Annotated in this window: 44 protein-coding genes and 1 tRNA gene (1 of these 45 cut by a window edge); 13 read left to right on the forward strand and 32 right to left on the reverse strand. The window is 66.5% G+C overall.

Going from position 1 to position 55,211, the window contains the following annotated elements:
* From AUL38_RS04315 to AUL38_RS04340, 6 genes are all read right to left on the reverse strand, one after another.
* A protein-coding gene (locus AUL38_RS04315) for a hypothetical protein (RefSeq protein WP_153006460.1) crosses the window boundary here: on the reverse strand, positions 1 to 1,182 show its 5' portion. 132 nt of this gene lie to the left of the window's left edge; only the first 1,182 of its 1,314 coding nucleotides appear in the window; the start codon lies at positions 1,180 to 1,182; the stop codon falls past the left edge of the window.
* 65 nt (positions 1,183 to 1,247) lie between these two features.
* On the reverse strand, positions 1,248 to 2,237 hold the full coding sequence (locus AUL38_RS04320) for an ABC transporter permease (protein ID WP_059059457.1): 990 nt from the start codon (positions 2,235 to 2,237) through the stop codon (positions 1,248 to 1,250).
* A 14-nt stretch (positions 2,238 to 2,251) separates the two neighbouring features.
* Entirely contained in the window at positions 2,252 to 3,775 is a 1,524-nt protein-coding gene (locus AUL38_RS04325) for a sugar ABC transporter ATP-binding protein (RefSeq protein WP_059059458.1), read from the reverse strand.
* Positions 3,776 to 3,868: 93 nt separating this feature from the next.
* Positions 3,869 to 4,879 carry a sugar ABC transporter substrate-binding protein gene (locus AUL38_RS04330; RefSeq protein ID WP_083506572.1) on the reverse strand — a complete coding sequence of 337 codons (1,011 nt, stop codon included), beginning with the start codon at positions 4,877 to 4,879 and terminating at the stop codon, positions 3,869 to 3,871.
* Between the two features lie 83 nt (positions 4,880 to 4,962).
* Positions 4,963 to 6,651, reverse strand: coding sequence for a hydantoinase B/oxoprolinase family protein (locus AUL38_RS04335; RefSeq protein WP_059059459.1), 1,689 nt, complete (start codon positions 6,649 to 6,651; stop codon positions 4,963 to 4,965).
* Positions 6,652 to 6,654: 3 nt separating this feature from the next.
* Positions 6,655 to 8,706, reverse strand: a complete 2,052-nt coding sequence (locus AUL38_RS04340; protein ID WP_235590600.1) for a hydantoinase/oxoprolinase family protein — start codon at positions 8,704 to 8,706, stop codon at positions 6,655 to 6,657.
* Positions 8,707 to 8,853: 147 nt separating this feature from the next.
* On the opposite strand from AUL38_RS04340, the gene AUL38_RS04345 reads away from it, so the two are divergent.
* The 8 genes from AUL38_RS04345 (at position 8,854) to AUL38_RS04380 (ending at position 16,167) form a co-directional block, all read left to right on the forward strand.
* Positions 8,854 to 9,225, forward strand: coding sequence for a RidA family protein (locus AUL38_RS04345; protein ID WP_083506573.1), 372 nt, complete (start codon positions 8,854 to 8,856; stop codon positions 9,223 to 9,225).
* 137 nt (positions 9,226 to 9,362) lie between these two features.
* The gene (locus tag AUL38_RS04350) at positions 9,363 to 10,268 is read left to right on the forward strand and encodes a dihydrodipicolinate synthase family protein (RefSeq protein ID WP_059059462.1); all 906 of its coding nucleotides are present in this window, start codon (positions 9,363 to 9,365) and stop codon (positions 10,266 to 10,268) included.
* 118 nt (positions 10,269 to 10,386) lie between these two features.
* Positions 10,387 to 11,394, forward strand: coding sequence for a proline racemase family protein (locus tag AUL38_RS04355; protein WP_059059463.1), 1,008 nt, complete (start codon positions 10,387 to 10,389; stop codon positions 11,392 to 11,394).
* A complete protein-coding gene (locus tag AUL38_RS04360; protein ID WP_059059464.1) occupies positions 11,391 to 12,380 on the forward strand; it encodes an ornithine cyclodeaminase family protein in 990 nt (329 codons plus the stop codon). Before AUL38_RS04355 ends, AUL38_RS04360 begins: the two co-directional genes overlap by 4 nt.
* A gap of 17 nt (positions 12,381 to 12,397) precedes the next feature.
* Entirely contained in the window at positions 12,398 to 13,108 is a 711-nt protein-coding gene (locus tag AUL38_RS04365) for a GntR family transcriptional regulator (RefSeq protein WP_059059465.1), read from the forward strand.
* Positions 13,109 to 13,121: 13 nt separating this feature from the next.
* A complete protein-coding gene (locus AUL38_RS04370) occupies positions 13,122 to 14,327 on the forward strand; it encodes an FAD-binding oxidoreductase (RefSeq protein ID WP_059059466.1) in 1,206 nt (401 codons plus the stop codon).
* Complete coding sequence (locus AUL38_RS04375; protein WP_083506575.1) at positions 14,324 to 14,665, forward strand: (2Fe-2S)-binding protein; 342 nt, start codon at positions 14,324 to 14,326, stop codon at positions 14,663 to 14,665. The genes AUL38_RS04370 and AUL38_RS04375 overlap by 4 nt, the downstream gene beginning before the upstream one ends.
* Positions 14,662 to 16,167, forward strand: coding sequence for an NAD(P)/FAD-dependent oxidoreductase (locus tag AUL38_RS04380; protein WP_059059467.1), 1,506 nt, complete (start codon positions 14,662 to 14,664; stop codon positions 16,165 to 16,167). The genes AUL38_RS04375 and AUL38_RS04380 overlap by 4 nt, the downstream gene beginning before the upstream one ends.
* Before the next feature lie 331 nt (positions 16,168 to 16,498).
* On the opposite strand, the gene AUL38_RS04385 is transcribed toward AUL38_RS04380, so the two are convergent.
* The 18 genes from AUL38_RS04385 to AUL38_RS04470 all read right to left on the reverse strand — a co-directional run bounded on the left by AUL38_RS04385 (position 16,499) and on the right by AUL38_RS04470 (position 41,961).
* Positions 16,499 to 17,209 carry an ABC transporter ATP-binding protein gene (locus AUL38_RS04385; RefSeq protein ID WP_059059468.1) on the reverse strand — a complete coding sequence of 237 codons (711 nt, stop codon included), beginning with the start codon at positions 17,207 to 17,209 and terminating at the stop codon, positions 16,499 to 16,501.
* Entirely contained in the window at positions 17,206 to 18,033 is an 828-nt protein-coding gene (locus tag AUL38_RS04390) for an ABC transporter ATP-binding protein (RefSeq protein WP_083506576.1), read from the reverse strand. Before AUL38_RS04390 ends, AUL38_RS04385 begins: the two co-directional genes overlap by 4 nt.
* Positions 18,030 to 19,208: a branched-chain amino acid ABC transporter permease gene (locus AUL38_RS04395; protein WP_083506577.1), complete on the reverse strand. Its 1,179-nt coding sequence runs from the start codon at positions 19,206 to 19,208 to the stop codon at positions 18,030 to 18,032. The genes AUL38_RS04390 and AUL38_RS04395 overlap by 4 nt, the downstream gene beginning before the upstream one ends.
* Positions 19,209 to 19,213: 5 nt before the next feature.
* Complete coding sequence (locus tag AUL38_RS04400) at positions 19,214 to 20,107, reverse strand: branched-chain amino acid ABC transporter permease (RefSeq protein WP_059059469.1); 894 nt, start codon at positions 20,105 to 20,107, stop codon at positions 19,214 to 19,216.
* An 86-nt stretch (positions 20,108 to 20,193) separates the two neighbouring features.
* A complete protein-coding gene (locus AUL38_RS04405) occupies positions 20,194 to 21,360 on the reverse strand; it encodes a branched-chain amino acid ABC transporter substrate-binding protein (protein ID WP_059059470.1) in 1,167 nt (388 codons plus the stop codon).
* Positions 21,361 to 21,559: 199 nt separating this feature from the next.
* Positions 21,560 to 23,107, reverse strand: coding sequence for an FHA domain-containing protein (locus tag AUL38_RS04410; RefSeq protein WP_059059471.1), 1,548 nt, complete (start codon positions 23,105 to 23,107; stop codon positions 21,560 to 21,562).
* Between the two features lie 73 nt (positions 23,108 to 23,180).
* A complete protein-coding gene (locus AUL38_RS04415) occupies positions 23,181 to 24,482 on the reverse strand; it encodes a PP2C family serine/threonine-protein phosphatase (protein ID WP_059059472.1) in 1,302 nt (433 codons plus the stop codon).
* Positions 24,479 to 26,998: a transglutaminase domain-containing protein gene (locus AUL38_RS04420; protein WP_153006461.1), complete on the reverse strand. Its 2,520-nt coding sequence runs from the start codon at positions 26,996 to 26,998 to the stop codon at positions 24,479 to 24,481. The genes AUL38_RS04415 and AUL38_RS04420 overlap by 4 nt, the downstream gene beginning before the upstream one ends.
* Entirely contained in the window at positions 26,995 to 28,380 is a 1,386-nt protein-coding gene (locus AUL38_RS04425) for a DUF58 domain-containing protein (protein WP_059059473.1), read from the reverse strand. The genes AUL38_RS04420 and AUL38_RS04425 overlap by 4 nt, the downstream gene beginning before the upstream one ends.
* The gene (locus tag AUL38_RS04430) at positions 28,377 to 29,381 is read right to left on the reverse strand and encodes a MoxR family ATPase (RefSeq protein ID WP_059059474.1); all 1,005 of its coding nucleotides are present in this window, start codon (positions 29,379 to 29,381) and stop codon (positions 28,377 to 28,379) included. Before AUL38_RS04430 ends, AUL38_RS04425 begins: the two co-directional genes overlap by 4 nt.
* Positions 29,382 to 29,443: 62 nt before the next feature.
* Positions 29,444 to 35,350, reverse strand: coding sequence for an Ig-like domain-containing protein (locus AUL38_RS04435; protein ID WP_161937405.1), 5,907 nt, complete (start codon positions 35,348 to 35,350; stop codon positions 29,444 to 29,446).
* The gene (locus AUL38_RS04440; RefSeq protein ID WP_059059475.1) at positions 35,347 to 36,486 is read right to left on the reverse strand and encodes a serine/threonine-protein kinase; all 1,140 of its coding nucleotides are present in this window, start codon (positions 36,484 to 36,486) and stop codon (positions 35,347 to 35,349) included. The genes AUL38_RS04435 and AUL38_RS04440 overlap by 4 nt, the downstream gene beginning before the upstream one ends.
* A 244-nt stretch (positions 36,487 to 36,730) precedes the next feature.
* A complete protein-coding gene (gene rplA / locus AUL38_RS04445) occupies positions 36,731 to 37,420 on the reverse strand; it encodes a 50S ribosomal protein L1 (RefSeq protein WP_059059476.1) in 690 nt (229 codons plus the stop codon).
* Positions 37,421 to 37,430: 10 nt separating this feature from the next.
* Entirely contained in the window at positions 37,431 to 37,859 is a 429-nt protein-coding gene (gene rplK / locus AUL38_RS04450) for a 50S ribosomal protein L11 (protein ID WP_059059477.1), read from the reverse strand.
* A gap of 252 nt (positions 37,860 to 38,111) precedes the next feature.
* A tRNA-Thr gene (locus tag AUL38_RS04455) sits at positions 38,112 to 38,183 on the reverse strand.
* 77 nt (positions 38,184 to 38,260) lie between these two features.
* Positions 38,261 to 39,868: an alpha/beta hydrolase gene (locus tag AUL38_RS04460; RefSeq protein WP_059059478.1), complete on the reverse strand. Its 1,608-nt coding sequence runs from the start codon at positions 39,866 to 39,868 to the stop codon at positions 38,261 to 38,263.
* Positions 39,865 to 41,061: a DNA polymerase III subunit delta' gene (locus tag AUL38_RS04465; protein WP_059059479.1), complete on the reverse strand. Its 1,197-nt coding sequence runs from the start codon at positions 41,059 to 41,061 to the stop codon at positions 39,865 to 39,867. The genes AUL38_RS04460 and AUL38_RS04465 overlap by 4 nt, the downstream gene beginning before the upstream one ends.
* Positions 41,062 to 41,328: 267 nt before the next feature.
* The gene (locus AUL38_RS04470; RefSeq protein ID WP_059059480.1) at positions 41,329 to 41,961 is read right to left on the reverse strand and encodes a YigZ family protein; all 633 of its coding nucleotides are present in this window, start codon (positions 41,959 to 41,961) and stop codon (positions 41,329 to 41,331) included.
* Positions 41,962 to 42,021: 60 nt separating this feature from the next.
* Between AUL38_RS04470 and AUL38_RS04475 the strand changes: the two genes are divergently transcribed.
* Positions 42,022 to 42,411 (forward strand): RNA-binding S4 domain-containing protein, encoded by a 390-nt coding sequence (locus AUL38_RS04475; protein ID WP_201023679.1) that lies wholly within the window; start codon positions 42,022 to 42,024, stop codon positions 42,409 to 42,411.
* Positions 42,408 to 43,343, forward strand: a complete 936-nt coding sequence (locus AUL38_RS04480; protein WP_235590601.1) for a 3-methyladenine DNA glycosylase — start codon at positions 42,408 to 42,410, stop codon at positions 43,341 to 43,343. The genes AUL38_RS04475 and AUL38_RS04480 overlap by 4 nt, the downstream gene beginning before the upstream one ends.
* 220 nt (positions 43,344 to 43,563) lie before the next feature.
* On the opposite strand, the gene AUL38_RS04485 is transcribed toward AUL38_RS04480, so the two are convergent.
* Together AUL38_RS04485 and AUL38_RS04490 are read right to left on the reverse strand one after the other, a co-directional pair.
* Positions 43,564 to 45,258 (reverse strand): acyl-CoA dehydrogenase family protein, encoded by a 1,695-nt coding sequence (locus AUL38_RS04485; protein WP_059059482.1) that lies wholly within the window; start codon positions 45,256 to 45,258, stop codon positions 43,564 to 43,566.
* A gap of 43 nt (positions 45,259 to 45,301) precedes the next feature.
* Positions 45,302 to 45,979, reverse strand: coding sequence for a TetR/AcrR family transcriptional regulator (locus tag AUL38_RS04490; RefSeq protein WP_059059483.1), 678 nt, complete (start codon positions 45,977 to 45,979; stop codon positions 45,302 to 45,304).
* Positions 45,980 to 46,063: 84 nt separating this feature from the next.
* Here AUL38_RS04490 and AUL38_RS04495 point away from each other — a divergent pair, with 84 nt between their 5' ends.
* A complete protein-coding gene (locus tag AUL38_RS04495) occupies positions 46,064 to 47,701 on the forward strand; it encodes a class I adenylate-forming enzyme family protein (protein WP_235590602.1) in 1,638 nt (545 codons plus the stop codon).
* Positions 47,702 to 47,742: 41 nt separating this feature from the next.
* Here AUL38_RS04495 and AUL38_RS04500 read toward each other — a convergent pair whose 3' ends face one another.
* The 5 genes from AUL38_RS04500 to AUL38_RS04520 all read right to left on the reverse strand — a co-directional run bounded on the left by AUL38_RS04500 (position 47,743) and on the right by AUL38_RS04520 (position 53,180).
* A complete protein-coding gene (locus AUL38_RS04500) occupies positions 47,743 to 48,912 on the reverse strand; it encodes an Rv2578c family radical SAM protein (RefSeq protein ID WP_083506579.1) in 1,170 nt (389 codons plus the stop codon).
* A gap of 91 nt (positions 48,913 to 49,003) precedes the next feature.
* The gene (locus AUL38_RS04505) at positions 49,004 to 50,887 is read right to left on the reverse strand and encodes a heavy metal translocating P-type ATPase (protein WP_059059485.1); all 1,884 of its coding nucleotides are present in this window, start codon (positions 50,885 to 50,887) and stop codon (positions 49,004 to 49,006) included.
* 64 nt (positions 50,888 to 50,951) lie between these two features.
* Positions 50,952 to 51,260: a chorismate mutase gene (locus AUL38_RS04510; protein ID WP_059059486.1), complete on the reverse strand. Its 309-nt coding sequence runs from the start codon at positions 51,258 to 51,260 to the stop codon at positions 50,952 to 50,954.
* Between the two features lie 11 nt (positions 51,261 to 51,271).
* Positions 51,272 to 52,558, reverse strand: coding sequence for an adenylosuccinate synthase (locus AUL38_RS04515; RefSeq protein WP_059059487.1), 1,287 nt, complete (start codon positions 52,556 to 52,558; stop codon positions 51,272 to 51,274).
* A 130-nt stretch (positions 52,559 to 52,688) separates the two neighbouring features.
* Complete coding sequence (locus AUL38_RS04520) at positions 52,689 to 53,180, reverse strand: Dps family protein (protein WP_059059488.1); 492 nt, start codon at positions 53,178 to 53,180, stop codon at positions 52,689 to 52,691.
* A gap of 179 nt (positions 53,181 to 53,359) precedes the next feature.
* Between AUL38_RS04520 and AUL38_RS04525 the strand changes: the two genes are divergently transcribed.
* Positions 53,360 to 54,379: an epimerase gene (locus AUL38_RS04525; protein ID WP_059059489.1), complete on the forward strand. Its 1,020-nt coding sequence runs from the start codon at positions 53,360 to 53,362 to the stop codon at positions 54,377 to 54,379.
* 36 nt (positions 54,380 to 54,415) lie between these two features.
* Complete coding sequence (locus tag AUL38_RS04530; protein ID WP_059059490.1) at positions 54,416 to 54,841, forward strand: HNH endonuclease; 426 nt, start codon at positions 54,416 to 54,418, stop codon at positions 54,839 to 54,841.
* Between the two features lie 6 nt (positions 54,842 to 54,847).
* Here AUL38_RS04530 and AUL38_RS04535 read toward each other — a convergent pair whose 3' ends face one another.
* Positions 54,848 to 55,207, reverse strand: coding sequence for a DUF3151 domain-containing protein (locus AUL38_RS04535; protein WP_083506580.1), 360 nt, complete (start codon positions 55,205 to 55,207; stop codon positions 54,848 to 54,850).
* Between the last annotated feature and the right edge of the window lie 4 nt (positions 55,208 to 55,211).

The following is a 55,211-nucleotide window of genomic DNA, read 5'->3' on the forward strand; positions in this document are numbered from 1 at the left end:
CGGGGAACCGTACGAGACCAGTCGGGCACGAACTTTCGCCTCCGCATTTCCGAGTGCCTGTTCTTTCTCGGGAGCGTTGTTGATCTGCACTGCCTGCTCGAACCACTCCACGAGCTGCGAACAGGCCGCCCCAAGCGCCCCGGCGTCAAGCTCGATGCGTTCGCAGCCATCAGTCCCCGGCAGCTCAACCAGTCCAGCGGCGGTAACGGTGATCTCCAGGGGTTCGCCCATCCAGTCCCCCACCGACCCGTCGTCAAGCGTAACGAGATGAACGGTCCGGGTCGCGATGAGCTCACCCGCGCTATCCCGAGACCGTGACACGACGGTAGGGGCTCCGGCCGTCACTTCGCCAAAGCTCACGCTGTCTGGCCGCCGCATCACGATCCTGCCATCGTCGATTCCGGCGACGGCCGCCACGCCAACGAACTCGGCCGCGAGTCCGGAGAACAGCGAGTGCACGGGCTTTAACGACAGGGACGCCAATGGCGCGGCACCCCCATCGTTCGTCATCACAAACAGACGCGCATTGGGGATATGCGCAGCCGCGACAGTTGCGAGACTCGTTGCGATCCCCTCTGCATACGCCAAGTGCGAGCTGTTGAGCACTCCCGTACGTTCTCGTACCGAGAAAGAGGTGTTGTGAAAGGAGTGCGATTGGACGACGCTGGCAGGCGCCGCTTCGTCAAGCAGAATCCGGCTCGCTTCGATCTCGTGCGCAGCATTCACCGAGGCTCCGACGCTTGTCACGACGTACCGCCCGCCCGGCGGCTGTCCCCGGAGCCGAGACCGAAGCCCGCTCGCTTCAAACGTGGCAAGCGCCTCGCCAGCGTTCGAATGCCCACCCGTTACGTGCACGGTCTGCAGGGCACGCTGAGCGACGCTCACGCCCGAGTAGGCGTGAGCGTCGTCCATGGGCGCTCGGGGAGCAATGCGCACAACCGTCACAGGTTCTCCCTGGTCCGGGGCAAAAAGCTGGCTGACTTCGAACGTGACCGTCGCTGTCGGGCGGTCCTCAATATCGCCTGCGAGTTGCGCGAGCACTCGTCCCAGCGCCGCCTCCAAACCGCCCGGATGTTCGACAGCTTCACTGTGGTGTTCGCGAGCCTCGTCTCGCACCAGACGCACACCAGTCACACGATCCGGTGTTACCCGCACGCCGATCCGCATGTGCTTCCTTTGCATGCTTGAACACTACTCGTCGGAACCATGGTCTTCACCGGGCGCCCGCGCGCCCGGGCGCGACGCTGCTAGCGTTTCCGCAGGCGTTGCACGAGCAGACTGTCAGCAGCCACCGCGATCAGGATCAGCGCACCCGTCACGACCTGCTGGTAAGTGGTGTCCCACCCCATGAGGTTAAAGCCGTTCGCAATCACGGTGAGGATGAGGACGCCCACTGCGGTGCGCCAGACAGCGCCCGAGCCACCCATGATGCTGGTTCCTCCGATGACAACCGCCGCGATAGCCGTCAGTTCAAGCCCGGTCGCCATCGCGGGCTGCGCGGATCCCGCACGGGATGCGAGCACCATGCCGGCGGCAGAGCTGCACAGGCCACTGATCGCAAAGACCGAAATGTGGATCAACTCCGTGCGCACCCCGCTCAGCCTGGCTGCTTCGGGGTTCCCTCCCACCGCGTAGATACGGCGGCCGTAGGTCGTGCCCCAGAGCACGAGCCCAAAGACAACCAGCCCGACGACGAGCAGCAGCGTTGCCGCGGATACTCCGCCGAACACCGAGCGCGTCCAGACTCGAAAGCCCTCGAGCTGGTCGCCGAGCGGGGCTACGATGGCCCCCGCGGTGAGCACGACCGCCAACCCGCGGTAGATAATGCTCATCGCAAGGGAGCCGATGAATGAGTGCACCTTGGTCGCGACAATGAGTGTGCCTGTCAACGCGCCAAGAGCGGCTCCAACGCCCAGGGCAAGCACAAACCCGAGGCCGACACCGAACGCTTGTGTGAGGTACACGCCAATAATCGCGGAGAGCGCAAGATTGGCGCTCGCCGAGAGGTCAAAGACGCCGCTCGTGATACACAGGGTCGCCCCAATCGCGATAAGGCCGATCACCACTGCCTGGTCGAGCAGGTTCACGAGGTTCTGTGATGAGAGGAACGTATCGGTAGAGACGGAAAGGAAAATCACCAGCACCAGGAGCCCGATGAGCACTCCGTAGTCCTTCAGATCAATCCTGAATCGACGTCGCGTGGATGCGGGTTCAACCGCAATAGTCTCGGTTTTCATTATTCTTGCTTCTCCTAGAGGAAGGCGGTGGCCATGATGGTGTCGGGCGAGACCGAGCGGTCGTACTCGGCGACGATGCGGCCCTGGCGCATCACGGCTAGTCGGTGGGAGATCGAAAGCACTTCTTCGAGTTCGGAGCTCGCTACAACGACGGCTGTGCCGCGCTCCGCTAGCTCGATGATGAGGTTATGAATGTTCGCCTTCGCTGCAATATCGACTCCGCGAGTTGGTTCGTCGATGAGGAACACCTCGGGCGGGTTGATGAGCCACTTTGCAAAGAGCGCTTTCTGCTGGTTACCACCGGACAGCGCCCCGACGGACACGCGCCTCACCTTGCCGCGGATATCAACACGGGCGGCAACGTGGTCCACCACGCTTCGCTCGACCCCCTGCCGCACGAACCCCGCTATCTGGCGCGAGTCGAGTGACGGCAGTGCGATATTCTCTGCGGCCGACCGCCCGAGGACGAGTCCCTGGTCCTTGCGGGATTCCGGGACGAGTGCGACCCCGCTGCGAATCGCGTGCCTGATGGAATTCTTGCGCACTCGACGCCCGTTGACGTGCACCTCTCCCGAGGTGACACGGTCGCTCCCAAACACAGCGTTCAACGTTTCGCTGCGGCCGCTTCCCATCAGCCCGACAAGCCCAAGAATCTCGCCCTGACGCACGTTCAATGTGATATCAGATATCGCTGAGGTGGTGAGTTTGTCGGCGCTCAGCACCACCGGCGCTCCATCGGCAACAGGCCGTGGCGAACGGGCCAGCGCTTCCACCTGCCGACCCACCATGAGCTGCACAAGGCTGTCAGAGTCGTGACCGCGCGCTGACTCAGTGACAATCTGATCGCCATCACGCAGCACCGTGATGCGATCAGCGATCCCTAAGATCTCCTCGAGGAAGTGGGAGACAATCACAATCGTGGTGCCACCTGCCGCAAGACGGCGAATAACGGCAAGGAGGTTCTCTGTGTCAGCCTCCCCCAGCGCGGCAGTTGGCTCATCGAAACAGATCACCTTCGACCCGCGCGCGATCGCTTTGAGGATTTCGACCTGCTGCGCCTGCCCGAGGGAGAGGCTTGACACCTGCGCATCCGGGTCTAGGTCGAAGCCGCTTTCTGCAATCAGGGTGGCGAGTTGCGCTCGGTCTCTTGCCTGCCGGACGAGTCCGTAGGTGTTCGTCCACCTGCCGAGGAAAACGTTCTCCATCACTGAGCGAGCCGGCACCGGTGCCAGCTCCTGTGAGATCAGTGAAATGCCGTGGTCAATGGCGGAGCGAGGGTTGCCGAGCTTGGTCGGGACCCCGTCGAACAGCACCGTTCCGGAGTCGGCAGAAATCGCGCCTCCCAGGATCTTCAGCAGGGTCGATTTGCCTGCCCCGTTTTCGCCAAGCAGTCCGTGGATCTCTCCCGGTTCGATCGTCAGCGAAACATCGCGCAGCACCGACGTTCCGCCATAGCTTTTCCCGACTGCTTCGAGTGTGATGTGTGGCGCCTTGGCCTCCGCACGAGATTGCGTCTGCATTATCTGGGCGTTGTTCATTGCCGTCCACCTCCGTAACTGTGTTCTGTGCTGGTGTGATGCGCAGGAAAACTCCTGAGGTGGGTGGGCGGCGCCCACCCACCCCAGCGTGAATTACTCTTCGTAACCGGAAACGAAATCAGCCTCGTTCAAGACGTCAGTTGTCCCGAGCCCGCCATTCGGGGCGAGCGAGGCCTGGTCGATTGCGGTTTCCACGTCTTCGCCCTTCGCGTGTTTGAGACCGAGGTCGGCCGCAATCCGACCGTTACCGACGACGTCAAGCGCCCAGATCGCAAACCACTCCCCGCTGCGCACCTTCTCGACCGCTGACTGCGGGCTCCCGTTGCCGATGAACTTCACCTTCGAGTCCGGTCCTGCGACCAGTGCGGCGCCGGCGATGGCCTGGGTCGAACCAATAACGACGTCGACGTCAGGGTTCGCCTGGGTAATGTCCTGGAATGCAGCGCGACCCTCATCCTGGGAGTACCCACCGGTCACCGTGGGCAACGTGGCGATGCTGCTGTCGGCCTGAAGCGTGTCGAGTACCGCCTTCGTGCGGGCGTTTTCGAGGGGAAGCGCGGGGTTCCCTTCCATATACGCAACCTTGCAGCCCGCTCCCGCGTCCGCGCAGGCCTGCTTGCCGAGCTCTGCGAGCGCGGTGCCGTTGCCCACCGGTGGATCGACGATGCTGATGGCGCCCTCGATCTGCGGCTCGGCGGTGTCCATCTCTGGACCGACCGGGGTGAACTCGACAACCACGGTGATTCCGGCGTCGACCGCTTTCTTCAACGGCTCCTGCACGGCGAGGTTGTCATTCGCCTGGATGATGATGACGTCATAGCGCTTCGAGGTGATTGAATCGTTGATCTGCTGCGCTTGCAGCTGCCCATCGAACTGACCGTCAACAAAGGTGGCTTTCGCCCCTGCCTCGGCAGCGGTCTCCTCAACACCCTGGTAGACGGCCTGCGCGAACGAATTGGCGGCAGCGAAGCCGAAGAAGCCAATCTCAAGCGCCTCGTCTCCCGAGCCCCCGGCGTCGCCGCCAGCAGAGGGAGCTGAGCACCCAACGAGCGACACTGCTCCGATGAGCCCGGCCGCGAGGCCAAGCAGAATTCTCTTATTCATGTGTGTTTCCTTCCAAAGTGTGAACCTGTGTCATGGCGTGGTTCCGGCGACTCAGCCGGGTCCACCCCACTCCTGGGGATCGGCTACGCGCTGGGTGTGTAGCCGTAGTGTTTGGTCGCGAACGCCTCCGAGATGAAGCCGTTCTCGATGTCGTACTGCACGGAGGCGGGGTCGCGTTCGGCCGGGTTACCGAAGCCACCGCCACCACTCACATTCAGCTGGATCACGTCGCCACGCTTCATAGGCCGCGCGTTGGCCTTCAGCGCGAGCACCTCACGATCGGTGCCTGGGTTGATCTTCACTTCAGGGCCGCTCGCATCGCCGCCGCCGAAAATGCCCCACGGCGGAGTCTGGGACCGCTCGAACCACAGCCCCACCACGCAGTCTGTGAGGAATTCGTAGCCGCGCGTCACGCCGTTACCACCGCGCCACTTGCCAGGTGCGCCAGAGTCCTGACGGATGCGGTACTCCGTGATCCTGAACGGGTATTTCGTCTCCACCATCTCGATCGGCAGGTCTTGCAGCGAACCATTCACGCTATTGATCAGCGCGGACTCACCGTCTGAGCCCTCCCACGCGCCCCAGCCACCGAGCGTCGCTTCCATCGTCACCCAGTTCCGTGAGGTCCTCGGGTCGAACCCCGCGGTCGTAATAATCATCGAGTCACCGTGCGAGGCGGCAACAACGCGCCCCGGGATCGCGGGTGCGAGGGCTTTGGCGACAAGATCGATCAGCAAGCCGAGATGTGAGAAGTACCACTGGCACGCCGCCGGGGCTACTGCGCCAAGCACCGACCCCTCGCGCACCTGCGTCGTCATCGCTCGAAACGAGCCACCATTCGAATTCGTGTCGGGACTCACAAGCAGCTTGTACCCAACGCGGAGCGCCGATACCGCCTGAGCGACACCGCAGTTCACTGGGCCACGCGTCTGGTCGGCAGACTCGGTCACGTCGAAATCGATCGTGCCACCAGCGACCGTAACCCGGAGCTTGATCGGAATGGTGCGCTCAAGGTCAATGCCGTCATTGTCGAGCATGCCTTCGGCCTCGTACACACCATCCGGTATCGCTTCGACAACCTCGCGCTCAATCTCTGCAGTCTGCCGAAAGATCTCGTCCCGAGCTTCCTCAACTGCCCCAAGGCCGTAGCGCGAGACCAGCTCCTGCATTCGGATCGTCCCCATGCGCAGGGCCGCGATCATCGCGTTCATATCACCGATGGTTTGGTACGGGAATCGCACGTTCGTCTTGATGAGGTCGACGACGTGGGTCTGTTTGCCCGCCTCGTGCAGCTTCACCGGCCCCATCCGGAAGCCTTCCTGGAAAATATCAACCGAGTCCATCGACCCACCAACGTCCTTCGAGCCCATGTCCATCCAGTGGGCCCGGGTCGCAGCGAACCCAACAAGCTGGGCATCTACGAAGACCGGCGCGAAGATCGTGACGTCGTTGAGGTGCGTGCCACCGAGGTACGAGTCGTTCAGGATCCAGACGTCGTCCTCTTTCCAGACCTCCGCGCCATAGAGTTCTTCAACCGCCATGGAGCAGGTCTCGAGGTTGCCGAGGAACAACGGCAGCCCTGCCGACTGCCCGAGTACCTGGTGCTCGGTGTCGAGGAGCGCCACGACACAGTCGCCGCCCTCGTACAGAATCGGTGAGTACGCGGAGCGAATCAGCGTCGCGTTCATATCGTTTGCCGCGCTCGTGAAGGCGTTACGAATGATTTCTACGGTAACCGGATCAATCCGGCTAGCGGCAGTAGTGCTGGACATCGATTAATCCCCCTGGATCTCGAGGTTGCGAATAGTGAGCGCGCCGTGCGACTCCACAGTTACGGAGAATCGGGGCGGGACAACGGTGGTCGCGGTCGCCTCGACCACGATTGCGGGGCCTTCAAAGGTGTGCCCAGCGCCGAGAACCGAGCGATCAACGATGACGGTGTCCCATTCCTGCTGTTCGAACACGACCTTGCGGCGTTCGTGCGGGGACTCTGGCGATGTCGCTGTCGGAATCTGGAGCGAATCAGTGCTGTCGAGTTCGCCGGTGACACGGGTGCGGAGCGCGACCACCTCAATGGGGGCGCCGAGCGTCGCGTGCCCGTAGCGTTCTTCGTACTGCTTGGCAAAGCGAGCACCGAGGGTCTCCATGAACCCATCTTCGAGCGGCTCTTCGGCACTCGTCAGCGGCACCGACAGGAAGAACTCCTGCATCTGATAGCGCACATCGACGGAGTGCTCGGAGAACCGGCGGTCAGCAGGGATACCCTCGTGAGCGAGTTCGTCGAGCGCGCCTCGCTCGATGTCGCGAAGCACCCGACTCATATCTGCCGTATCGAGATCCTCATCGATGAAGAAGTAGGGTTCGGTGAAGTCCTTGCGCACATTTCCCTGCAGCATGCCCCACGCTGAGAATGCTCCCGGGAAGCGGGGAACGATCGTTTCGGCGATCCCGAGTTCCTTCGCCAGGAAGACCGCGTGCATTGGCCTAGCCCCGCCAAAGGCGACGAGCGCGAAATCCCGCGGTTCGATCCCTCGCGAGATGGTGATGGTGCGAATAGCCTGCGCCATCTGCGAGTTGGCAACGTCGCAGATGCCCTCTGCAATCGCCGTCACGCCGAGACCAAGCCGACTCCCGACGGTCTCAAGCGCGGCCTTCGACGCATCGATATCGAGGCTCATCTGCCCACCCGCAAAGTTGCGAGGGTCCACTCGCCCGAGGATGAGGTTTGCGTCAGTGACTGTCGGTTCGGTGCCTCCGCGTCCATAGCAGGCGGGACCGGGTGTCGCCCCGGCGGAACGTGGCCCGACACGCAGGCCACCGGCTTCGATCCAGGCGACCGACCCGCCGCCGGCTCCAATCGTGTGGATGTTGACGACGCTCATGAGCAGCGGCAGCCCCTCGAGCTCGGCCTCTGTTGAGACGTCGGGCGCCCCATCGACCACCAGCGACACATCGAACGAGGTCCCGCCCATGTCCACACCGATGAGGTTCTTTGTTGAAAGAACGTCCGTCAGCTTCTCGCCGCCGATCGCCCCACCGACAGGGCCGGACAGGAGCGTCTGTAGCGGGCGCTGCCTGGCCGACTTTGCTGTGAGAATGCCACCCGATGACTGCATAATGTGCAGTGGCACGTCAACGCCTCGTTCGATGAGTTCCTGCTCAAGATCGATGAGGTAGTTGCGTACAACGGGGCCCGTGTACGCTTCGACAACGGCGGAAGAGGTCCGCTCGTATTCACGCCACTCCTTCGCCGACTCGTGGGAGAGCGAAACCGTGAAGTCTGCTCCCAGCTCCTCGAGCAAGATCTCCCTGGTTCGCAACTCGTGCGCCGGGTTCTTGTAGCTGAAGAGGTAGGCAACGGCGACGGCGCCATGGCCCTCCGCACGCACCCGCTGGGCGGCGCGGCGAACCGCATCCTCGTCGAGTGAGACGAGCTCGTTCCCGTCGTATTCGAGGCGGCCAGCGATACCGACAACGTCCTTGCGCTCGAGAAGCGGTGCGGGCTTGCGATACTGCGCGTTGTAGAGCTCCTGCCTGGGCCCGCGTGCAATGTGGTACGAGTCTTCAACGCCATCAGTGGCGAGAAGCAACACCTGCACACCGCGGCGCTCCAGGAATGCGTTCAGGCCCTGCGTGGTGCCGTGGACCACGAAATCGATCTCTGATAATTCCTCGACAAGGGCGCCAAGGCCCTCGATGACGCCTCGACTCAGCTCCCCAGGAGTGGTAGACGCCTTAGTGGCGGTGTACTCCCGTGTGTCTTCGTTGTAGGCAACGATGTCGGTGAACGTGCCACCGATGTCCATCGATACGCGGTACTTGCTCAAGACGCCTCCCTTGGCTTCTTTGCGGTTGGTATTGGTGAGATTACGTAGTCCCGCATTGTGCGCCCAGTGCATTTCCTCCCCTGAGGAGCTGCGCGTTTGTGCATATTGCCCGAGGTGGCATCGCGAACGCCGCCTTACTGTGGCTCCATGACAACGCAGTTACCTCTCGGCACATTCGGATCCGCTCGAGTCGCTCAAGGAATGGTCTTCACGTCTGGCAAAGTCGGCGTCAACGAACACGGTGTTCGGCCCGAGTCCTTTGCAGATGAGGTTCGGGCGGCAATCGCCGACCTTGCCAAGACCTTGGAGGAGCACGGGTCCCATCTCGGTGCACTGCTACAAGTGCACTGCATTCTGAGCGACATGGATCAGTTCGATGAATTCAATTCCGTGTACGCCGAACTCATCCCCGACCCTGCGCCACCGCGGTTCACTCACGGCGGCGCGCTGGTGCAGGACTTCCGCTTCGAGATCGTGGGCATCGCGGAGGTGCTGGGCTCCGCGCACCTGCACCCCTAGGCGCCCTCGGTCCGGGGGCACGGAAGGCTGCACATCCCGCGGTCTTGCGTTCCGCCCAGAACCTGGGTAATCTGTGCAATGTCACACACCACGAGTGGCCCAAGTACTCCCACCCCATTCCTGAAAGGAATATCTCAATGGCTGAGAAGAAGCCCTGGCACGGCGTAATCGTCGCGTCCGCTCTGCAGTTCAAGGAAGACCTCTCGGTCGACTACGACAAGTTCGCAGAGCACGTCCAGTTCCTTGCAGACAACGGCTGCGACGGCATCGCGCCGAACGGTTCGCTCGGCGAGTACCAGAACCTCACCGAGGCTGAGCGCGCAAAGGTGATCGAGGTCGCCGTCGACGCGGCGCCCAAGGGCTTCCCGGTCATGGCTGGCACCGGCGCGTACGGCGCCATGGAGTCGCTCCGCTGGGCAGAGCAGGCAGCCGAGGCAGGCGCTGACTGCGTCATGCAGCTCCCGCCGAACACGTTCCGCGCGAACCACGAGCAGGTGAAGCACCACTATGCGACCGTCGCCAAGGCCGGACTGCCAATCGTGGGCTACAACAACCCGCTCGACACCAAGGTCGACCTCATCCCCTCGCTCATCGCTGAGATCCACGAGGCTGGCCACATGGTTGGCGTGAAGGAGTTCACGGGCGACCCCCGCCGCATCTACGAAATCCAGGAGCTTGCTCCGACGATGGACATCCTCATCGGCACCGATGACTCGGTCCTCGAGGTCGGCATCGCCGGCGCCGTCGGCTGGGTCGCTGGCTACCCGAACGCGATCCCGCAGGCCACCGTTGAGCTCTACAAGCTCTCGACCTCGGGCAACGTTGCCGATCTCGAGCGCGCAAAGGTCATCTACCGCGACCTCCACAAGCTGCTCCGCTGGGACACGAAGACCGAGTTCGTCGAGTCAATCAAGCTCTCCATGGACGTGCTCGGCCTGTACGGCGGCCCCTGCCGCCCGCCGCGCCTGCCGCTCGCCAAGGAGGTCGCCGACCAGATCATCGCCGACACCCGCGAGGCTGCCGAAAAGGGCTACGGCAAGTAGAGTTCGCAGTACCTTCGGGGGTGGATCGTGCGGCGTTCTCGCCGCACGATCCATTCCCGTCTCTCGGGATCACTGACCCCACCCACCCCACCCCTATTTTTCTTCAGAAGGGCCCCACATGCGCACGTCCCGCGTCTACCACGCCGTTGATTCGCACACCGAGGGCATGCCGACCCGCGTCATCACCGGCGGTGTCGGCACCATCCCAGGCAACACGATGGCCGAGCGCCGCACCTGGTTCATGGAGAACAACGACGAGCTGCGCGAACTCCTCATGTTCGAGCCGCGCGGCCACGCCTCGATGAGCGGCGCGATCCTGCAGCCCGCCACCCGCCCCGACTGCGACTGGGGCGTGCTCTACATCGAGGTCTCCGGCTGCCTCCCCATGTGCGGCCACGGCACCATCGGCGTCGCCACCGTGCTCGTCGAGACCGGCATGGTCGAGGTCACTGAGCCCGTCACGACGATCCGTCTCGACACCCCCGCTGGCCTCGTCATCGCCGAGGTCGCCGTGAACGACGGGCAGGCTGAGAGCGTCACCATCACGAACGTGCCCTCGTACTCGGAGCGGCTCGACGCCTCGGTCGAGGTGCCGGGTCTCGGCACCGTGAAGTACGATCTCGCCTTCGGCGGTAACTTCTACGCGATCGTGAAGCTCGACGAGCTCGGCATCGAGTTCCGTGAGGATCGCGCCAACAAGGACGAGCTCATCAAGGCCGGCCTCGCCATCATGGACGCGATCAACGAGGAAGATGCCCCGGTCCACCCCGAGCGGGCGGACATTCGCGACTGCCACCATGTCTACCTTGAGGCTCCCGGATCCACCGCTGAACGTTCGCGCCACGCAATGGCGATCTACCCCGGCTGGTTCGACCGCTCCCCCTGCGGCACCGGCACGAGCGCGCGCATGGCGCAGCTGCACGCGCGCGGCGAGCTGCCGCTCGACCAGGACTTCATCAACGAGTCGTACATCGGCTCACGCTTCGTCGGTCGACTCGTCGAGGAGACGACCGTCGCCGGCCGCCCAGCGGTCATTCCGAAGATTACTGGCCGCGCATGGATCACCGGCACGGCCCAGTACATGCTCGACCCAACCGATCCGTTCCCGAAGGGATTCCTGCTGTGACTCACACCCCCGCTCCGCAGAGCATCGATTTCTTCTCCGCCGATGAGGTGCGCGAGCTCCTCACCTTCGAGACGGCGATCAATGCCCTCGAGACCGCGCTGCGCGACGGCCTCACCCCGGAGAGCGACGGGCCGCGCCTGTTCGCGGACGCCCCGAACGGTGAGTTCCTGCTTATGCCTGCGCAGAGCGCGACGTTCAGCGGCGTGAAGGCGCTCACCCTCGCGCCAGAGAACCCGGATCGCGGACTCGAAAAGATTCAGGGCCTCTACATTCTCTACTCGTCAGACACCCTCGCACCGCTCGCGGTGATGGAGGGATCCTGCCTCACCGCGATCCGCACCCCGTCAGCGACGCTCACCGCGGTGCGGCAGCTCGCGCGCCTCGCACCCGCTGGCGCAGAGCTCGGCACCGACCCGAAGATCCTCATCTTCGGCGCGGGCACCCAGGCGATCGAACACATCCGCGCGGCACTCGTCGACTTCCCCGACGCCTCCTTCGAGGTCATCGGCCGCCGCCCGGAGCGAGTCAAGGCACTCATCGACACCCTCGCCACGGCCCCCGAGACCAGCCACGTCTCGGTCACCGCGCCAAGCGACCACGAGGCAGCTATCTCGGCAGCCGACATCATCCTCACCATGACCACCGCCACCACCCCACTGTTCGACGGCGCCCTCGTCGCCCCGAACGCGATCGTCGCGGCCGTGGGCACCCACGGACTCGATGCCCGCGAGATCGACGACGCCCTCGTACTGCGCTCGGATGTCGCAGTCGAGGGCCGCGGGTCCGCGCGCCGCGAGAACGGCAACCTCGCTACTACCTACGACGATGCGAAGTGGGAGTCGCAGCCACCCGCAAACCTCCAAGACCTCGTGCTCGGCAACTTCACGCGCACCCTCGGCCGACCTGCGTTCTACACCGGGGTGGGCATGTCGTGGGAGGATCTTGTGTGCGCGAGTGCTGTCTATACAGCGCGCACGCGCCCATAGCCACAGTAGGAGCCCCCATGTCCACGCAGCCTTCCCCCTCCCGTCGCCTCACCCCGCTGAAGCGACCGCTCAACCTGCGCGAAACCGTGCTCGAGCAACTCCGCACCGCCATCATCACCGGCGAGATCGCTGAGGGAGCGCTCGTGTCCGCGCCGACGCTCGGGCAGGCGCTCGGGGTGTCGGCCACGCCAGTACGCGAGGCGATGATGGATCTCGCACGCGAGGGACTCGTCGAGACGATCAAGAACAAGGGGTTCAGGATCACAACGATGACAGACAAGGAGCTCGACGATCTCGCCGCGATCCGCCTGCTCATCGAACCGCCGTCGATGCCGGCCGCCGTCGGCCGCATCTCGGAGGAAGGCTTCGACGAGCTCGAGCGCATGGCAGACGCGTGCCTCGTCGCCGCGGAAACCGAGGATCTGCAGGAGTACCTGCGATATGACCGCGAGTTCCACCACTTCGTGCTCACGCACATCGATAACCCGCAGCTCACTGAACTCGCGACATCGCTGCGCACCCGCACCCGACTTTACGGCCTCAAAGCACTCGCACAGACCGGGCGTCTCGGGCCCTCAGCTCACGAACATCACGAGCTCATCCGGCTGCTCCGCAACGGCGACGGCGCAGGGGCCGAGCAGCTCATGCGCGCCCACATTGGCCATGCCCGCACCGCTTGGGCAACCGGAACCGTCGACGCAGACCCCGCAGACGCACCCATCTCATGACAGGAAGCCCAGCATGACAGAGCGCACAGACGTCGTCATCATCGGCGCCGGAATCATCGGCGCAGCAACCGCGTACTTTGCAACGCTGCAGGGACTCACGGTCACGGTGGTCGAGCGCGGGCTCCCCGCGAGCGGAACGACATCGCGCTGCGAGGGCAACATCCTCGTCTCCGACAAAGAGCTCGGCCCCGAGCTTGAGCTCATGCGCTACTCGATCGACACCTGGAAGGGTGAGCTCGCAGAGTTCGGCCACCTCTGGGAGTTCGAGTCCAAGGGCGGCATCATCGTTGCTTCACGTGAAACAAGTCTCGCCTCGCTCGACCGAGTCACTACCTCTCAGCGCTCATTCGGCATCGTCGCCGAACCGCTCGACATTCCCGCGCTGCGCGAACTCGAACCCAACGTCACCGACCATGCCCTCGGCGCGGCGTTCTACCCCGAGGACCGTCAGGTCCAACCGATCCTCGCGGCCTCTCATCTGCTCCGCCTGGCTCGCGATCGTGGCGCGAAGCTCGTCGTGAACGCGCCCGTCACCGCGCTGCTCCGCGCCGGCGATCGCGTCACCGGGGTTCGCACTCCGCAGGGTGAATTCTCCGCGGAGCATATAGTCAACACCAGCGGCACGTGGGCGCCAGAGATCGCCGCCATGGCCGGCGTGAATGTGCCCGTGAACCCGCGCCGCGGCTTCGTCCTCGTCACAGAACCACTGCCGCCCATGGTCCACCACAAGGTGTATGCCGCAGAGTACATAGACAACGTCGGCAGCGGAGATGCGGGCCTCCAGTCCTCACCCGTGGTCGAGGGCACCCCTGCCGGGACGATCCTCATCGGGTCCAGCCGCGAGCGCATCGGCTTCGATAGCACCGTGAGCACCGACGCCCTTCGACAGATCGCCACCAACGCCATCGAGCTGTTTCCGTTCCTCGAGAAGACCCGCATTCTGCGCCACTATCACGGCTTCCGGCCGTTCTGCCCCGATCACCTTCCCGTGATCGGCCACGACCCGCGTGCACCCGGCCTCTGGCACGCTTCCGGCCACGAGGGCGCCGGCATCGGCCTCTCCGTCGGCACCGGAAAACTCCTCGGGCAGGCCTTCGCAGGGCTCGAACCCGACATGCCCCTCACCCCGTTCAGGCCAGAACGCTTCGACGAACCGGGGTACGACGATCACGGGCCGACAGCGGACTCGACACAGCTAGGAACGGAGGCAGCCGCGTGAGCGCCACCCCGAACACCACGCCCTCGGGCGAGGTCCACGCCACCTTCGAGGGCGAACCCATCGCATGCGCGCCGGGAGCGAGTGTCGCTGCGGCCCTCATCGCCACCGGCAAGAACGCCTGGCGTGAGACCCGCACGGGTGCAAGCCGCGGCCTGTTCTGCGGCATCGGCGTCTGCTTCGACTGCCTCGTCGACATCGACGGCGAATCGGGCCAGCGCGCCTGCATGATCCCGCTCGCTGATGGCATGGACGTGCGCGGGGCAACGGGCCCCGGGGCGACCGAGCACCCCTCGGGCACCGTTGGAACCGATTCGCGGGAGGCGGGTGACGCAGCATGAGCGGCGCAGAGACTTCAGAGCTGCGATCCACAGCGGCAGCCCCGCGCTTCGACGTTGCCGTCGTCGGGGCTGGACCCGCGGGCCTCGCCGCTGCGGCGGCCGCCGCAGCGGGCGGTGCTCGGGTCGCCGTAATCGACTCCGCTGAGCAGCCCGGCGGCCAGTACTGGCGGCACCGCTCCGAAGCCGCGGGTGTCACCGACGGCGGCGAGTACCACCACGGCTGGCGGGAATACCTCTCGCTCCGCGCCCGCTTCGACGCGGGCATCGCGGCTGGCACGATCCACTACTTTGCCTCGACCTCTGTGTGGATGGCCCGGGCGCTCTCCACCCTTCCCGAAACCAGCTTCGCGCTCGAGCTCGCCCCCGCTCACGGCGGGGGTCGGAGCGCGGTGCCAACGCTCCGCGCCACAACGCTCGTGCTCGCGACCGGCGGCTACGACCGGCAGCTCCCCGTACCCGGCTGGCAGCTCCCCGGAGTCATGGCCGCGGGCGGCATTCAGGCCTTCGTCAAACAGAACGGCATGCTGCCCGGCAAGCGCTTCGTCATCGCGGGAACCGGCCCCTTCCTGTTACCGGTTGCCGCGAACATCACGCAGGCCGGCGGCTCGGTTGCCGCCGTGCTCGAATCTGCGTCGCTCATGGGTTGGATCCCCCGCGCGCACCGCGCCGCCGGAGTCCCCTCTAAAGCACTCGAGGGCGCAGGCTACGTCGCGGCATTCGTGAAGCACCGGGTCCCCTACCGGATCCGCACCGTCATCACCGAGATTCTCGGCCCCGACCATGTCACCGGCGTCCGCACCGCGAAGGTTCGTGCCGACGGATCGATCCTCTCAGGCAGCGAACGCGAGATCACCGGTGTCGACGGCGTCGGGCTCGGCTGGGGCTTCACGCCGCAGCTGGAACTCCCCGTGCAGTTGGGCGTGCAGACCCGCGTTGACGTCGACGGCTCGCTCGTCGGCGTCGTCGCCGAGGCGGGCCGTTCCTCGGTTGCCGGCCTGTTCCTCGCGGGTGAGGTCACCGGCGTCGGCGGAGCTCCGCTATCGGTGCTCGAAGGGGAGATCGCGGGCCGCGCCGCGGCGGGCGATGCCACCGGCACGACCGCGTCGCTCACCGGCGCTGAGCGGCGAACGCTCGCCCGCAACCGATCCTTCGCCGAAGCAATGCACCTCGCGCACCCCGTGCCCGCAGGCTGGGCGGATCGCCTCACCCCCGACACCACCGTGTGCCGCTGCGAGGAGGTGACCGTGGGCGAGATCGGGCACGCCCACGACGACCTCGCCGCACACGACCTCCGCACCGAGAAGGGCCTCACCCGTGCCGGGATGGGCTGGTGTCAGGGGCGCGTCTGCGGCTTCGCGGTGTCGTGCCTGTCTGCCGGGGCCGGCGCTGTTGGCGGCGAGGCGATGCCCTCCGCGGGTGACGCCGCGGTCTCACTGGCACAGTCGGCGAAGCGCCCGCTTGCGCAGCCGCTCCCCCTCAGCGCGCTGCGCAACCTGGACTAGTGCGCGCGGCGCTCCCCAGCCCTTATCGCTCCGGCTTCTCCTCCTCTGCGCCGCTTCTGCGCGTCGTCTGCGCGTCGTCTGCGCGTCGTCTGCGCCGCTTCTGCGCCTCCCCGACGTCCTCCCAGTCCCTATTTATTCAGACTGAGCCCTACCAGTGCCCCACGAGGCTCGGCAAGGATTACACGGGGTTGAATAGCCGGCAGCACGTCCTACTAGGCTCGCCGCGCTGCCTCGAGAGTAGGCACGTGCGGAAGAAACTGTCAGCGATCGATAGCATTTCTGCCCCGCGGCCCTGGGTCGGCCCCGCGCTAAGCGCTAGGCCGACCCAGCGCTACGCTCCGAGGTACGCCTCGATAACGCGGGGATCCTCCGCAAGCTCCGATGCCGGCCCCTGCAGTGTCACGCGCCCCGATTCGAGCACGTAGGCCCGGTCGGCGATCTTCAGCGCCGCTTTTGCGTTCTGTTCAACGAGCAACACGGTCGTGCCTTCCTGGTTCACCGCCCGGATGATGTCCATCACCTGTTTCACGATGAGCGGTGCGAGCCCCATCGAGGGCTCGTCGAGGAGGAGGAGCTTCGGCCCGCCAACGAGCGCGCGCCCGAGGGCAAGCATCTGCTGCTCGCCGCCCGACAGCGTGCCTCCCTGCTGATCGCGCCGCTCGGCGAGTCTCGGCATGAGCTCGTAGGCGTGGTCGGCTCGGGACGCGATGAGCTTCTGGTCCTTCACCAGATACCCGCCGAGCAGCAGGTTCTCGTGGACCGTCATCGTCGAAAAAATGCGACGTCCTTCGGGAATGTGCAGCAGGCCGGCACCGACCATATCCCACGGCTGCAGCTTCGCGAGGTCCATGTCACCCCAGGTGACGCTGCCACTCTTCGCCCGCACGAGGCCGGAGATCATCGACAGCGTCGAGGTCTTGCCGGCGCCGTTGTTGCCGAGCAGCGACACGATCTCGCCCTCGTTGACTTCCAGGCTGAGGTTCCGCAGCGCGTGCACCCGGTTGTAGTACAGCTCAACATTCTCGAGTACGAGCGTGCTCATTCCTCTTCCTCTCCGAGGTATGCGGCGATAACCAGCGGGTTGTTCTTAACCTGCTCGGGGGTACCGTCTGCAATCTCTTTCCCGTAGTTCAGCACGACGACGCGCTCGGAGATCTCCATCACGAGGCCCATGTCATGTTCGATGAGCACAATGCTCACCCCGATGTCGCGGATCCTGCGGATGAGCCCCATCAGCTCGTTCTTCTCGTTGTGGTTGAGGCCTGCTCCCGGCTCGTCGAGCAACAGCAGCTTGGGCTGTGTGGCAAGCGCCCTGGCGATCTCGACCCGACGCTGCTCACCGTAGGGGAGCTGCGTGACGAGTAGCTCGTCGTCGGCCCGGAAGCCGACAAAGTCGAGCCAGCCACGCGCATCCTCGGTGCACTGCGCCTCGCTGCGCTTGTAGCGCGGCGTGTGCAGCATTGCGTCGAAGACGTTTTGCCCGAGGTGCGAGTGCATTCCGGTTTTCACGTTTTCGAGCACGCTCATGTCCGAGAACAGTCGCACGTTCTGGAAGGTGCGCGCCATCCCGCGCGTCGTAATGTACGACGGCTTGCGCCGGGTCACGGGCTCGCCGTCAAACACGACCGTTCCCTCGTTCGGGCGGTAGAAGCCGGAGATGCAGTTAAACGCACTCGTCTTCCCGGCACCGTTGGGCCCAATGACGGACACGCTCTCTCCCTCGTGCACCGAGAAGCTCAGCCCGGCGACGGCCTTAATTCCGCCGAAGGAGACCGCGAGGTCTTGCACTTCGAGGAGCACGGGCCGCGAATCAGTCGGGGCCGTGCTCTGCCCGGCAACGGGTGCCGGTGTCTGGGTGGTGGTCATCGCGTTCCCTCCTGATCCGGTTCTGCTGCAGTGTGCGGATCGGCATCGTCGTGCACCTCACCGGCGTAGTCGTCGTCGACGCCCACCACTCCGACAGTCGCCGTCGGCGGGATCTCGGGGATCTCACGCTTCTTCAGGAACGGCAGCACGGCGTTCGCCGGCCAGATGCCCTGTGGCCTGAAGATCATGGCGACGACAAGGAGCACACCGAACAACAGGAAGCGCCATTCGGAGAACTCCCGGAGGAACTCCGGAGCGAGCGACACGAACAGCGCACCGATGATGACGCCCGGTGTGGATCCCATGCCGCCGAGGACGACGGCCATGAGCACGAGCGCGGAGTAGAGGAACTCGAAACTGTTCGGCGAGATCGCCGACAGATGCCCGGCCATGAGGGTGCCAGCGAAGCCGCCCCACACCGCTCCGATGATGTACGCGGCGAGCTTCGTCGTATAGCCGTTGATGCCCATCGCTTCGCTGACGTCCTCGTCGTCGCGCACGGATTTCCAGGCCCGGCCGAGCTTGCCCTTGCCGAGCCGGGCGACGGCGACAACCGCGAGGCCGATGCCGACGATGAGCACGAAGTAGTAGAAGAGGATCTTCGGCCCGAAGTGGATGCCGCCGATCTCGAGGCCGTCCGCGAACGACCATCCGAAGAAGGACCAGGTGGGGATGCCGTGGATGCCCGAGGGGCCGCCGGTGATCTTCAGGTTGTTCGCGGTGATGCGGATGATCTCGCCGAAGCCGAGGGTGACGATCGCGAGATAGTCGGAGCGTAGCCGCAGTGTCGGCCCGCCGATGACGATGCCCGCGATGATGCAGGCGATGACCACGAACGGGATCGTCTCGAGCATCGACAGCCCAAACTGGGTGGTGAGGATGCCACTCGTATATGCCCCAACCGCCATGAAGGCGATGTAGCCGAGGTCCAGGAGCCCGGCGTACCCAACGACGACGTTGAGGCCCATCGCGAGCACGATGTAGATCATCGCCGATGTGAGGATCGAGATGAGGTACGGCGTTGCCGTGATGAAGGGCAGCGCGAGGGCCGCGATAAACAGCACCGCACCGACGATCTTCATGAACCGCTCAGGGGCGAGCAGCCCGGTTATTGGCGCTGGCCGCTGGATGAACGGCTTGGGCGCCACGAGGCGCGGAACCGATGTCTTTGCCATGTGGATCACACCCTTTCAACCACGCGCTCACCGAGCAAGCCGGTGGGGCGGAACACGAGGAACAGAATGAGGAAGCCGAACGCGAAGACATCGCGCCATTGGCCGCCGAACCACGACGTGCCAAATGACTCAAGCAGGCCGAGCACGATCCCGCCGAGCATGGCCCCGTAGAGGTTGCCGATGCCGCCAATCACGGCTGCGGTGAACGCCTTCAACCCGATCACGAACCCCATGAGGAAGTCGATGGTGCCGTAGTACGCAGCGGCCATCACCCCCGCGGCGCCTGCGAGCGCCGAGCCGATGAAGAACGTGCGCGAGATGACGCGGTTCACGTTGACGCCCATGAGCAGGGCAGCTTTCTGGTCGAGGGCGATCGCGCGCATCGCGCGGCCCTCTCGTGAGTGCATAACGTAGCGCTGCAGCCCGAACATGAGGATCGCAGCGACGAACATAAGGACGATCTGCGGCATGGTGACGCGCGCACCCAAGATCTCGAGCGGTTCCCCCTGGAGGCGGATCGGGAACACGAGCGGGCTCGCGCCGAAGATCTGGCGCACCGCATACTCGAGGGTGAACGAAACCCCGACAGCGGTAATGAGTGCCGCGAGGCGTGGGCTCGTGCGGAGTGGCCGGTAGGCGATCCGCTCGATGGCGACCCCAATGCCGCCCGTGAGCAGCATCGTAATCAGCAGCACGAGGAGGAGGACAGGGATTGAGCCGAGGCCGAACAGCCCCGTGAATCCGCCGAGGACGACGAATGCGAGGAATGAACCGAGCATGTAGAGATCGCCGTGAGCAAAGTTCAGCAGCTTAATGATGCCGTAGACCATGCTGTAACCGAGGGCGACGAGAGCGTAGAACGAGCCAACGAAGAGCCCGTTCCAAATGAGTTGGAACACAGGTGAACCTCTCTGCGACGTTGAGGAGGGGTTGGAGGGGAGGGTGATCGGCTGAGCTGGACCCTCAGCCGATCACCGCTGGGCCCCTAGGACAGGTCGTCGGAAAGGATGAACGCGCCCTTCTCGCCGGTGGGCGAGACGATGACGAATCCGCCACCCTCGCGCGAGCCGTCGGCTGCGAAGGTCAGGTCGCCTGACAGGAGCGGGAAGCCCTTCATGCCTGCGAGTGCCCCGTTCACCGCTTCGGCGTCGGTGCCGCCAGCCTCTTCCATTGCGGCTGCGATGACCTTGACTGCCTCGTAGGTCTGCATCGAGTAGGGGCCGGGGTCGGCCTTCGCGAGCTCAGTGTAGGCCGCGACCCACTTGTCGCCGCCCTCGAGCATGTCTGGGGTGCGCGTGAAGGTGCCGAAGACGTTGTCGATCGCGGGCCCCGCGATCGCCGCGAGCTGTGCATCCACGGAACCGTCACCCACGAGCACGACGCCGTCGTACCCGGAGGCACGCAGCTGGTCGATGAGCAGCCCGCCGGCCTGGTAGTAGCCGGTCCAGTAGATGAAGTCCGGGCTCACCCCGAGCACACTGTTGATGTTCGCCGCGAAGTCCTTCTCGTCGGGGTTGACCGACTCGCGCTTCACGATGTTCAGGCTGCCGGCCTGCTCTTCGAACGAGTTCGCGAGGTCGACGGAGTAGTCGGTGTTGTCGTCGATGAGGACGACGTTCTTGGAACCGAGCTTCTCGGCGTATGCGATCGCGGCGGCGGCCTGCTGGGTGCCGGTGCCGTTGATGAGAAACGCCCCCTGGTCAACAAGCTTGGTCGAGTTCGCTGCGGGGATGACCATCGGCACCCCTGCTCCCTCGAACACCGGGAGGGTCGGGAGAGTCGCACCCGAGCAGTAGCCACCGACGGAGCCGTGCACGCCGGCGCTCACGAGCTTGTTTGCGGCCGAGACCGCCTGAGTTGCGTCGCAGCCGTCGTCTTCGGTGACGAGCTCGAGGTCGCGGCCATCGACCCCGCCCTCGGCGTTGATCTCGTCGATGGCGAGCTGCGCACCGAACTTCATGTAGTCGCCGAAGGCGGCCTCAGAACCGGAGAATGGGGCGAGCATGCCGAGTTTGATCGGGCCATCGCTCGATCCACCGCCGTCACCACCCGCGAGCCCACCAGAGCATCCGGTCAGCACCAGTGCAGCCGTGGCCGCAATCGCACCGAACGTCGCCAGTCTCCGCACACGTGAGTTAGAACGTGAAATCATTGACGATTCCTTCCAATCATTCATCATTGAATATTGAGCGGGAGATGCGTGCTGCGCCACAAGGACCGTCATTGGTCATAGGTCGCGACGCTCGCAGGCCCCGTCAGTGCAATGTTACTGATTTAGTGGAAGAGCGCAAACAATCTAGGTCACGATTCCGAAACGGTCTCGGAGTCGCCCTGAGATATATCGGGTGGATTTACTCCGAGATACGCAGTCGCGCTTCGAGTGTTCCAATCGTGAGATACTCCACGATCTCGACCTGTTCCCCAGGCGTGAGCTCCGTCTGCTGACCGAAAGCGTCATAGACGAAGACGCCATTCGTTGACTGCAGATCCTCGACCGTCCAGACGTCACCTGCGCGACGCAACCGCGCGTGTGACTTCGAGAGCGTGCGGGTCGCGTCATGAACCACGAGCACGTCTGATTCGTCGACCGCGACAGGCTTCCGCCCCAGCACGATGTCGTCTGACAGGAGTTCGTGTGTCTGCCCGTCGGGCAGCTCGAGCACCCAATGAGTGCGGCGCGAAACGACGACCGTGCGGTCAAAATCGTCGTCCACGGGCGAGGTGTCTGTGGCGGGCGCCGGGCGCGCGACCGGTGTTGAGACGACCTTCGGCGCGGGCCGAACCGGGGCGACGACCTCGGCGTCTTGCACTGGCGCTACGGCGGGAATGGCAACGGGCACGGGCACGACAACGGGTTCAGGCTGCGACTCCCGCGCAGGCTCGGGCTCAGCGGTGACGAGAGGATCCGGTGCTGCGACGTGATCCGGTGCTGTGACGTGATCCGGTGCCGCGACCTGCTCCGGTGCCGCGGTGGGCTCCGGTTCTTCCGCAACGGGGGCGGACTGAGCAACGGGCGCGGGCTGAGCAACGGGGACGGGCTGGACAGCGGGCGCAGGCGCCGCGGCAGGTGCGGGCTGTGGCCAGGAGAACGGCCGCAGATCCTGCCCATTCCCGAAGGAAGTTTCCCGTGCGGGGAGTTCCTCCCCAGCAAGTCGCAAGAAGTTGCCCTCGGTGGTCTTCCCAAATCCCCACGGGTTGTTCTGGGGCAGCGGGGCCGGGGCCGCAATCCCGGGGCTCACTGCGCCCGGCATTGCCGGGACCGCCGGCACTGCTGGAGCCGCTGCTTCATCGCTGTCCGGAGCGATCGGGGCCTGGTGCTCGATTGACGATGCAGGTGCCGAGGGGCGAACCTGCGGCTCCTCCGAGCCGGGTGCTGCGGGCCGCAACCCCGGCACTGGTGGCATCGTAAAGCTGCCCTGCGTAGGCGCAGAGACCTGCTGCGTTGGCTGCAGCAGCGGATAGACCTGGCCGTCCGCCCCGTACTCGACGAGCCCGGCGCCGCCCGGAACCGCGCCGTAGCCGCCGTCCTGCACGCGACTGCCGAGAAGTGTCGCCCACAGGGGCGGAAGCAGCGCCCCGAGCACCGTCATCCCGGTGGTCTCGCCGTGTTCGCGGTTGATGCGATGCATCGTGAGAATCGACATCACGTAGGTGATGATCGACAGCCCAGGGATGACCGAGAAGATGGCGGTCCATCCGGGAAGGCCGGCGCGCTCGATAAGCCGCCATTGGTTCCAGACGGGGATCCATCCGTGCACGGCTGGGAGCCCAATCAGCGGGAACAGGCGGGCGAGCGCCCACAAGTACCATACGTAGACCGCCACACCGACGAGCGACCAGATACCAAAGATGGCAATGATGGCCCCGCTAAATCCTGGGAATCCTAAACCGTCGGACATGTGCTCCTCGCCTCTACCAGCAATCTCCTGATGCAGATAACGCTACCTTGCGCACAACGCTTCCGTGAACGGGCTACGGCAGCAGCTGCCCGACGATCCACCACACACCGGCGACGGCAACGGCGGAGACACCAACCCCACCCACGAACGCGATGAGCCCGAACCTGCGGTTCATGCTCGCGATCGACGGCAGTTCGGTTCGTGCAGCCACCGGGAGTTCGTAGCCCGCAGGAGGGTCACCAATTGACTGCGCGGAGACCGATCCGCGGCGGAGCTCCCCCGTATTCTCCGTGCGCCGTCCGTACATGACCGGGATGCTGGATCGCACGCCCTCACGCGGGCGCGCATCCTCGGAGACGGGGAACGGCGAGGCGGGCGCCCGGAGCCGGGAGTCGATGGGGCGCTTGAACAGTTGCGCACGCAGCTCGGGCGACAGTTCATCGAGTGGTTCAGGCACCGCAGCGCCGGGCTGCGTAGCCCTGCCGGGGCCTGGCGCGGTCGCCGTGTCCTCAACGTCCCCCATCGGTTCGTCGCCCGTGCTCACTCGCTCACCCCCGACGCGTGCTGTGCAGGCGGGTTTCGCCGCGGCCTGGTCGCCGTGATCGTCTTGTCCGAATCGGTGACGCCGTGTGCTCCGGTCGCTGAGCCGACGTGCCAGGTACGGCCTCCAACCAATGATGTCGACCACGATCACGGTGATATTGTCGCGGCCACCCGCATCGTTAGCGCGCTGCACAAGCTCCGCGGCGACCGCGTCTGCTCGCCCACCCATAGTGAGCACTGCACGGATCTCCTCGTCCTCAAGCTCGGTTGTCAGCCCGTCCGAGCACACGAGCAGTCGGGTGCCCGTCTCGACCGGGAGCAGCCATGAGTCTGCCGTCGAATCGCTCGAGCCAAGCGCACGAGTGATGATGTTGCGGGGTGGGAGCGGGGCTCCCGCGTCGCTCCGGCGCGTCTCTTCGGCAAGCGAGTGATCGACGGTAATCTGCTGCAGCTCGGAGCCGCGGTGCATGTACACGCGAGAGTCACCGATGTTCAGCACGAGCCAGTGCAGCTCACCCTCGTGTTCGACGAGCATGGCCCCGGACAGTGTGCACCCGGCTCCCCGTTCCCGGCCGGCAGCCACCTCGGCGACCGCAATCCGAGCCGCGTTCAGGGTTTCGCCCGCCGCAGGGACACTCGTGGGGCGTCCAGCCACAATGCCGTCAGCAAATGCGGCGAGCGCGGCCCGACTCGCGAGGTCACCGGCTTCGTGCCCGCCCATCCCGTCTGCGACCAGAAAGCAGGGAGTTGCGGCGAGGACCGAGTCCTCATTCACTTGCCGTTTTCGCCCCACGTCACTCAGCGTCGCGAAATCAAGCTCGACGCTGTTCATGAGCGGGCTCCTCTGGTTCGGGCTCGGGTTGTGGATCGGATATTCCTCGGGATGGCTCGAGCGAACGAGCCGAGCCAATAGCGGGATCGCAGCCTCCCCAAGAACCCCACCTGTTCGTCCCGCTCACTCAGCTGCACTCGTACCACCTTCCACAGGTGGTCGACGGTCTCAGAAGAGACCCCCTCGCGAGCGTACACTGCCTGATCGACAGTGGTGGCGATCCACACGCCACGTTCAGTGCTCAGGCCGGCCGGTTGCAGTGCGAGTGCGACGTCGGTTCGGCTTCCAGCAGCCGGGACGTTCGCACCGGAATCGGCGTATCCGTCGAGCAGCTCCTGCCATGCGCCAAGCGCGCGCAGCTCCGGCAGCTCCTGCCGGTTGCGTGCCGCACGCCGCGCGCGTTTCACGAGCGGAATGAATAGGGCTGCGAGTGCGAGCAGCGCGAGCGCAGCCGCGCCGAGCCCGACGACCCGCAGCACGGGCCACAGGCGCGACTCTCGCTCGGGCTCGGGTTCTTCCCGGTCGCTCCCGTCCTCGTTCGAGGATCCGACTGGCGGATCGCTCTCGCTTGCGTCGCGTTCTTCCGGAGTGGTCGGGAATTCGGGGAGCTGCTCGCCCTTTTCGACGAGCAGCGGGGGCACGGCGATCTGAGGTGAGACGTCGATCGGTGCCCACACCCCGTCAGCGCCGCGTGCCTCGATCCACGCGGACACGTGTTGGCCCTCGCACCGCGTGCTGCACGCGGGGATACCGGGCACGCCTGCCGCTTCATCGCCGAGACGGACGCCGACAACCACCCGGGAGTCGAATCCGAGGGCGCGCGCGACGAGGGCAGCGGCGGCGGCGAACTGCTCATCGTCGCCGATCGCTGCGACAAGTTCATCGTCACCGGCGCGATCACCCGCTGCGTCCTGCTGCTCGATGAGCTGAGTGAAGAGCTGTTCGATCCGTGCGATCGAGTGGCCGCCTGGGCTCGATACGAATCGGGCCGGCGCGTCCTCGCCGAGCTCGGTCAGCCAGGCCCGCTCTCCCTCGCCGTCGGTGAGGGAGTGACTGAGGTAGCCGCGCGCCCGGAGGCGGTCGATCGCGGTGGCAAGCCCGCTGGCAGACGGGGCGACACCTTGCAGTTCGAGCCAACGCTCAAGCTGTGGCAGCACGTCAGCTTCCAGCAGTGGGCGTTCACTCGCAGGCTCGGCGTCGAGCACCGGATCCGTTGCGGCGCTGACGGTTGCGGTGAAGGCGTCTGCGGCCCGCAGCCCGCTCGCGGTGGGAACGGCGACAGCGGCTCCCGTCTCACGGTTGACGTAGAAGCTGTCGGCCAGCGCGGCGGCACGCGGACCGGCGAAGGCCGGCGGAGCGGCAAGCGGCGCTGCAATCGGCACCCACACCCCCGAGTAGCCGGAGCCGATGGTGACGCTGAGGTCGGTGGGAGCTGTCACGTTGGGGCCACTGGGGAACCGGGTAAAGCGGCCGGCGCCGGCCGGCTCACCCACGAAGAAATCAACGCCGTCGTATCCGTCGAGCACCGCCAGTCGCAGCCGCGCGGGGAGCGTTCCCGTCGATTGCACCGTAAACAGGTCACTGTCCAGGGCATCGTCGCGTTTCCATTGCCGGTAGTCGGCGAGTGGGCTGACCTGTTCGCGAACGACAACTTCGGGGTCGATGCTGTCGCGCGGCACCACGCGGGTGTTCCCCGCGAGCGTCGGCGCGACAATCATTCCTGTGGTTGCTGCAACGGCAACAACGAGCAGCGCGGCCCCGCCGCGCGCGAGCGCGTTTCGGCGTACCGCTCCGCGTCCCGTCGGGTCGGTCGAGGTAGCCGCACGGGCGGCTCGGCCTCGCCGTAGCGCGGCTCGACGATCCCTCCCAGCCGTCCACCCCATCCACACGGCCGTCGCCCCGAACGCTGCCGCCCAGAGGGCAAGCTCCCGCGGCGCGGTCAGGGTGACAGGCCCGAGGACACGGGGATCGCTCACGGCGGAGGATCCGAACACTGTGCCGAACACGACCGGCGCGAGCAGCGGAAGTGAGGCGACCACGGCGGCGCGCGATCCGCGCAGCGCCAGGGCGGTCGCGGTCGCAACGACGGTGAACACGAGCACAGCGAACGGCACGAGCACTGTTTGATACGTGCCGACGGGCAGCGTGAGGGTGAGGAGCTGCTTCCAGCCGAGCGCGATCGCCGCAATGCCATCGCCGTAGCCCCGCAACACCACAGCGACGCCGGACTCGGCGATCCCGTCGAAGGTCTGCGGCACCGCGGCGGGCACCACGAACACGAGCAGCACGACGGCGAGGCCGACAAGGGTGAGTGCGCCCCAGCGCCACCGCGCCCCAGCCCACACGACCGCATAGGCGCTGACCGCAGCGATGCCTGCGACGGGCCAGAGTTGCGGTGTCTCATAGATGGGCCAGGCAGCACCGACCCCGAGCAGGATCGCGCACGCAGCGAGCAGCGCGGCTCCGGCCGAGCGGCGCCCAAACCCGGCGGTCTGGCGTGCCAGGCGACGGCTCACAGTAGCCCTCCGCGCATCTGCAGCTGCGGAAGGTCACCGAGTGCCCCAGCCGTGAAGTACAGGGATCCGTCAGCGAGGCGGGCGGCCGGCTCGGCGAGGATCTCACAGCGCACCACTGCGACCGCGACATCGGTCGGGAATGTCGCGACAGTTCGACGCAGGCGGGTGATGTCCGGCATTGAGCCGGTCACGATTGTCACGACGGAAAGTGGCCTGCGCGATTCGGCAAGGCTCCTCGCCAGCCATTCGATCGGCGGCGGCTCTTCGACGGCGGTGAGCTCTGCCCACGCGTCGAGGAGATGCTGCACCGTGCGTGACGGCAGCTCCGCGAGCCCGTCCGGGGAGGACTTCGTGCGCCCGGGCAACCAGCCGGCTGCCGTGGCGATGAAGCGCTCGCGTCCTTCCCTGACCGCCTGCAGCGAGACAGAGGCGGCGATACTCACCCCGAGCTCGAACTCCGTTTCGCTCGCGTATGAGGCGAGATCGGAGTCGAACAGCACGGCGGCCCGCGCGGTCTGCGATTCCTCGTACTGACGCACCATGAGCGTCCCGCTCTTCGCGGTCGACTTCCAGTGGACGTGGCGGAGGGCGTCACCCGGGAGGTACTCGCGCACCGCGTGGAAGGACAAATCTGAGTCGGTGATCCGAGTGCTCGGCGCCCCCTCGAGGTCACGCACCATCCCGGCGGACCCGGGGGGCAGGGCAACGGTCTGAGGGTGGACCCGCACGAGGTGGGTGTCACGCCAGGTCACCTCGCGACGGAGCAGCCCAAGCGGATCGCGGCGTGCCAGCGTCAACGGACCGACTTCGATCACGCCGCGCTTGGCCGCATCGACCGCGACGGGCAGATCCGCCGTGCCGCGGCCAGCGATAAACGGTACGGCAACCTCGCGCAGTGCATCGCCGACCGGCAGCTCTGCCCTAGCCGGCAGCGCAGGGCGCCTGCTCGAGTTCTCAATATGCACATGAACGTCCACGGCAGACCCCGCCACAACGCGGATCCGATCGACGGAGATCCGCACGAGGTAGGCGCGGTTCCCAAGCAGAAACGGCAGCGCAATCACCAGCAGCAGCCCAAAGACCAGCGCAATGAACCAGGCTTCGATCCACCCGTAGCCGATGCCGAGCGCCGCGCCGAGCACTGTCGCGGCCAGCGCCAGCCAGCCCGCGGGGGTGACGGTCTGTGTGGCACGACTTGCCGCACTGCGCGCCCGCGTCCTGGTCCGCCGCCACCACCGGCGAGCGCGCGAGCGACGTGACGCCTGCGAGACAGGCCCCGCTGTCTGGCCGCGCGTGGTGTGCTCCCCGAACCGGGTGGTGCCGTGCGTCTGCGTTCGGCTCCACCCGCCCCGGTCGGGGGCTCGGGAGGTATCGGTGTTCACGCCGCGCCGTTCTCCTTGGGCAAGGGAATATCAAGCAGGATCCGCCCGATGATGTCTTCGGGCGTGACACCGTCGAACTCGGCCTCTGGCTCGAGCACCAGCCGGTGGGCCAGGGTCACGAGGGCGAGGTCGCGCACGTCATCCGGGGTCACGAAATGCCTGCCGTGCGCGGTCGCCCACGCCGAGGCCATACGGACGAGCGCGACGGCACCGCGCACGCTCGCGCCCAACCGAACCTCGCTCGCCCTGCGCGTCGCCTCAACGATGCGGACCGCATAATCGGCAACGACCGTCCCCACGTGGGGGCGCCGGGCAAACTGTTGCGCCTGCGTGATCATCTCGGTCGTGACCACCGGGCGGATCTGTTCCCGGTCGGCGCGGGCGCCCTGCAAGATGCGCAGCATGGCCGCATCGTCGGGGTAGCCGATGGCGGTCTTGATGCTGAAGCGATCGAGCTGCGCCTCAGGCAGCCGGTACGTGCCGGCCTGCTCGATGGGGTTTTGTGTGGCGATCACGATGAACGGGGTACCCACCTCGTGCGTTTTACCGTCAACGGTGACCTGCCCCTCTTCCATCACCTCGAGCAGCGCTGACTGCGTCTTCGGGCTCGCACGGTTGAGCTCGTCGGCGAGCACAACGTTCGCGAAGATCGGGCCGGCGTGAAACTCGAACGAGCTGCTGCGTTGGTCAAACACCGACACCCCGGTCACGTCGCCCGGCAATAGGTCTGGCGTGAACTGGATCCGCGAGCTTGTCCCCTGAATGACCTGGCCGAGCGCACGCGCGAGCGCCGTCTTGCCGGTACCGGGCACGTCTTCGAGGAGCACGTGGCCGCCGGCGAGCACGCTCGTGAGCACCAGCTCGACGACACGTCGCTTGCCGTGAACAACCTGTTCGATCGCGTCGGCACACGCATCGAATACCTGCGCCACCCACAGCGCCTGCTCGGGGGTGATCGTGTCGGAGGCGGTGGACTGCGGGGCTGCGGTATCGGGGCTCATTGCTTCCTTCGGGGTCGTGCGTGCGGGTGGGGATGGTGGATCGCACCTACGGCGCTCCCGCGCTAGGGCGATGCACAGACCGCTCCTGTGAACGTTACCGGGTTCCAGCTCGTGTTCGGCCAGGCAAGCTGCAGGTCCTGCCCGTCCACGGTGAAGCTCGGGGCGCTGGGCCCGGTTCCCTCGACCTGGAACAGGCCGGCGAGGTCGCCCGTTGCTGGAACACACTCGCCGATCTGCGTGATTCGCACGCCGGTCGGGCCGCTATCTCGCGGGCCAACCGGGACATCCGCAGAGCAGCGCCCAGCGCTCGGGTCGCCAACGCACTGCTTCACCGTGAGGCCGCCGCCGATGGGCGCCGTCGATAGCGCATCGACATCGCCGTTACTGAAGTAGAGGCGCGCGGATCCGTGCGTCCCGGAGAGCTCGGGCTGCGCAACGAGGCGCGTGTACTCCCTGACGCGGCCGCTCCCCGACGCGTCGGGCGCGACAAGGTACCCCTGGCTCACGCTCGGCGCCTCCGGCGCCCCGCCCACCCACACGCTGCCGAGCTGCACAGTGGTCGAACCGAACTCGCTCTTCGCACACATCACGCCGCTGTACTCGGCGAACCTCGTCAGCCCTCCAAACTCTGGCGAGGCCTGGGAGCATCGGGGTCGACCTGCCCCGTCGCGGGCCAAACCGAAGCTGTATTCGACCGCGGAGGCATAGTTTGGCCCCCAGCCGTCGAACTGCACCGTCGCCGAGCCGCCACCCGAGCTGTCGGGCACGATTGTCGCCGAACCTGCCTGTGGCGCAGCGCCGACGACCGCGGAGGCGGTGCCCGCGGCGCCCTGGCTTCCGCCCGCGTACCCCGGGGGCATCTCCGGGTCTTCCGGGATCACCGAGAAGTTGCGTTTACCTGGCTCGACCACGTGCACGCTCTTCCGGCCCACCTCAACTGGCGCGGCGCCGTCGACACGCAGCAGGAACCTGCGAGCTGCGTCAGAGCCTGAGATCCGCAGTTCCACCTTGCCCTGCTCAGCGGAGGTGTTGTTCTTGTCGCGGATCGGGGTCGCTTCGACCGTCGGCGCGGAGGGCGGCGCATACGCCCACGTCACCGCACCGTTCGCGGTCTGATCCGAGGCTCCAACGCTATTGACCGCGCGCGCGAAATACGATTGCTGGTTCGCTTTACCAGGCGTCAGGCCGTTCACCGTGCACGTGGCGGTGCTGCCGGACACCGAGCAGCTGCCCGCTCCCCCGCCACCGCTCGGCACCAGCTCAACCCCACTCACCGCGGGGTGCGCGGACTGTGGGTTGAGCGCCACTGTCAGGGTGACGCTGCTCGCGGTCGCGCCGGTTGCGGTGATACTCGCCGGTGAGCGTGGCACGCCCTGCGCATCGAGTTCAATACTGCCCTCGCCCGTGCGGCCCTGCGCGTCACGCACCGTGTAGCCAATGGTGCACTGCCCGCCGGGTCCACGATTATCAGGCCAACTCACCGCGACCCCACGGTCACCCGCGCGGCGCACGTTTGCGACGGAGCATGATGCAGCGTTCACCGTGTCGAGTTTCAACCCGCCGCCGCGCTTCCCCGCGAACGGATCATATTCTCCCGAGGCGCCAATCACGTCGGTCGCGCAGCTGCTCCCGACGGTGCAGCGCAGGTCAACGGTTGCCCCGCGCGGCGTATCCCGCGGCACCTCGCCGACTCGCAGCACGAGCGGTGCCTGGGATTCGCCGGCGCCGGTGACCGCAACCGTGAGTCGCTGCTGGTTACTCGGTACCGCATCCGCACGCGCCTCAACCGAAACCGTCGCGCCGGAGGTGGTCACTGTGAATTGCGAACTCGATCCTGTGACCGTGAAGCGCAGTTTCGACAGGTCCCCCGTGCGGTTGCCCTCCCAACGCACCATATCCGCGAGGTCAATCGACTCGCTCGCGCCAGGCGCCACCGTGCGCGTGAGCGACTCCAGCGCGACGACAGGCTGCCGTGGCACGACGGTGACGGGGACGGGGAGTGATGTCCAAGTGCTTTGGCCTGCGAGCCGCACGTCGATCACGCAGACGTCTGACCACGGGGCCTCGGCGCCCGCCGTGTAGCGGATCCTCCCTATCGACGTCGCCTCGCACGTCGCTCCCGTCCGCCCGACCGCCAACAGCCCCTGGCGGAGCTCAACACGATCCCCCGCTCCCGTGTCCACGAGCGCGGCAACATCGGCATCGACCGACTTGTTCTCATCGACCGTGAGCGGCTCGAGCCCGGGCCGCAGCGTGAGCCGGAGTTCATCGAGCGGTGGCACGATGAGGAACCCGTAGCTCGAAACCTCCGTGCCAGCGGCGTCAGCCCCGCTGAGCTTGAAGGGGACGAGGTCTCCCTCAGGCTTATAGCTCCCCAGGATTCTGCCGCCCTTCACCTGGTAGCCGGCTTTCGCCCCCTCCCAGATGCTGAGTTTGAGGGCGGAAACGTCGCCCGCTGCCCATCGCACCTTGTCGGTGACCACGTCAACGCCGGTACCGGCAAGGTCGGCGCGGTCGCGCACACTCATGACGGTGTCGGTAACCGCGGGGGCCTGCGTCCCAACCCTGTCCGAGGTCTGGACGAGGATCAGGCCGTCTGCGGTACTCGATGAGGCACGTGACTGCACGGTGTACTTATACGAGACCGTGCCAGGCTCGGGCCCCGCCTGCACCGCAATCCGTCCGCGAGTGAGTTCCGAGAGGTCGATACGCGCCGCAGCACGTGCGTACTCCGGATGGGCCTTTCCGCCGGGGAGATTGGGCTCGACGCTCAGGATCTTGAGCGTGCCGCCTGCAGGATCAACGTCGTTGTCGAGGGGCGAGATCACGACCGGCTTCGTCGCGCCGAGCACCACGCGTACGTAATCGCTCGACACCACCGGCGCACCGGTGTCGAGTTGCTCGGCGATGATGACCCGAAGCGTCGCACTGCCCGAGCCACCGAAGCCGTCGTGCACGGAATAGTTCACCGTGTGCAGGCCGGGTTCTGCCTCACCGCTCGCGGTCACGGCGATCGCGTTGCCACCCGCCGTGATGCTCGCAGCGACGTGGGAGTCGTCGCCCTGCGTCACCCCAGAAAGACGGACCCGGTCGCCGTCGGGATCCACCCCAGACAGGGGCACGCGCGCCTCGGCGACAGCCCCCGGGGCGAGCCGGACGGTCAGCTCCCGGGGAACAGGATCCGCGTTCGCGCCCTTCGGGAGCACCCGCACGGTGACCGTCCCGGTGTCGCTGGACTCCGGCGAAGAAGCCCCGTAGGTTGTGTAGCTCAGCTGGTAGGTGCCGGCCTTCTCCGGGGCGAGATAGCGCAGGGTGCTTCCTGAGGCGAAGGCGAGCTCACCCTTCGCGCCCGAGCCCGTGATCTCCGGGTGCAGCACCAGCCGCTCGCCAGGCGCGGAGACGTCGTTGTCGAGCACGCGGATATCAACCACGTCCCCGGCGCGGACGGTCGCTGTGTCAGCCACGGCGACCGCACCGCCCTGCCCAGACTCCGGCACCTGGAAGACTGTCAGTCGCCCGGTTGCCTGCGCGTCGCCCTCGGTCACACGAATGTCGGCGGCCCCGATCCTGCCGGCGCCACCGTCTGCGGTGCTGCCAGCGACCCGCACCTTCGCGTGGTCGATGACTTCGGCCCTGAGCTGGCCGTCGACGACGGTGGCGCTCGAGACGACGAGGGCCCGGGACGACGCCCCGGGAATGGCGTTGAGGATCTCAACCGTCGAGTCAGCTGATGGTCGCACAAACGCGCGCAGCGGCGGTAGGGCGAGTGGCGCGGTGCTGGGTGTCGCAGTGATGCGCGCCACCCCAGTGAGTTCAGCTCCGGTACCGACGTCGGTGACGGCGACAGAGAGTAACGCCTGGCCGGGGCTTGCGGCGGTGATCTCAACGGTGCCCTCGGCGGGACGTACCGTTGCGCGCACCCGATCGCTGCCGCTCACGACGGTGACATCTGACACGGTGAATGAGCCCGATCCTCCCGACACTCGAGTCAGCACATCGAGCGCTGTCGTTTCACCAACGTGCACGGTGCTCGCGACTCCGGTGAAGCGGGCGAGGGCGTTCGGCAGCACTGAGACCTGTAGGTCGCGTGATTGCTCGGCGCCACGCGCATCCCGCACCAGCACACGCAGCATCACCTCTGAAGCGCCAGCGTTCGGATCAAGGTGCTTGACGGCGAGCCTGCCGTCCGCTGTCACCATCGCGCGTGCGGGATCTTCTGGCCTGACCATCTCGACACCCGCGAGGAACATCGGGTCGCCCTCGGGGTCGACCCATCCCTCAAGGATCGGATACACAAGCGTGCCGCCGGGAGCGAGCTCTGGCACCGCCCACTCGCGTTGGCAGCCCGCGACGGGGCACCACTCCGGCGCGGTATTCACCTTGTCATCAGCGACCGTGAGTGTCACCGTCGCCGGCTGTGACTCGAGCGAACCGTCCGTCACCCGATAGCTGAACGTTGCTGAGCCGGTTGCGCCCTCAGCGGGTCGCACCATGAGTGACTGGGCGTCGGGCAGCAACTCAATGGTGCCGAACTCCGCTGCGAGCGGAGATTCCCCCAGCGACTCGGGCACAATCGTGAGCACATCGCGCTTGTTCGCGTCGTAGTCGTTGAGCATCACCTGCAACTGTGACGGTTCACCTCGGCGCACGCCGAATGCGTCGTCCTGCGCAACCGGCGCGATCTGCTCAGTGACTTCCTCGACGACGACGGTGCCTCGGTCTTCCTTCGGCGGGTCAGAGATGGTCCACTGCGACAGCGGGATCAGCCGTCCCTCGGGAATCGTCCACAGCATTCCACTGCGCTTCTCTCCGAGCACGGTGCGCTCACCGTTCGTAAAGAACGTCGGCTCTGGATCGCCGATGCTCCCCGCCGCCGCGTCGAAGGTCAACGGGGTAAGTGCGCTCGCGGTATCGGTGCCGCTCCGCCAGAGCATCCCCTCGGTTTGGTCCACCCAGGCAGCAACTCGGACACGCTCTGCGAAGCTCGGGCGTGCTGGGGTGCCCGAGGCCTCAACGATACGTTCGGGGTCGCCCGTCGCCGGCACGCGCCAGAGGCCGGAGGTATCAGCAATCAGCGCCGCCGTTCCCCCGCCGGCACCGGCACCGTCGCCGTCACCGCTCCATTGCAGCCTCGGCGAGCCAGCAAACTCGACGGTCTGCACGGCGCCACCCTCGCGGAAGACCCGTCCCTTCGCTGGGTCGAGCAGCACCCATTCGCCCGACACAAGTGCGAGTTCGGGTTGCTCAATCCCTGCGGCAGACTCGGGGAGCGTTTCTTCCGAGCCGACGAAGCGCTCGGCCGACGCATCGTACCGCCAGAGCGTGGCGTCGCCAGCCGAGAACACCGCGACCCTGCCCCGAGCATCAATTGCGGCTGCGTCAGCCGTGAATGCTCCGGCCTCCGTATCGCCCGATGCGAGCGGATCGATCAACTGCAGCGACCCGACGCTCTCCCCGACGTACACGCGGCCGCTCTCAGTGCGCACAAGCAGGTGGTCGCCCGCGCCCAGGACGTCGCGCGTCCCGTCTGGCAGCGCCGCGGCTTCAGCACCCTCGACCGCTGGAAGCGCTGCCCGAGTCTCATCGCCAGTCGGAGCGGGAATGCGTTCGGTCTCGTCGACGCCGCTGGCGTCGTCAGACAGGTCCTTCGGGCTCGCCGCATCCACCGGCCATGCCTGCCCGTTGCCGTGGCTCAGGACAATACTGTCGGCACCGCGCTGCACGACGCCGCTCGGCTCGCTCACCTTTCGGACGGTATCGATCTCGCCCGTCTGGGTGTTCACCCTGGCGTACTGGCCGGCATCGCGCGCGACCCACACGCTTGGCTCGGCACGTGGCGTCTCACGGGAGTCGAAGCCGCTCGAGACCACAGCGACCGTGACAACAACCGCAACCGTCGCGATCCCCGCGATCCAGCCCCGTGCGCGCCCTGTCAGCCGTGATCGTTGCCCGGTGGGGTGGCGGTTCATAGTCCGCCGCCAACCGTCGCCCACAGAACAGCACCGACCGTCGCGGTCACTGCGACACCAATACCGGCCCCAATGAGCCCGGCAGTGAGTGCCGATAGCGGCGCCCGGTCGTGCACCAGTCCGTCACGGTCTGTGCCGCGTTGCTCGGCGAGCGCACGCGCACGCGCCTCAGCGCGGGACGGCTGGCCAACGGAACTCACCACGGGGCCGCGAGTTCCCGCGGGAATCTGCTCCACACGTGGCAGCCACGCCTCCGCAACAATCTCGAGCGGCGTCACCTCAAAGCCGTAAGCGCGTTGCAGGCCCTGCAGTGCCTCGCCGAACTCAAGCATTGACGCGTACCGGTCACCGGGAGATCGCTGCAGCGCCCTCGCGATGACCTCGTCGAAGCGCCCATACCCCTGCGCCCCCGGGACCGGCGTGTACACGGCTTTGGTGATGCGATCCGCAAGTTTCGATCGCGTGTTCAAGGCACGATCTGGAAGCTCAAACGGCGAGCGGCCGGCCGCAAACGTATACAGCGTCGCGCCGAGCGACCACACTTCAGTCGCCACCGATCCGCTGACACTCAGGCCGAGCACCTCAGGTGCCGACCACGGGATCGACATGGCGACCTCCGCTTCCTCGGGCTGGCCGCGCTTGGTGACGTAGGCAATACCGAAGTCGGCAAGCACGGGCCGGCCGAGCGTCGTCAGCAACACGTTCGACGGCTTGATGTCACGGTGCAGCACACCTGCGCGGTGCGCTGTTTCGAGCGCGCCTGCGATGCGAACACCGGCGTCGAGCACATCGGACAACTGCGCGGGCGAGCCTTTGGTCAGCGCCCCCATCGAGGCAGGGCAGTACTCCATCGCGATGTAGGGCGAACCGTCGAGCGAAATACTGGCCTGGTAGATCGTGACAATCGAAGGGTGACTCGACAGCCGCGCCATCACGTCTGCCTCGCCCTCGAATACCTCGCGAAGTCGCGCGGCATCGGGGCCACCGTGCCCAGCCTCAAGCACTTTTACGGCGACCGATCGGCGCGGCATATCCTGCTCGTACAGGTGCACCTGGGCGAAGCCGCCGGAGCCCAATGGGCGCATGTACGAAAAGCCCGGGATCCCGGGCGGTCGAAGATGCTGCTGCTCACTCATCGCGCAACTTCACCACACGCGCACCAGCGCGGGCAAAGAGATGAGCGACAGACATAGAACTATCCTACGCAGAACACGCGGAGGCCTGCCCATCGGGCACGACTTTGTGCATAACTCGCCTACAAGCCTGCGAAGTGTCTATGCGATGGCAAGCTGCAGGACATCGACCAGCAATGTAATAGGCCCCCACCGCGCACGCGGAGGGGGCCTACTACTCAGAGCACGAAGCTCCGTTTCGCGGAACTTACATGCCGGAAACGTCGAGCGGAATGCCAGGACCGAAGGTGGTCGAGACAGCGCCCTTGAGCACGTACTTGCCCTTTGCCGATGACGGCTTCAGGCGGATGATCTCGTCGAGAACCGACGTGATGTTGTCGTTGAGCTGCTCTTCGGTGAACGAAGCCTTGCCAACAATGAAGTGCACGTTGGAGTGCTTGTCGACGCGGAACTCGATCTTGCCGCCCTTGATGTCGGTGACAGCCTTAGCGGTGTCCATCGTGACGGTGCCGGTCTTCGGGTTCGGCATGAGGCCGCGGGGGCCAAGTACCTTACCGAGACGACCGACCTTGCCCATGAGCTCGGGGGTCGCGACAGCCGAATCGAAATCGGTGTAGCCAGCGGCCACCTTCTCGATGAGCTCGTCGCCGCCGACCTCGTCAGCGCCGGCAGCAATAGCTGCTTCAGCTGCTGCACCGTTCGCGAACACGATGACGCGAGCGGTCTTGCCGGTGCCGTGGGGGAGGTTCACGGTGCCGCGAACCATCTGATCGGCCTTACGGGGGTCCACGCCAAGACGGACTGCAACCTCAACGGTCGAGTCGGTCTTTGCCGAACCGGTCTCCTTCGCAAGGGCGATTGCCTCTGCGGGAGTGTAGAACTTGTCTGCCTGAATCTTCTCGGCAGCGGCGCGGTACGCCTTCGACTTCTGTGCCATGTTCGTACCCTTACTCGACCGTGATGCCCATGGAGCGAGCGGTGCCCGCGATGATCTTCGCTGCTGCGTCGATGTCGTTCGCGTTCAGGTCAGCCTGCTTCTGCTCGGCGATCTGACGAACCTGCTCAGCGGTAACCTTCGCAACCTTAACGGTGTGCGGGGTGCCGGAGCCCTTCTGGACGCCAGCAGCCTTCTTGAGGAGCTCCGCCGCCGGCGGGGTCTTCAGGATGAAGGTGAACGAGCGATCCTCGTAGACAGTGATCTCAACAGGAACCACGTTGCCACGCTGCGACTCGGTGGCCGCGTTGTACGCCTTGCAGAATTCCATGATGTTGACGCCGTGCTGACCCAGCGCAGGACCCACGGGGGGTGCCGGGTTGGCGGCGCCGGCTGCGATCTGAAGCTTGATCAGACCGGTAACCTTCTTGGCTTTTGCCATGATTGTTTCCTTTCGCCGAACGAATGCGTGTGCACTCGTTCTCCCGCCTCGCCGGCCGTTCCGGCGCGCGGTGATGTTCCGCCCGCGCGCGGGGCGCGAGCACAAACCTCAATAGCTTACCCGATGCGCGCCGCGCGCGCATCCCGAGCGACGCCCAAGACTGTACGGAGTGCAGCAGGAAGTGATGCAGCAACGAAAACGGGGCGACCCGCGTTTCGCGGATCACCCCGTACTTCTCACTACCTGTGCTCGAGCCGCCTATCGGATTTGAACCGATGACCTGTTCTTTACGAGGGAACTGCTCTACCCCTGAGCTAAGGCGGCCTGGTGCGATTTGCATCGCACACAAGCGAAAACTCTAGCACGAAAGCGGACGCAAGATTGCACGTCCGCCACCGCGCCTAGCTGCAGGTTACGCCGCTCGTTGGAACAGTCCCGTCGAGCAGGTAGCTCTCGACGACCTCATTCACGCAGGCGTTCTGTCCGTACGCGGTGTGCCCCTCGCCCTCGAAACGCAGCAGCACCCCGCTTTCGAGCTGTTCGGCGAGCGATTCGGCCCAGCGATATGGCGTCGCGGGGTCTCCGGTAGTGCCGACGACGAGGATGGGGTCAGCCCCAGCCGCGCGCACGGGCGCGCGCTCCTCGACCCCCTTGTGCGGCCAGCCGGCGCAGGACACATCGCCGAAGCCCTGGAACCTGCCGATGGTCGGCGCGATCCGCTCAAGCTCCGCAGCTTGCTCGCGCATGCGCTCGGGGTTGACCTCGTTCGGGTAGTCCAGACAGTTAATTGCTTGGAACGCCTCGGTCGAGTTGTCGAGGTACTCGCCGTCGAGTCTGCCGTAGTAGGAGTCTGCAAGCGCGAATGCGATGTCGGGGTCACCGTCGGCGACGCTCTCGAACAGCGAATTCAAGTAGCCCCAGTTTGACTCGGCGTAGAGCGGGGTGATGATCGCTGTGAGCATCGTCGATGCCGAGAGGATACGGCCATCCGAGCCTTCGAGCGCGGCGTTGTCCACCTCGTCGAGCAGCTCGCTAACCTTGCCCATCGCGAAGTCGACGCTGCCGGACAACGGGCAGTCCTGCGAGCCGAGACACGCGGTCACATAGCTGCGCAACGCGAGCTCAAATCCGAGCGTCTGCTCGCGGATGACGTCCGCTTCGGTCGCCGTCGGGTCGAGCACGCCATCGAGGACGAGGCGCCCGGCACGCTCCGGGAACGTTTCTGCGTATCGGGCACCGATGTGGGTGCCGTACGAATAGCCGAGATAGTTCAAATGCTCGTCGCCCACGAGCTGCCGAAGCATGTCGAGGTCGTGGACCGTCGACAGGGTGTCCACATGGGCGAGGAGTTCGCCGGTGTTCTCGCTGCAGGCCGCACCGAATTCCTGCGAGGATGCGACCGCTTCCTCGATCCACTGTGTACTCCCGCGCTCCGCCGAGCTGTCGCTCACCCCGAACAGATACTCGTCCATTTCAGCCGCGTCGAGGCAGCTCACCGCGCTCGACGAGCCAACGCCGCGCGGGTCCCAACCGATAACGTCAAAATCGCGCTGAATTGGCTTGCCCACGGCGGCGTCGATCGCGTTGCGCACATAGTCGGCGCCCGATGCGCCCGGCCCGCCGGGGTTCACGAACAGCGTGCCGATCGGATCCCCGCTCGTCGCAGGCTGCTTCACCATGTGCAGACGGATCGTTTCGCCACCTGGCTCATCCCAGTCGAGTGGGGCATGGACATCTGCGCACTCGAATCCGTCACCGCAATCTGTCCAGTTCGGTGTCTGGGCACCGAAGCCATCGGCAACGGGTTGCGCGGGGAGCTCGAGCTCCACTTCGACGGGCGTGGCTGGGTTCGGATCAAACAACCGCCAGACGCCAGTCAGCGAGACGACAAGTCCAATCACCACGAGGATGACCCCGATGACGACCACCCAACGCCGCCACCGCTTCTTCGGGCGGTAGGCGTCGCTGTCTGTGTTGTGTGGCTCTTCGTAGAGCTCTGGCGCCGTCACGAGCTCAGCACCCGGTTGTCGGCCATCACAATCCGCGCGAACAGCGCCTCAAGCACGAGCCCAGGCGTAATCGCGCGGGCGAGCCGCCCACGAGCCTCCTCGGTGGCAGAGACCACAGCGAGAGCCTGCTCCGGGTTCCACCGTTCCGCGAGATCCCGAATCGCTGCACCAGATTCCGCGTTCACAAGCTGCGGAAGCGTCGCACCCGCAGCGGCGGGTGCCTCGTCGGCGCCTTGCCCAACGGCTCCGAGCGTCGTGAGCAGCACGTCGCGGTAGAGCGAGAGTAGATCAGTGAGGATTCGGTCGATCCCGTCGCGGAGGCTGCGCTTGCGGCGGCGCTCCTGATCTTCCTCAAGCGCTTTCACCTGTGAGCGAAGCTTCGGTGGGATTGCAGCCCCCGGGGCGAGGCCCAGGTTGCGCATAGCGTCTGCACGCTCCCCAGCGTCGAGCTGCTCCGTGAGCGCATCGGCGTCGGCCTGCGCGATCGCGACGAGCGACGCCGCGACCGCCATCGCGTCACCGAGCGTGGTCGCGCCGAGCGCCCCGGTGATTGAGCGTTCCCGGCGATCCATCGCTTCCGGGTCACTCGCAAGCCGCCTGGCCATCCCGATGTGGCTCTGCGCGAGCCGGGCTGCCCGCTCAGCGAGCTGCGGCTCGATGCCGTCGCGTTCGGCGAGCAGTCGCGCCACATCGGCGACGCTCGGTGTCACCAGCCGCACCGATCTCGTGCGTGAGCGGATCGTCGGCAACAGGTCTGCCTCACTCGGCGCGCAGAGCACCCAAATCGTGCGCTCCGGCGGCTCCTCGATGGCCTTGAGTAGCACGTTCGAGGTGTGCTCCGTCATGCGATCCGCATCCTCGATGACGATGACGCGATAGCGGCCCTCGCTCGGGGAATAGTGCGCCGTCGTCACGATCTCGCGTGCGCTATCGATGCGAATCACCGCGGCCTGCGTCGTGAGCGCCGCGAAATCGGGGTGCGTGCGCCCACGCACCTGGGCGTAGACGCGATCCCGGTCTGCCTCCTCGCGCGCGATCAACGCCGCGGCGAAGCGGTAAGCAAGGTTCGAACGCCCCGAACCGGGCGGCCCCGTGATGAGCCACGCGTGCGCCGGCGCCCCGTCTTGCTCTGCCGCACGCGACAGCGCCTCCACGGCCGCTGGCTGGCCGACGATTTCCGCCCAAAAACTCATGCCGCAAGGCTACCGTCTACCGCTGACGGCTGGACTGGCAATGCGCTTGGGCTCCTGCTGGGCCCGCGCCCAGCCCCCAGGCCCCGGGCACCAGGCCCCAGGCCCGCACCCCAGGCCCCAGGCCCCAGGCCCCAGGCCCCAGGCCCCAGGCCCCAGGCCCCACCCCAGCCCGAAGATCTGGAATATCCCAAACATATTGCGCAACCTCGCAAAACTGGCATAGCAATGGTCAATCCCAGACCTACACGCGCACTCTAGCAGCGCGCTCTAGCCGCGCAGATCCACGTATGCAGCTTCGCCAGGCGTCACCGTCGCAGCCCCGGCACTGAGCTCTGCGGCGAGCGTCGCAAGCGCGGCCACCTCCTCTTCGGCGACCGCGAAGCGCTGCAGCACGGCCGCGCCATACTCTGCTTCACCCACCGTGAAACCCCGTCGCCTGGCTTCAGCCTCGATTTGGGCGGCAACTTCATAGCTGGAGGCAACAGCGACCTCGGTGCGCAGCCCGCGCCGCACCCGTTCAGCCTCAAGCACCGCACCGGGAACCGGGGCGCGGTAGGCACGCGTGAGCCCGCCAGCGCCGAGCAGCACCCCGCCGAAATACCTGGTCACGACCGCGACGACGTCGCTAAGCCCCGCCGAGACGAGGGCATCGAGCATCGGAGCGCCGGCCGTACCGCCCGGCTCGCCGTCATCGTTCGAGCGCTGCACCCGGCCGTCCGACCCGAGCACGAAGGCGGAGCAGTGGTGGCGTGCCCGCGGATGCTCGGCGCGCACCTCGGCGCTGACCGCGCGTGCGGCATCCTCCGAGTCGACCCGGTCGAGGCGCGTGAGAAAGCGGGAGCGGGAGATCTCGATCTCGGTGTCGACCTGCCCCGCGATCGTCTCGTACTCAGCTGCCATGCCTCTATGGTGTCACGCCAGCACGCCCCACGTCTCAGCCCGTCGCGTTACGATCAGAGGGTGACCTCAGTACGTGTGGACAGTTGGGTGTGGGCCGTGAGGCTCGCGAAGACCCGCAGTCAGGCGACGGCCGCGTGCCGCGCCGGGCACGTGCGCGTGAACGATGCGCCGGCGAAAGCGTCGCAGCCCGTGCGGGTCGGCGACATCGTACGCACGCGGCTCCACGCCATCGAGCGCATCTACCGGGTGACGGGCCTCGCCACGCGGCGGGGCAGCGCGACCGAGGCCGCCGCTCATTTCGAAGACCTCACTCCCCCGGCTCCGCCGCGGGTGGAGCGTCCGATGACGGTGTACCGCGATCCAGGCACGGGCCGCCCCACGAAGCGCGACCGCCGCGAACTCGAGAAGCTCCGCGGGCGGGATCAGTTCGAACGGCCGGACGACGAGTGAGCGGGGCTGGGATCCGCACCACGGAAACGCCCCCAGTCCTCGCGCGTGAAGCCGAAGACTGGCGCGCCCGCGAGACCTCGCACCAGGCTCGCGCGGAGGGGCTCACCGCTGCGCACCGCGAGCGCAGGCGGCGCGGTGAGACGCACCCGATCGAAGATTTCCTCTTCACGTACTACCCGTTCAAGCCGGCCGAGCTGCGCAAGTGGCATCCGGGTGCCGGGGTGGCGCTCGCCGACGCGCAGGATCGCGCGGGCTGGCGCTACTATGCGGTCGATGCGCGCGATACCGCCACGGTGGATCTCGCGGCGTTCTTCGCGGCCCGCGCCCAGACCGTCGACTACGTTGAACGGCTGCTCGCCGCAACACTCGAGCACACGCCTCAGTTCGGGTGCTTCGGGCTGCACGAGTGGGCGATGGTCTACCGGCTCACCCCGGACGAGCTCCGGCACACACGGCTGCCGCTGCGCATCGGGCACGCAGCAACCGACGCGGTCGTTGAGTCGCACACGATCGGCTGCAGCCACTTCGACGCCTACCGATTCTTCACGCCGGCAGCCGAGCCGCTCAACCGGCTCGCGCCGACGCGCGAGAACCAGCCCGAGATGGAGCAGTCGGGATGCCTGCACGCCGGCATGGACATCTACAAGTGGGTGACGAAACTCGGGCCGATCGTGCCGGGTGATCTGTTGCTTGACGCCTTCGAGTTCGCTCGCGACATCCGCTTCGTCGATATGCAGGCTTCGCCCTACGACGTTGCCGGGTATGTTGACCATCTTGGTGTGCCGCTAGACCCTATCCCGATCGAGACGACCGTCGGCAAGCAGGAGTATGTGCGCAGGCAGCGCGCCTTTGCTGCGCGGGGCAACCTGCTGCGTGAGCGCGTGCTCGACGCGATCGCGATCGCGCGCGCGGCACTCCCGCAGGCTGGCTAGGGCCGCCCGCCTGGCCCGGCACCTGCCCCGGCACCTCCCCCGCCACCCACCACAGCGCTCAGAGGACATGACTTCGGCGAGGTCAGGAGCCGTCAACGGTTGAGCACTCCTGACCTCGCTGAAGTCATGTCCGTTCGGCGCCGAGGCCTAAGGCGGGGAGCCTGGGCCTAGGGCGGGGAGCCTGGGCCTAGGGCGGGGGGCACGGGGCATGGCGGGCTGGCTAGTGCCTCGCGAGGATTGACGCGTGGTCCGTGCCCGCGGGGAGCACTCCGTAGTCGATGCCACGGTCCTCACCGAGGCGTGCCCCGATGAACGCCTCGGCGCGTGCCGAGGGCGCGTACCGAAGCATGAGCCCGGCCTGAAGCGCGAGCCCCATCGTGCCGACGAGCCGCCTGGCACCGGCCTGGGCGACGTCAACGGGTGCGCCGGCGATGTCTGCGAGTCCCCGCTGCACCTGTGCGCGCAGCGCGTCGAACCGGGCGTCGACCCCAGCGGCGAGCGCGAGCTCGGCGTCGAAGGCGGCGATGCTCTCCGGCTCACGGGTGAGCGCGCGGAGCACGTCAAGCGCGATCACGTTGCCCGAGCCCTCCCAGATCGCGCTGACCGGCTGCTCCCGATACCGCATCGCGAGCGGGAAGTCTTCCGTGTACCCGTTCCCGCCCAGGCACTCCATCGCCTCGTATGCGTGGGCCGGGCCGCGCTTGCAGATCCGGTACTTTGCGACCGCTGTTGCCAGCCTGCGGAAGGACTGCTCCTGCGCGTCAGCGCCGTCCTCGTGTGCTGCGGCGAGCCGCATGGCGAGCAGTGTCGAGGCCTCGGATTCGAGGGCGAGGTCGGTGACGACGCCAGTCATCGCTGGCTGATCGACGAGCATGCGGCCGAAGGCTGCGCGGTGCCGCACGTGCCAGAGCGCCTCGGCAACGGCTTGACGCATGCCTGCGGCGGTGCCGAGCACGCAGTCGAGCCTGGTGCGGGCGACCATCTCGATGATGGTGCGCACGCCACGGCCCGGCTCGCCAACCGGCATGGCGACGGTGCCATCGAGTTCGATCTCGCTCGAGGCGTTTGATTTGTTGCCGAGCTTGTTCTTCAGTCGCTGCACGCGGAACTCGTTGCGGGTGCCGTCCTCGAGGATGCGCGGCACGAAGAAGCAGCTGATCCGCCCCTCCGGATCGTTCCCCTCGCGTGCGAGCACGAGAAAGGCGTCAGACATGGGCGCCGAGCAGAACCACTTGTGTCCCGTGAGTAGCGCGCCGCCCTCGACGCGCGTTGCGACGGTCTCGTTGACACGGACGTCAGAGCCACCCTGCTTCTCGGTCATGGCCATCCCCATGAGCACGCCGGGCTTCTCTCCCGGGGTGCGGAGCGTGCCGTCGTACTCGGTGCCAAAGAGGCGCGGCAGCCAGGTTTCAGCGAGATCGGGGGCGTGCTGCAGCGCGGGCACCGCCGCGTGCGTCATCGAGATGGGGCAGGCGTGCCCTGGCTCGATCTGCGCGAACAGCGAGAAGCTGGCGGCGCGGGCGACGTGCGCGCCCGAGCGCGGAGCCGCCCACGCTGACGTGTGTGCGCCTGCGCGCGTCGCCGCCCCGATGATGCGGTGATACGAAGGGTGGTAGCGCACCTCGTCGATGCGGTTGCCACGGTGGTCGAAGTTCACGAGCTCGGGGGTTTCAGCGTTTGCCAGGCGGGCGTCCTCTTGGAACTCGGCGGTGCCGACGTGCGCACCGGCCGCAATGAGTGCCGCGGTCGCCCAGCCTGCTCCGAACTCCTCCACGGCCTCGCGAAGCACGGGAAACTCGAGGTATTCGTTCACGCCGGTCCGCTCGGGCGGCTGATTGCGCACGGTGTGCGTGCGACCGACGGGCGCGGGGCGCAGGATCGTGTGAGGTTCGGTGACGGGAATCGTGGTTGACATCGGTGTCTCCTTCGAACAATTGGTGGTGCGGGTCTGTGGCGCGCTACCTCGGGTAGGCGCGGGCCGGAGTCGGCCGGGGTGCGACTGCGAAGCCGGCGAGGCGCTGCGTGGCGGAAACGATCTCGTCGAGCACTGCGCGAGTTTCGGCGCCGTCAGCTGAGGTCGCGTCCACGGGTGGGGAGAGCGGCCGAATGAACGCCTCGCCGAGCGCGCCGACAATTGCCGGGGCGATGAGGTCGAGGCGCTGCTCGGGCAGGGATCCCTCGGCCATGCCGTCGGCGAGGATCTCGGTGACGGTCGCTGCGTATGCGCGACGGAAAATGAGGCGTTCGCGCTCTACAGCCACGTCTGCTGGCTCGAACAGCAGCGCCATCGCGAGGGTGCGTCCGCGCAGCGCACGCTCGCCGAACGCGCGCACGAGCATCGCGATGCGGTCGCGGGCAGGCACAGCGCGCCGCTCTGCCGCGCCAAAGCCGACCGCCGCGCGCACCACGTCGAGCTCGATACCGGCGGCGCGGTCAAAGATCGCCGCCGTGAGCGCGAGCTTTTCGGGGAAGTAGGTGTAAACCGTTCCGGTGGATACTCCGGCGCGCCGCGCGACCTCCGCGACCGTTGCTGCCGCGAACCCGTGCGCTGCGACGAGCTGCACCCCGGCGCTGACGAGGGCCGCACTGCGGGCGGCACGATGCTGTTCAGTGCGTTCGGTGCTGCGGTAGGCCATGAACACTTCCCCTCCGTGAGTGGGTGCCACCTGGTCGCGGTGAGCGAGAAGTTCGCAGACGGAGCTTCCCTGAACAATTGAATCATGATTCAATTGTTTGCGATAGGGCCACACCTGTCGAACAACAGCTACGCACCCCGCAACACCGACGTTGATTTTGGAGGAGCTATGGATCTCAGCAGCATGCTTGAAAACACCGCCCGAAGATTTCCCACCAACGAAGCACTCGTCGCAGGCGATCGCAGGTACACGTTCCCCGGCCTCGTGGAACAGTCGAAACGCGCGGCGCGCGTGTTTCGGGACGCCGGCCTCAGCCGCGGCGCCCACGTACCGGTGGTCATGCTCAACACGCCAGGGTTCGTCTTCGCGGCCTTCGGCCTGTGGCGGGCCGCACTGGTGCTCGCGCCGATGAACCACAAACTCACCTCGCCCGAGCTGCGCTTCCTCGTCACACACAGCGGCGCGGAGGTCGGCGTTGTTGACGCGACCCTGCTGGCGACCGCCCAAGCCGCAGCACCCGGCGTGCGCTGGCTCGTCACCGAGGCCGCGGCGTTTCCCGATATCGACGTGGATCCGAGCGACGACTTCGATGCGCTGCTCGCCGAGGCGGAGCCTTGGGAGGGTGAGCCGGTAACGGGCGCCGACACCGCCCAGTTGCTGTACACCTCGGGCACGACCAGCGACCCGAAGGGCTGCCTGCACTCACACCACGGCATCACGACCGTTGCCCTGTACTGCACCGCCGACAACCACTTCAACGAGAGCGACCGCTTTCTCATCGCCATGCCGATCTGGCACGCGGCTCCGCTCAACGACTGGTTCATCCCGATGATGCTCGTCGGCGGCACCGCGGTGCTGCTGCGCGAATACCAGCCGATTGAGTTCCTCCGCACCATCGAACGCGAACGCGTGACCTCGTTCTTCGGGCCGGCGATCTCCTACCTCGCCCCGATCCAGGCGGCTCAGGCGGGAGGTCTCGACTGGACATCCTTCGACCTGACGAGCGTGCGGTTGTGGCTTGCGGGCGGCGCACCCATCCCGGAGGACACGATCCGCGTCATGCAGGCCGCCTACCCCGATGCCGGGTTCAAACAGGTCTACGGCATGACCGAGATGGGGCCGGTGGGCATGGCGCTCGAACCGGCGGATCAGGCACTCAAGGCCGGCTCCATCGGCCGCTCCGGCATGACCGGCGTGGACATGCGGCTGGTCACCCGCGCCGGCGCGGACGCCCAGTCAGGACAAACCGGGGAGATCTGGCTGCGCTCGGACACGCGCATGACCGGATACCTGAACAACCCGGAGGCAACCGAGCGCGCCTTCGAGGGCGACTGGTACCGCACGGGCGACCTCGCGAAGATCGACGACGACGGGTACCTGTTCATCGCCGACCGCATCAACGACACGATCATCTCCGGCGGTGAGAACGTGTACACGCTCGAGGTTGAAAATGCCGCACGCGAGCACCCTGGCATCGCCGACGCCGCGACCGTCGGGCGGCCGCACGCCGAGTGGGGCGAGACTGTCGTCGTCTTCGTCGTCCCCGCTGCCGACGGCGCACCGAGCACCGAGGAGCTGCGCGAGTTCCTCAGCGGCAGGCTCGCGAAGTACAAGATTCCGCGCGACCTCATCGAGATCGCGGAACTCCCGCGGAATCCGTCTGGCAAGGTCTTGAAACACCGCTTGCGCGCGCTCGCCAGGGAGGTCGCGGCGGACGCCTAAGGCAGGCGTGGGTGCGCCTCGGCCGATGCGACGGCCGCCGACTAAAACAGCGTGGGCGCGGGCACTCCGGGCACGGCCACGGCGGCCGCGAGCCCGCCGCCCCGGGTCGATTCGAGCTGCACGGCACCCCGCGCGCCGGCCGCTGCGATCGGCGGGTAGGGATCGCGGCTGCGCGTACCCCCGCTGAACTCGAGCCCGTACTTGCGCATGAGTGGCCGGATGCGCGCGGCGAGCGCCAGCCGATAGGCCTGTGTCGCCTTGCTTGATGCGCCGGGATAGAGCGAGCGGTATGCGGGGAGCAGTTCTGGATACTCACGCTCAAGCCACGCGAAGAACCACGGCCGCACGTGCGAACGCAGGTGCAGCGCTCCGTACATCACGGAGCGAGCCCCCGCCTCGCGGATGTCGCGGAGCAGCGCGTCGAGCTGGGCTGGGCTGTCGGTGAGGTGCGGCAGCACCGGCATCACGAAGACGTCGATCTCGAAGCCAGTAGCGCGGGCGGCCGCAACCGTGTCGAGCCGTGCCCGAGTGCTCGGGGTTCCCGGCTCGATGGACTGTTGCAACGCCGGGTCGCCGACGGCGATGGACATCGCGAGCTCCACGGGCACCCGATCTGCGGCCTCAGCGAGCACGGGCAGGTCGCGTCGGAGCAGCGTGCCCTTCGTGAGAATCGAGATCGGGGTATCGCGCTGGGCGAGCGTCTCGATAATGCCGGGGAGCAATCGGTAGCGCCCTTCGGCGCGCTGGTACGGGTCCGTGTTCGTGCCGAGCGCGACCATCTCGCGCGACCAGGAAGGCCTCGCAAGCTCGCGCGCGAGCACCTCTGCCACGTTGACTTTCACGACGATCTGCGAATCGAAGTCTTGTCCGGCGTCGAAGTCGAGGTAGCGGTGCGAACCGCGCGCGAAGCAATAGACGCAGGCATGCGAACAACCCCGATAGGGGTTGATAGTCCACGAGAACGGCATGGCCGAACCAGCCGGCACCCGGTTCAGCGCGCTCTTGGCGAGCACCTCGTGAAACACGGCGCCAGCGAACTCGGGCGTGCGCACCGTTCGGAGGTGCCCCGGCATGGCCGCGACCTCGCTAAGCTCGAGGCCCGGAAGCGTCGCCGATGCAGTCGCCGCGGCGGCCGATACCTGCGCGACCGCACCCGAGCCCGAACCACCGCCAACTTGCCGGTTCGCTACGCCCTGCCCGCTCCACCTCATGCAGCTATTCGAACATATGTTCGAATGAATTGCAAGCGTTTTCACTCGGCTGGCCCCGCCGCCGCAGCGACACCGCCTCACCCACAGAACGTCAGCGGCGCTTGCCGCGGATCGCGCGCAGCGCCCCCAGGATGGCCACGAGATCCACGACCTCCTGCAGCCACGCGCCAGCGATCGCGGGGAGGAACCCGAAGGCGGCGACGAGCATGAGGCCGACGCTCACCGCGATCCCCATCCAGATGCTCTCGAGTGCGATGCGCACCGTGTCCTTGCCGATCCGCACCGCGGTCGCGACCCCATCGAAGCGGTCGAAGCGGTTCACGACGTCGGCCGATTCGCTCGCAGCGGTGGAGCCGCGGGCACCCATCGCAAACCCCACGTCGGCAGCGGCAAGCACCGGCGCATCATTGAGGCCATCGCCGACCATCATGAGCGGCCTGGGCTGCATTGCGGTGACGATCCGCACCTTGTCGACTGGGCTCGACTCGGCGTGCACCTCGTCGATGCCCGCCTGCGAAGCCATCACGTTCGCGGTGGCCGCGACATCGCCCGTGACCATGGCAAAGTTTGTGAGACCGAGCTCACGCAGCTCGGCGAGCACCGCTGGGATTTCGGGCCGCAGCTCGTCGCGCATCACGAGCACTCCCGCGAAACGGTCGTCGAGGGAGACGTAGATCGCGAGCTCCCCTGCCCCGATGTCGGCGCGCTCGAGATCCGGCGCCGCCTCGGCAACCCAGGAGGGCTTACCGACGCGCACGGTGCCGGCCTCGACGACGGCCTCGACACCGTTCGTCGCGCTCTCCTCCGCACTGTCGACAGGGAGCAGCGCGATGCCGCGCGCCTTCACCGATTCGACGACTGCGCTCGCGAGCACGTGCGAGGAGTAGACCTCGGCACTCGCTGCAAGCTGCAGCAACTGCTCCTCGGTAAAGCCCTCGGCCGGGTGGACGGCGCGCGGCGCGGGACGGCCCGTCGTGAGCGTGCCGGTCTTGTCGAACGCGACGGAGCGCACCTTTGCGAGCTGCTCAAGCGTCCCGCCACCCTTCACGATGAGGCCTTCCTTCGCCGCACGACTCATGCCGCCGAGAAACGCGACGGGCGCTGCGATGAGCAGCGGACACGGGGTCGCAACGACGAGCACTTCGGCAAAGCGCACGGGGTCCCCGCTCGCCCACCACGCGATGCCAGCGATCACGAGCGCAATCACGGTGAAGGGGACCGCGTAGCGGTCTGCGATCCGCACGGTCTTCGCGCGGCTCCCCTGCGCCTGCTCGACGAGGTCGACGATCTGCTGGTACTTGCTGTCGCGCGCGGTGGCCGCGGCGCGCATGATGATCGCGCTGGATCCGTTTACCACGCCGCTCGCGATGCGCTCGTCCCGTGCGCGCGTGACCGGCAGGCTCTCTCCCGTGAGCGAAGATGCGTCGAACTCTGCAGAATCCGAGAGCAGGATCGCGTCGACCGGCACGAGCTCGCCGGGGCGCACAAGCAGCCGATCGCCCTTCAGGATCTCGCCGACGGGCACGGTCTCGCTCCGCTCGTCGCCGAGTTCGCCGCTCGCTGGTGCGGATCCGGCGCCCGCGCCCACTGGCGCGGTGAGCAGCCGGGTCGCCTGCTGCGGTGCACGCTTGAGCAGCGCGGTAAGCTCGCGCTTCGACCGATTCTCGGCGTAATCTTCGAGGGCCTCGCCGCCGGTGATCATGAGCACGACGATGAGGGCGGCCCACACCTCGCCGACGCTCACCGCGGCGACGATCGCGATGACCGCGAGGATGTCGAGACCGGCGTGTCCGCGCATGAGCTGGCGCACCATCCCGTAGGCCTGCCAGGCTGCGATGCACAGCGCGTAGCCGCCAACGAGCCAGGGCGCCACACCGCGTGCGGGGGTCGCGAGGAGCGAGAGCCCCACGATGGCGACAACGATCGTGAGCGCAACGGCGGGGTACGCCTTGGTCCACCGCAGCAGTGTGTTCATAGCCCTTATCTTGCACCCTCATAGGGATGCGGGGCAATGGTGAGCGGTGCCGCCCCAGGCGCGGCTACGCCTCGTCGCGCGAGTCCGCAGCGATCGCCGTGTGGTGCTGAATGACCTCGGCAACCACGAAGTTGAACCACTTCTCGGCGAACTCCGGATCGAGGTGCGCGTCCTCAGCGAGGCTTCGCAGGCGAGCGATCTGCCGCGCCTCGCGAGCGGGGTCAGACGGCGGCATATCAAAGTCGGCCTTGAGCTGCCCGACCTCCTGAGTGCATCGGAAGCGCTCGGCAAGCATGTGCACGAGCGCAGCATCGATGTTGTCGATGCTCGAACGCAGGCGTCCGAGCCGCTCCTCAGGGGTCAAGCCACTCATCTGATTCCCTCTCAGCTCAGCAGGTCGTGGAGTACGACAACCTGCTCGCGCTCCGGGCCAACGCCGACCGCGGAGAATCGCGCGCCGCTCATCGCTTCGAGCGCAACGATGTAGTCCTGCGCGTTCTTCGGCAGATCCTCGAACGTGCGGCATCCCGTAATGTCCTCGTCCCAGCCAGGAAACTCCTGGTAGATGGGCTTCGCGTGGTGGAAGTCCGACTGGTTCACCGGCATCTCGTCGTGACGCACGCCGTTCACGTCGTACGCGACGCACACCGGGATCGACTTGATGCCCGACAGCACGTCGAGCTTCGTCAGCACGAAGTCGGTGACACCGTTGATGCGCGCTGCGTAGCGGGCCATCGGCGCGTCGTACCAGCCACAGCGACGGGCACGACCGGTGGTCACGCCGAACTCGCCACCCTGCGTCTGCAGGAACTCGCCCATCTCGTCGAAGAGCTCAGTCGGGAAGGGCCCCGAGCCGACGCGGGTGGTGTATGCCTTGATCACCGCAATGATGCGGTCGATCTGGTGCGGCGGAACGCCCGAACCCGTCGAAGCGCCACCGGAGGTCGCGTTCGAGCTCGTGACGAACGGGTACGTGCCGTGGTCGATGTCGAGCATCGTTGCCTGGCCCGCCTCGTACAGCACGGTCTTGTCGTCAGCGAGTGCGTTGTGGAGCAGCAGCCCGGTGTCGCACACCATCGGCTCGAGCAGCTCGCGGTAGGCGAGCAGGTCGTTCACAACCTCGTCGGCGTCGATCGCGCGGCGGTTGTAGATCTTGACGAGCACCTGGTTCTTGAAGTCGAGCGCTGCCTCGACCTTCTGCCGCAGGATGCCCTCGTCGAAGATGTCCTGGATACGGATCCCGACGCGGTTGATCTTGTCGGCGTAAGCGGGGCCAATGCCGCGACCGGTCGTGCCGATCTGGCGCTTCCCAAGGAAGCGCTCGGTGACCTTGTCGAGCGTGCGGTGGTACTCGGTGATGACGTGCGCGTTCGCGCTCACCTTCAGCTTTGAGACGTCGACGCCGCGCTCCTTGAGCGCGTCGAGCTCGAGCTTCAACACCGCGAGGTCGACGACGACACCGTTCGCAATGACGGGCACAACGCCCGGGGTGAGGATGCCGGATGGCAGCAGGTGAAGCGCATACTTCTGGTCGCCAATGACGACCGTGTGGCCGGCGTTGTTACCGCCGTTGAACTTCACGACGTAGTCGACACGGCTCCCGAGCAGGTCGGTCGCCCGACCCTTCCCCTCATCGCCCCATTGGGCACCGGTGATCAGTACAGCGGGCATCTCAGCCCCTTCCTTCGCACTAGGCAGATACCGAGCCAGTCTAGCGGAGCGGTGGATCCCATGCCCCGGCGGGCACAAAACGGCGCCCAGCGGCACGCAAAGATGCCGCTGGGCGCCGTCTATTTGGGGCCTATGCCTCTGCGAAGTGCGAGGACAGGAACCAACGATCCTTATCAAGCTGCTGCGCGACCGCAATCGCGATGTCCTGGCTCACCGGATCAACGTTCTCAAGCCCCTCGATGGCGCGGTAGACGGTCTCGAGAGTGGCGTCGAGCTGCGCAACCATCTCGCGGACGGTGACCTTTGCCTGCTGGAATCCGTGGCTGAGCTCGGGATTCGTCGCGCGCGCGGCGACGGTAGTGATGCGCGCGTCGATCGGGAGCCCAAGCGCCACGATCCGCTCGGCAACCGTGTCGGTCGCATTCTGCGCATTCTCAACGATCACGTCGAGAAACTCGTGCACACCGACGAAGTTCATGCCGCGCACATGCCAGTGCGCCTGCTTGGCGTTTACGTGGAGCGCGGTGAGATCGTGCACCACTGGGCTGAGGTACTGGGCGACTCCGCTCGGGCGATTCATGTCTCCCTGCGCGGCCGGGATACGGGCTTCTTGCATTGTCATACTGGCTTCCCTCTCTCTCGGGAGCGCCCGTACGTGCTGGGCACTCGGTACACCTCAGGGTACGCGGTGGACCTGGAAGCCGCACTAAGAATTCGATGTGGTTTTGCCCTGGGCTGGCTAGGCTTGGGCCCATCTGCGCTGCCCGGCCCACTGAGCGCTGTCTGCCGACAAGGGGAACCATGACCGATAAACGCCTCGTCATCGGAGGAGCGTCCGGCTTCCTCGGCTCTCGACTGCGCAGCGAACTTACGGCCGACGGCTGGCAGGTATCGACGATCGGCCGCAACGGGGCCGACGCGACGTGGGACGATCCGGCCGCGATCCGCCGACTCGTGGACGGCGCAGACGCGGTGATCGGGCTCGCGGGCAAGAGCGTCGACTGCCGCTACCACGACGCGAATCGCAACGAGATCCTGCGCTCGCGCGTGGACACGACGCGCGCGCTCGCGGAAGCGATCGGTGCGAGTGAGCATCCGCCCGCGGTCTGGCTGAACGCGAGCACGGCGACGATCTACCGGCACGCGATCGATCGCCCGCAGACCGAGAGCACCGGCGAGCTCGGCAGCGGCTTCTCCGTCGACATCGCCCGCAACTGGGAACGCGAGTTCTTCGCCCCCGACCTGCCGGGCACCCGCCGGGTCGCGCTGCGGATCGCCATCGCACTCGGCGACGGCCCGGCAACGAACATGCTGTTCCGTCTTGCCAGGCTCGGCGTCGGTGGCCCGCAGTTCGACGGCCCCTGGTTCCCGCACCGCCGCTACCGCGGCATCGGGCCCGATCCCACGCAGCCCACAGGGCCGGGGTGGCATCGCACCCGCGGTAGGCAACGCTTCAGCTGGGTACACGTCGACGATGTCGTCGGGGCGGTACGCTTCGTGCTCGACACCGATTCGCTCACGGGGCCGGTGAACGTCGCGTCGCCCGGCGCGAGCGACAACCGTACCGTCATGCGTTCGATCCGTCGCACCGTCGGCGCATGGTTCGGGCTGCCCGCGTTCCGCTGGATGCTCGAACCCGCGACCTGGGTGCTGCGCACCGAGTCCGAAATGGTGCTGAAGAGCCGCTGGGTTGCCTCCGAAAAGTTGCTCGCAGCCGGGTACACGTTCACGTGGCCAGAACTCGAGCCCGCCCTGCGAGACGTCTACGCTCGGCGGCGAGCGAACGGTGCGCGGCGCGGCCTCGGCAGGAGCCGGGGCTAACCGGTCGCTGCGCCAGATCAGGGGTACGGTGGTTTCGTGCCTCCCCGTCGGAAATACCCCACCAAGCGGTCAGCTGCGACCAGCGCACGCTACGCGAAGCGGCGCCAGAACCGGCTTGCGCGCGTCGACAACGACCTCACCGACGACCAGTGGCAGAGCTTGCTCGAGGCCTGGGGTGGGTGTGCATACTGCCAGGGCGACGGGGCAGCGCTCCAGCGCGACTGTGTACAACCGGTGTCCCGCGGCGGGCGCTACACGCTCGGCAACGTGGTGCCCGCGTGCGCATCGTGCAATGCGAGCAAGCACAACACCGAGGTGACCGGCTGGCTCAGACGCAAGAAGCTCGACGAACGCGCGTTCTTACTGCGGCACGCGACAATCTTGCAGCAGCTCCTTCCCGACGAGGAAGAGCCGGCCGCGCAGGACGATACGCCCGCAGCGGCGCCCGACGTCACGACCTAAGGGACGTTAGCGCGCCGCTTCGATCTCGGTGATCGCGGTCGCGTCGGCGCCGTTGAGGAACTCGGTGAGGCGCTCGACCTCGCCCACCTCGCCAATCGCTTCGGCGCCACGACGCAGCGCATACAGTGCGCGCAGCACGCCCCGATTGGGTTCGTGAGACCACGGCACCGGCCCCGCACCGCGCCAGCCCGACTTGCGCAGCGTGTCGAGGCCGCGATGGTAACCGACGCGCGCGAACGCGTACGCCTCGATCTCGCGCCCCTCGGCAGCGGCGGCATCAGAGAGCTCCCCCCAGGCGAGCGGGGACTCAGGGTGCTCGCGCACCACCGACTCAGGGTCGCGCCCTGCGGCGAGCGCCGCCGTCACCTCC

The sequence above is a fragment of the Leucobacter sp. G161 genome (assembly GCF_001482305.1).
Lineage (GTDB): Bacteria > Actinomycetota > Actinomycetes > Actinomycetales > Microbacteriaceae > Leucobacter.

What these genes read in the sequence shown, in the direction of transcription:
- AUL38_RS04430 (WP_059059474.1), bottom strand. Translation starts at nt 29,381, where the DNA reads ATGAGCCCCGATACCGCAGCCCCGCAGTCCACCGCCTCCGACACGATC.
- AUL38_RS04325 (WP_059059458.1), bottom strand. Translation starts at nt 3,775, where the DNA reads ATGAACAACGCCCAGATAATGCAGACGCAATCTCGTGCGGAGGCCAAG.
- AUL38_RS04520 (WP_059059488.1), bottom strand. Translation starts at nt 53,180, where the DNA reads ATGACAATGCAAGAAGCCCGTATCCCGGCCGCGCAGGGAGACATGAAT.
- rplK (WP_059059477.1), bottom strand. Translation starts at nt 37,859, where the DNA reads ATGGCAAAAGCCAAGAAGGTTACCGGTCTGATCAAGCTTCAGATCGCA.
- AUL38_RS04385 (WP_059059468.1), bottom strand. Translation starts at nt 17,209, where the DNA reads ATGAGCACGCTCGTACTCGAGAATGTTGAGCTGTACTACAACCGGGTG.
- AUL38_RS04435 (WP_161937405.1), bottom strand. Translation starts at nt 35,350, where the DNA reads ATGAACCGCCACCCCACCGGGCAACGATCACGGCTGACAGGGCGCGCA.
- AUL38_RS04515 (WP_059059487.1), bottom strand. Translation starts at nt 52,558, where the DNA reads ATGCCCGCTGTACTGATCACCGGTGCCCAATGGGGCGATGAGGGGAAG.
- AUL38_RS04405 (WP_059059470.1), bottom strand. Translation starts at nt 21,360, where the DNA reads ATGATTTCACGTTCTAACTCACGTGTGCGGAGACTGGCGACGTTCGGT.
- AUL38_RS04485 (WP_059059482.1), bottom strand. Translation starts at nt 45,258, where the DNA reads ATGTCAACCACGATTCCCGTCACCGAACCTCACACGATCCTGCGCCCC.
- AUL38_RS04335 (WP_059059459.1), bottom strand. Translation starts at nt 6,651, where the DNA reads ATGTCCAGCACTACTGCCGCTAGCCGGATTGATCCGGTTACCGTAGAA.
- AUL38_RS04510 (WP_059059486.1), bottom strand. Translation starts at nt 51,260, where the DNA reads ATGAGTGGCTTGACCCCTGAGGAGCGGCTCGGACGCCTGCGTTCGAGC.
- AUL38_RS04505 (WP_059059485.1), bottom strand. Translation starts at nt 50,887, where the DNA reads ATGAACACACTGCTGCGGTGGACCAAGGCGTACCCCGCCGTTGCGCTC.
- AUL38_RS04490 (WP_059059483.1), bottom strand. Translation starts at nt 45,979, where the DNA reads ATGGCCTACCGCAGCACCGAACGCACTGAACAGCATCGTGCCGCCCGC.
- AUL38_RS04395 (WP_083506577.1), bottom strand. Translation starts at nt 19,208, where the DNA reads ATGGCAAAGACATCGGTTCCGCGCCTCGTGGCGCCCAAGCCGTTCATC.
- AUL38_RS04330 (WP_083506572.1), bottom strand. Translation starts at nt 4,879, where the DNA reads ATGAATAAGAGAATTCTGCTTGGCCTCGCGGCCGGGCTCATCGGAGCA.
- AUL38_RS04470 (WP_059059480.1), bottom strand. Translation starts at nt 41,961, where the DNA reads ATGGCAGCTGAGTACGAGACGATCGCGGGGCAGGTCGACACCGAGATC.
- AUL38_RS04465 (WP_059059479.1), bottom strand. Translation starts at nt 41,061, where the DNA reads ATGAGTTTTTGGGCGGAAATCGTCGGCCAGCCAGCGGCCGTGGAGGCG.
- rplA (WP_059059476.1), bottom strand. Translation starts at nt 37,420, where the DNA reads ATGGCACAGAAGTCGAAGGCGTACCGCGCCGCTGCCGAGAAGATTCAG.
- AUL38_RS04320 (WP_059059457.1), bottom strand. Translation starts at nt 2,237, where the DNA reads ATGAAAACCGAGACTATTGCGGTTGAACCCGCATCCACGCGACGTCGA.
- AUL38_RS04365 (WP_059059465.1), top strand. Translation starts at nt 12,398, where the DNA reads ATGTCCACGCAGCCTTCCCCCTCCCGTCGCCTCACCCCGCTGAAGCGA.
- AUL38_RS04345 (WP_083506573.1), top strand. Translation starts at nt 8,854, where the DNA reads ATGACAACGCAGTTACCTCTCGGCACATTCGGATCCGCTCGAGTCGCT.
- AUL38_RS04380 (WP_059059467.1), top strand. Translation starts at nt 14,662, where the DNA reads ATGAGCGGCGCAGAGACTTCAGAGCTGCGATCCACAGCGGCAGCCCCG.
- AUL38_RS04390 (WP_083506576.1), bottom strand. Translation starts at nt 18,033, where the DNA reads ATGACCACCACCCAGACACCGGCACCCGTTGCCGGGCAGAGCACGGCC.
- AUL38_RS04350 (WP_059059462.1), top strand. Translation starts at nt 9,363, where the DNA reads ATGGCTGAGAAGAAGCCCTGGCACGGCGTAATCGTCGCGTCCGCTCTG.
- AUL38_RS04500 (WP_083506579.1), bottom strand. Translation starts at nt 48,912, where the DNA reads ATGAGGTGGAGCGGGCAGGGCGTAGCGAACCGGCAAGTTGGCGGTGGT.
- AUL38_RS04440 (WP_059059475.1), bottom strand. Translation starts at nt 36,486, where the DNA reads ATGAGTGAGCAGCAGCATCTTCGACCGCCCGGGATCCCGGGCTTTTCG.
- AUL38_RS04370 (WP_059059466.1), top strand. Translation starts at nt 13,122, where the DNA reads ATGACAGAGCGCACAGACGTCGTCATCATCGGCGCCGGAATCATCGGC.
- AUL38_RS04410 (WP_059059471.1), bottom strand. Translation starts at nt 23,107, where the DNA reads ATGTCCGACGGTTTAGGATTCCCAGGATTTAGCGGGGCCATCATTGCC.
- AUL38_RS04415 (WP_059059472.1), bottom strand. Translation starts at nt 24,482, where the DNA reads ATGAACAGCGTCGAGCTTGATTTCGCGACGCTGAGTGACGTGGGGCGA.
- AUL38_RS04525 (WP_059059489.1), top strand. Translation starts at nt 53,360, where the DNA reads ATGACCGATAAACGCCTCGTCATCGGAGGAGCGTCCGGCTTCCTCGGC.
- AUL38_RS04355 (WP_059059463.1), top strand. Translation starts at nt 10,387, where the DNA reads ATGCGCACGTCCCGCGTCTACCACGCCGTTGATTCGCACACCGAGGGC.
- AUL38_RS04495 (WP_235590602.1), top strand. Translation starts at nt 46,064, where the DNA reads ATGATTCAATTGTTTGCGATAGGGCCACACCTGTCGAACAACAGCTAC.